This is a genomic window from Kitasatospora sp. NPDC127116 (assembly GCF_042677365.1).
Lineage (GTDB): Bacteria > Actinomycetota > Actinomycetes > Streptomycetales > Streptomycetaceae > Kitasatospora > Kitasatospora lactacystinica.
Genome location: NZ_JBHXTL010000001.1, coordinates 57,672 through 115,181, shown reverse-complemented (window position 1 = coordinate 115,181; position 57,510 = coordinate 57,672). Strand labels below are relative to the sequence as shown.

Annotated in this window: 49 protein-coding genes, 6 pseudogenes and 1 CRISPR repeat array (1 of these 56 cut by a window edge); of the genes and pseudogenes, 37 read left to right on the top strand and 18 right to left on the bottom strand. The window is 71.7% G+C overall.

Features of this window, described 5'->3' with window-relative positions:
* Nucleotides 1–232: 232 nt before the first annotated feature.
* Nucleotides 233–1,298: a CRISPR direct-repeat array (repeat unit 29 nt; unit sequence GGAGCTATCCCCGCGAGCGCGGGGCCGAC).
* A 498-nt stretch (nt 1,299–1,796) separates the two neighbouring features.
* The 3 genes from ACFVHV_RS00495 to ACFVHV_RS00485 all read right to left on the bottom strand — a co-directional run bounded on the left by ACFVHV_RS00495 (nt 1,797) and on the right by ACFVHV_RS00485 (nt 4,995).
* The gene (locus tag ACFVHV_RS00495; protein ID WP_380347785.1) at nt 1,797–3,380 is read right to left on the bottom strand and encodes a hypothetical protein; all 1,584 of its coding nucleotides are present in this window, start codon (nt 3,378–3,380) and stop codon (nt 1,797–1,799) included.
* Entirely contained in the window at nt 3,377–3,790 is a 414-nt protein-coding gene (locus ACFVHV_RS00490; protein ID WP_359896555.1) for a hypothetical protein, read from the bottom strand. The genes ACFVHV_RS00495 and ACFVHV_RS00490 overlap by 4 nt, the downstream gene beginning before the upstream one ends.
* Nucleotides 3,791–3,918: 128 nt before the next feature.
* Nucleotides 3,919–4,995 (bottom strand): NlpC/P60 family protein, encoded by a 1,077-nt coding sequence (locus tag ACFVHV_RS00485; RefSeq protein WP_380347783.1) that lies wholly within the window; start codon nt 4,993–4,995, stop codon nt 3,919–3,921.
* A gap of 458 nt (nt 4,996–5,453) precedes the next feature.
* Between ACFVHV_RS00485 and ACFVHV_RS00480 the strand changes: the two genes are divergently transcribed.
* From ACFVHV_RS00480 to ACFVHV_RS00420, 13 genes and pseudogenes are all read left to right on the top strand, one after another.
* Nucleotides 5,454–6,356 carry a hypothetical protein gene (locus ACFVHV_RS00480; RefSeq protein WP_380347781.1) on the top strand — a complete coding sequence of 301 codons (903 nt, stop codon included), beginning with the start codon at nt 5,454–5,456 and terminating at the stop codon, nt 6,354–6,356.
* The gene (locus ACFVHV_RS00475) at nt 6,301–6,657 is read left to right on the top strand and encodes a hypothetical protein (RefSeq protein ID WP_359896560.1); all 357 of its coding nucleotides are present in this window, start codon (nt 6,301–6,303) and stop codon (nt 6,655–6,657) included. The genes ACFVHV_RS00480 and ACFVHV_RS00475 overlap by 56 nt, the downstream gene beginning before the upstream one ends.
* Before the next feature lie 3 nt (nt 6,658–6,660).
* Nucleotides 6,661–7,386: a hypothetical protein gene (locus ACFVHV_RS00470; RefSeq protein ID WP_380347779.1), complete on the top strand. Its 726-nt coding sequence runs from the start codon at nt 6,661–6,663 to the stop codon at nt 7,384–7,386.
* 1 nt (nt 7,387) lies between these two features.
* Nucleotides 7,388–9,271 carry a hypothetical protein gene (locus tag ACFVHV_RS00465; RefSeq protein ID WP_380347777.1) on the top strand — a complete coding sequence of 628 codons (1,884 nt, stop codon included), beginning with the start codon at nt 7,388–7,390 and terminating at the stop codon, nt 9,269–9,271.
* Nucleotides 9,268–10,797 carry an SCO6880 family protein gene (locus tag ACFVHV_RS00460; RefSeq protein ID WP_359896564.1) on the top strand — a complete coding sequence of 510 codons (1,530 nt, stop codon included), beginning with the start codon at nt 9,268–9,270 and terminating at the stop codon, nt 10,795–10,797. Before ACFVHV_RS00465 ends, ACFVHV_RS00460 begins: the two co-directional genes overlap by 4 nt.
* Nucleotides 10,797–12,326 (top strand): type VI secretion protein, encoded by a 1,530-nt coding sequence (locus ACFVHV_RS00455; protein ID WP_380347775.1) that lies wholly within the window; start codon nt 10,797–10,799, stop codon nt 12,324–12,326. The genes ACFVHV_RS00460 and ACFVHV_RS00455 overlap by 1 nt, the downstream gene beginning before the upstream one ends.
* Nucleotides 12,323–14,059 (top strand): type IV secretory system conjugative DNA transfer family protein, encoded by a 1,737-nt coding sequence (locus ACFVHV_RS00450; RefSeq protein ID WP_380347773.1) that lies wholly within the window; start codon nt 12,323–12,325, stop codon nt 14,057–14,059. Before ACFVHV_RS00455 ends, ACFVHV_RS00450 begins: the two co-directional genes overlap by 4 nt.
* A 12-nt stretch (nt 14,060–14,071) precedes the next feature.
* Nucleotides 14,072–14,599 (top strand): hypothetical protein, encoded by a 528-nt coding sequence (locus ACFVHV_RS00445; RefSeq protein ID WP_380347771.1) that lies wholly within the window; start codon nt 14,072–14,074, stop codon nt 14,597–14,599.
* A 97-nt stretch (nt 14,600–14,696) separates the two neighbouring features.
* Nucleotides 14,697–16,685, top strand: coding sequence for a hypothetical protein (locus ACFVHV_RS00440; protein WP_380347770.1), 1,989 nt, complete (start codon nt 14,697–14,699; stop codon nt 16,683–16,685).
* 54 nt (nt 16,686–16,739) lie between these two features.
* Nucleotides 16,740–17,111: pseudogene (locus ACFVHV_RS00435) on the top strand (transposase); the annotation flags it as partial.
* Between the two features lie 159 nt (nt 17,112–17,270).
* Nucleotides 17,271–17,537, top strand: a pseudogene (locus ACFVHV_RS00430) (ATP-dependent DNA ligase); the annotation flags it as partial.
* Between the two features lie 218 nt (nt 17,538–17,755).
* Nucleotides 17,756–17,974 carry a ferredoxin gene (locus ACFVHV_RS00425; protein WP_380347768.1) on the top strand — a complete coding sequence of 73 codons (219 nt, stop codon included), beginning with the start codon at nt 17,756–17,758 and terminating at the stop codon, nt 17,972–17,974.
* Between the two features lie 90 nt (nt 17,975–18,064).
* Nucleotides 18,065–19,270 (top strand): cytochrome P450, encoded by a 1,206-nt coding sequence (locus ACFVHV_RS00420; RefSeq protein WP_380347766.1) that lies wholly within the window; start codon nt 18,065–18,067, stop codon nt 19,268–19,270.
* Nucleotides 19,271–19,324: 54 nt separating this feature from the next.
* Here the strand turns inward: ACFVHV_RS00420 and ACFVHV_RS00415 are convergent, their stop codons facing one another.
* Both ACFVHV_RS00415 and ACFVHV_RS00410 read right to left on the bottom strand, forming a co-directional pair.
* The gene (locus ACFVHV_RS00415; protein WP_380347764.1) at nt 19,325–19,783 is read right to left on the bottom strand and encodes a hypothetical protein; all 459 of its coding nucleotides are present in this window, start codon (nt 19,781–19,783) and stop codon (nt 19,325–19,327) included.
* A gap of 11 nt (nt 19,784–19,794) precedes the next feature.
* Complete coding sequence (locus ACFVHV_RS00410; protein ID WP_380347763.1) at nt 19,795–20,847, bottom strand: hypothetical protein; 1,053 nt, start codon at nt 20,845–20,847, stop codon at nt 19,795–19,797.
* A 453-nt stretch (nt 20,848–21,300) separates the two neighbouring features.
* On the opposite strand from ACFVHV_RS00410, the gene ACFVHV_RS00405 reads away from it, so the two are divergent.
* Nucleotides 21,301–21,678, top strand: a complete 378-nt coding sequence (locus ACFVHV_RS00405) for a nuclear transport factor 2 family protein (RefSeq protein ID WP_359896578.1) — start codon at nt 21,301–21,303, stop codon at nt 21,676–21,678.
* 199 nt (nt 21,679–21,877) lie between these two features.
* Here the strand turns inward: ACFVHV_RS00405 and ACFVHV_RS00400 are convergent, their stop codons facing one another.
* Nucleotides 21,878–22,267, bottom strand: coding sequence for a hypothetical protein (locus ACFVHV_RS00400; protein ID WP_359896579.1), 390 nt, complete (start codon nt 22,265–22,267; stop codon nt 21,878–21,880).
* 70 nt (nt 22,268–22,337) lie between these two features.
* Between ACFVHV_RS00400 and ACFVHV_RS00395 the strand changes: the two genes are divergently transcribed.
* Complete coding sequence (locus tag ACFVHV_RS00395; RefSeq protein WP_380347761.1) at nt 22,338–22,475, top strand: hypothetical protein; 138 nt, start codon at nt 22,338–22,340, stop codon at nt 22,473–22,475.
* Nucleotides 22,476–22,594: 119 nt separating this feature from the next.
* Here the strand turns inward: ACFVHV_RS00395 and ACFVHV_RS00390 are convergent.
* Nucleotides 22,595–22,738: pseudogene (locus ACFVHV_RS00390) on the bottom strand (IS5/IS1182 family transposase); the annotation flags it as partial.
* A gap of 500 nt (nt 22,739–23,238) precedes the next feature.
* Between ACFVHV_RS00390 and ACFVHV_RS00385 the strand changes: the two are divergent.
* The 3 genes and pseudogenes from ACFVHV_RS00385 to ACFVHV_RS00375 all read left to right on the top strand — a co-directional run bounded on the left by ACFVHV_RS00385 (nt 23,239) and on the right by ACFVHV_RS00375 (nt 26,407).
* Nucleotides 23,239–24,801, top strand: coding sequence for an RICIN domain-containing protein (locus tag ACFVHV_RS00385; protein WP_380347759.1), 1,563 nt, complete (start codon nt 23,239–23,241; stop codon nt 24,799–24,801).
* A gap of 201 nt (nt 24,802–25,002) precedes the next feature.
* Nucleotides 25,003–25,332, top strand: coding sequence for a hypothetical protein (locus ACFVHV_RS00380; RefSeq protein ID WP_380347757.1), 330 nt, complete (start codon nt 25,003–25,005; stop codon nt 25,330–25,332).
* Nucleotides 25,333–25,517: 185 nt separating this feature from the next.
* Nucleotides 25,518–26,407 (top strand): annotated as a pseudogene (locus ACFVHV_RS00375) (glycosyltransferase family 2 protein).
* A 127-nt stretch (nt 26,408–26,534) separates the two neighbouring features.
* On the opposite strand, the gene ACFVHV_RS00370 reads toward ACFVHV_RS00375, so the two are convergent.
* Together ACFVHV_RS00370 and ACFVHV_RS00365 are read right to left on the bottom strand one after the other, a co-directional pair.
* A complete protein-coding gene (locus ACFVHV_RS00370; RefSeq protein WP_380347755.1) occupies nt 26,535–27,032 on the bottom strand; it encodes a DUF4259 domain-containing protein in 498 nt (165 codons plus the stop codon).
* On the bottom strand, nt 27,029–28,558 hold the full coding sequence (locus ACFVHV_RS00365; RefSeq protein ID WP_380347947.1) for an ISL3 family transposase: 1,530 nt from the start codon (nt 28,556–28,558) through the stop codon (nt 27,029–27,031). The genes ACFVHV_RS00370 and ACFVHV_RS00365 overlap by 4 nt, the downstream gene beginning before the upstream one ends.
* Before the next feature lie 628 nt (nt 28,559–29,186).
* Here ACFVHV_RS00365 and ACFVHV_RS00360 point away from each other — a divergent pair.
* Nucleotides 29,187–30,002, top strand: coding sequence for a hypothetical protein (locus ACFVHV_RS00360; protein ID WP_380347753.1), 816 nt, complete (start codon nt 29,187–29,189; stop codon nt 30,000–30,002).
* Between the two features lie 34 nt (nt 30,003–30,036).
* A complete protein-coding gene (locus tag ACFVHV_RS00355; protein ID WP_380347751.1) occupies nt 30,037–31,074 on the top strand; it encodes a radical SAM protein in 1,038 nt (345 codons plus the stop codon).
* A 32-nt stretch (nt 31,075–31,106) separates the two neighbouring features.
* Here ACFVHV_RS00355 and ACFVHV_RS00350 read toward each other — a convergent pair.
* Nucleotides 31,107–31,611: pseudogene (locus ACFVHV_RS00350) on the bottom strand (IS5 family transposase); the annotation flags it as partial.
* Between ACFVHV_RS00350 and ACFVHV_RS00345 the strand changes: the two are divergent.
* Nucleotides 31,499–31,855: a hypothetical protein gene (locus ACFVHV_RS00345; RefSeq protein WP_380347954.1), complete on the top strand. Its 357-nt coding sequence runs from the start codon at nt 31,499–31,501 to the stop codon at nt 31,853–31,855. The pseudogene ACFVHV_RS00350 and the gene ACFVHV_RS00345 overlap by 113 nt on opposite strands.
* 128 nt (nt 31,856–31,983) lie before the next feature.
* Nucleotides 31,984–32,439 carry an SMI1/KNR4 family protein gene (locus tag ACFVHV_RS00340; RefSeq protein WP_380347749.1) on the top strand — a complete coding sequence of 152 codons (456 nt, stop codon included), beginning with the start codon at nt 31,984–31,986 and terminating at the stop codon, nt 32,437–32,439.
* A gap of 113 nt (nt 32,440–32,552) precedes the next feature.
* On the opposite strand, the gene ACFVHV_RS00335 is transcribed toward ACFVHV_RS00340, so the two are convergent.
* The gene (locus ACFVHV_RS00335; protein WP_380347747.1) at nt 32,553–33,281 is read right to left on the bottom strand and encodes an HAD family hydrolase; all 729 of its coding nucleotides are present in this window, start codon (nt 33,279–33,281) and stop codon (nt 32,553–32,555) included.
* Nucleotides 33,282–33,445: 164 nt separating this feature from the next.
* Here ACFVHV_RS00335 and ACFVHV_RS00330 point away from each other — a divergent pair, with 164 nt between their 5' ends.
* Entirely contained in the window at nt 33,446–33,595 is a 150-nt protein-coding gene (locus ACFVHV_RS00330) for a hypothetical protein (protein WP_359896589.1), read from the top strand.
* A gap of 61 nt (nt 33,596–33,656) precedes the next feature.
* On the opposite strand, the gene ACFVHV_RS00325 is transcribed toward ACFVHV_RS00330, so the two are convergent.
* Together ACFVHV_RS00325 and mobF are read right to left on the bottom strand one after the other, a co-directional pair.
* The gene (locus ACFVHV_RS00325; protein ID WP_380347745.1) at nt 33,657–33,980 is read right to left on the bottom strand and encodes a transposase; all 324 of its coding nucleotides are present in this window, start codon (nt 33,978–33,980) and stop codon (nt 33,657–33,659) included.
* A gap of 21 nt (nt 33,981–34,001) precedes the next feature.
* Entirely contained in the window at nt 34,002–39,044 is a 5,043-nt protein-coding gene (gene mobF / locus ACFVHV_RS00320; RefSeq protein WP_380347743.1) for a MobF family relaxase, read from the bottom strand.
* 351 nt (nt 39,045–39,395) lie between these two features.
* Between mobF and ACFVHV_RS00315 the strand changes: the two genes are divergently transcribed.
* The 4 genes and pseudogenes from ACFVHV_RS00315 to ACFVHV_RS00300 all read left to right on the top strand — a co-directional run.
* Complete coding sequence (locus ACFVHV_RS00315; RefSeq protein ID WP_359896595.1) at nt 39,396–39,773, top strand: hypothetical protein; 378 nt, start codon at nt 39,396–39,398, stop codon at nt 39,771–39,773.
* Nucleotides 39,774–39,930: 157 nt separating this feature from the next.
* Nucleotides 39,931–40,068, top strand: a complete 138-nt coding sequence (locus ACFVHV_RS00310) for a hypothetical protein (protein ID WP_380347741.1) — start codon at nt 39,931–39,933, stop codon at nt 40,066–40,068.
* A 42-nt stretch (nt 40,069–40,110) separates the two neighbouring features.
* Nucleotides 40,111–40,608, top strand: a complete 498-nt coding sequence (locus tag ACFVHV_RS00305; RefSeq protein WP_359896598.1) for a hypothetical protein — start codon at nt 40,111–40,113, stop codon at nt 40,606–40,608.
* A 97-nt stretch (nt 40,609–40,705) separates the two neighbouring features.
* Nucleotides 40,706–41,614, top strand: a pseudogene (locus ACFVHV_RS00300) (glycosyltransferase); the annotation flags it as partial.
* Between the two features lies 1 nt (nt 41,615).
* On the opposite strand, the gene ACFVHV_RS00295 reads toward ACFVHV_RS00300, so the two are convergent.
* Nucleotides 41,616–42,935 (bottom strand): tetratricopeptide repeat protein, encoded by a 1,320-nt coding sequence (locus ACFVHV_RS00295; RefSeq protein ID WP_380347739.1) that lies wholly within the window; start codon nt 42,933–42,935, stop codon nt 41,616–41,618.
* A gap of 191 nt (nt 42,936–43,126) precedes the next feature.
* On the opposite strand from ACFVHV_RS00295, the gene ACFVHV_RS00290 reads away from it, so the two are divergent.
* The 5 genes from ACFVHV_RS00290 (at nt 43,127) to ACFVHV_RS00270 (ending at nt 48,273) form a co-directional block, all read left to right on the top strand.
* A complete protein-coding gene (locus ACFVHV_RS00290) occupies nt 43,127–43,618 on the top strand; it encodes an ATP-binding protein (RefSeq protein ID WP_359896602.1) in 492 nt (163 codons plus the stop codon).
* A gap of 103 nt (nt 43,619–43,721) precedes the next feature.
* Nucleotides 43,722–45,884, top strand: coding sequence for a radical SAM protein (locus ACFVHV_RS00285; RefSeq protein ID WP_359896605.1), 2,163 nt, complete (start codon nt 43,722–43,724; stop codon nt 45,882–45,884).
* A gap of 10 nt (nt 45,885–45,894) precedes the next feature.
* Entirely contained in the window at nt 45,895–46,356 is a 462-nt protein-coding gene (locus tag ACFVHV_RS00280) for a hypothetical protein (protein ID WP_380347737.1), read from the top strand.
* 389 nt (nt 46,357–46,745) lie between these two features.
* Nucleotides 46,746–47,951, top strand: a complete 1,206-nt coding sequence (locus ACFVHV_RS00275) for a TniQ family protein (protein ID WP_380347735.1) — start codon at nt 46,746–46,748, stop codon at nt 47,949–47,951.
* Complete coding sequence (locus ACFVHV_RS00270) at nt 47,905–48,273, top strand: hypothetical protein (RefSeq protein ID WP_380347733.1); 369 nt, start codon at nt 47,905–47,907, stop codon at nt 48,271–48,273. Before ACFVHV_RS00275 ends, ACFVHV_RS00270 begins: the two co-directional genes overlap by 47 nt.
* Nucleotides 48,274–48,988: 715 nt before the next feature.
* Here ACFVHV_RS00270 and ACFVHV_RS00265 read toward each other — a convergent pair.
* Together ACFVHV_RS00265 and ACFVHV_RS00260 are read right to left on the bottom strand one after the other, a co-directional pair.
* On the bottom strand, nt 48,989–49,537 hold the full coding sequence (locus tag ACFVHV_RS00265) for a hypothetical protein (protein WP_380347953.1): 549 nt from the start codon (nt 49,535–49,537) through the stop codon (nt 48,989–48,991).
* Nucleotides 49,538–49,819: 282 nt separating this feature from the next.
* The gene (locus ACFVHV_RS00260; protein ID WP_380347731.1) at nt 49,820–51,697 is read right to left on the bottom strand and encodes a DUF4157 domain-containing protein; all 1,878 of its coding nucleotides are present in this window, start codon (nt 51,695–51,697) and stop codon (nt 49,820–49,822) included.
* Nucleotides 51,698–52,131: 434 nt separating this feature from the next.
* On the opposite strand from ACFVHV_RS00260, the gene ACFVHV_RS00255 reads away from it, so the two are divergent.
* Both ACFVHV_RS00255 and ACFVHV_RS00250 read left to right on the top strand, forming a co-directional pair.
* A complete protein-coding gene (locus ACFVHV_RS00255; protein ID WP_380347729.1) occupies nt 52,132–53,001 on the top strand; it encodes a nuclease in 870 nt (289 codons plus the stop codon).
* A 17-nt stretch (nt 53,002–53,018) separates the two neighbouring features.
* Nucleotides 53,019–53,426, top strand: a complete 408-nt coding sequence (locus tag ACFVHV_RS00250; protein WP_380347727.1) for a sugar dehydrogenase complex small subunit — start codon at nt 53,019–53,021, stop codon at nt 53,424–53,426.
* Nucleotides 53,427–53,820: 394 nt separating this feature from the next.
* Here the strand turns inward: ACFVHV_RS00250 and ACFVHV_RS00245 are convergent, their stop codons facing one another.
* Complete coding sequence (locus ACFVHV_RS00245) at nt 53,821–55,056, bottom strand: ISL3 family transposase (protein WP_380347945.1); 1,236 nt, start codon at nt 55,054–55,056, stop codon at nt 53,821–53,823.
* 140 nt (nt 55,057–55,196) lie between these two features.
* Between ACFVHV_RS00245 and ACFVHV_RS00240 the strand changes: the two genes are divergently transcribed.
* A complete protein-coding gene (locus ACFVHV_RS00240; protein WP_380347725.1) occupies nt 55,197–55,418 on the top strand; it encodes a DUF5713 family protein in 222 nt (73 codons plus the stop codon).
* Nucleotides 55,419–55,585: 167 nt separating this feature from the next.
* On the opposite strand, the gene ACFVHV_RS00235 is transcribed toward ACFVHV_RS00240, so the two are convergent.
* A complete protein-coding gene (locus ACFVHV_RS00235) occupies nt 55,586–56,290 on the bottom strand; it encodes a hypothetical protein (RefSeq protein WP_380347723.1) in 705 nt (234 codons plus the stop codon).
* 800 nt (nt 56,291–57,090) lie between these two features.
* Between ACFVHV_RS00235 and ACFVHV_RS00230 the strand changes: the two genes are divergently transcribed.
* Both ACFVHV_RS00230 and ACFVHV_RS00225 read left to right on the top strand, forming a co-directional pair.
* Complete coding sequence (locus ACFVHV_RS00230) at nt 57,091–57,285, top strand: hypothetical protein (RefSeq protein WP_380347721.1); 195 nt, start codon at nt 57,091–57,093, stop codon at nt 57,283–57,285.
* 64 nt (nt 57,286–57,349) lie between these two features.
* Nucleotides 57,350–57,510: the 5' portion of a hypothetical protein gene (locus ACFVHV_RS00225; protein WP_380347719.1), read on the top strand. 262 nt of this gene lie beyond the right edge of the window; 161 of the gene's 423 nt are visible here — the first part of the coding sequence; it begins with the start codon at nt 57,350–57,352; its stop codon lies beyond the right edge, outside the window.

Below are 57,510 nucleotides of genomic sequence, written 5' to 3'. Positions count from 1 at the left end.
GTGTGAGGACCGGCCTGACCCGGTCTGACCTGACGTGATCCGTCCGCCTCCTCCTGGGTGACCAGCCGCGATCGGCTCGCCCGGGGGAGGCGGACGGCGGTGCCCGGGACGCTGTCGGTTGCGTCCGTCATCGCGGTCCGTAGCGCCTGGTAGGCGATCAGCAGTGCCCAGACTTCCTGTTCGATCCAGGCCGGGGTACGGGCGCGCAGGACCCGCCCGCCCAGGATCGTGGATTTCCATCCCCGCGAGCGCGGGGCCGACTCCTGGCAGGAGCCGCTCTCATCGCCGGTGCGGGAGCTATCCCCGCGAGCGCGGGGCCGACGTTGCGTTCCATGCACGACGTGACGCGCGGAAGGAGCTATCCCCGCGAGCGCGGGGCCGACAGTCCCTCCGCGAGGACGGGTGGGACGCACTCGGAGCTATCCCCGCGAGCGCGGGGCCGACGCGATCGCCGGGTCGTATTCCGGCCAGTGCCGGGAGCTATCCCCGCGAGCGCGGGGCCGACGCGACGACGCCGAGGATCACCCAGGTGATCGGGGAGCTATCCCCGCGAGCGCGGGGCCGACGTGGACAACACCGGCGACTGGGTCCTGATCGAGGAGCTATCCCCGCGAGCGCGGGGCCGACAAGCGCTACCAGGCGATCGAGCGGCAGTACCCGGAGCTATCCCCGCGAGCGCGGGGCCGACCCGCCGCGATCGGGCTCGGTGACTGGATGCCGGGAGCTATCCCCGCGAGCGCGGGGCCGACCCGCCGCGATCGGGCTCGGTGACTGGATGCCGGGAGCTATCCCCGCGAGCGCGGGGCCGACCCGCCGCGATCGGGCTCGGTGACTGGATGCCGGGAGCTATCCCCGCGAGCGCGGGGCCGACGTCCTGCCGCCGGGCGCCGCGACGACGGTCGCGGAGCTATCCCCGCGAGCGCGGGGCCGACGGACAGACCCCGAGCGGCCGCTACTGGACGCTGGAGCTATCCCCGCGAGCGCGGGGCCGACACGGGGCGTCAGCACCCGTCCCTGTGTCCGGGGGAGCTATCCCCGCGAGCGCGGGGCCGACCAGCTGATGCTCTCCCACCTGGAGCGACGCCTGGAGCTATCCCCGCGAGCGCGGGGCCGACCCAATGCGGACCTCAGCGCCGGTCACGGTGTGGGAGCTATCCCCGCGAGCGCGGGGCCGACCTGCCAGTGCCCGGCCAGCCGTTCGACGGCCTGGAGCTATCCCCGCGAGCGCGGGGCCGACCACCACGACAATGAGTGTGTCGATCAAGCGCTGGAGCTATCCCCGCGAGCGCGGGGCCTACACTTCCTGACCTGCGGCGATTGAGCTCAGAGCGCGCCAATCCATTCAGTTCGAATCCGGAGCCCCACGTGTGCGGGGCCAAATCCTCAGCGGTTGTATGTCCCAGCTGCGCCCCGGCGAGCCAGCTCTGAATCTTCGACAGCATCGTACGGGCTGTCATCAGGCATGGGTGCAGGGGACGGGTTCGCTGGTGACCGCATCGGCCAGGGCCCGGGGCGGAGAGGCTGAGTAGGACGACCTTCAGCTTCCCGATGCCGCCGGCCTCGCCGCCGTCGCCGAAGTCGTCGCCACAAACCGCCACTGCGTGCTCCTGCGGACATACGAGGTCGACCCACCGCTTGACCGCGAGCAGTCGACTGTGCATCGGGTCGTCGGCGAAGGCACAGCGCTTGCCGGTGGTCCAGGCTTCGACGCCGACTGGCGGGGAGGCACCTCGTAGGAATCGTCACCGGTGTCGGCCACGTCGCGTTCTTGGACTCCGCCCAGCTGGTCCTGTAGTTCACAGGCCCAGGCCGCTCCGCCTTGGACGCCGGGTCGGCTGCGGGTTCTGCCCTGTGGCGGCGAGCCGGGCCGCTGAACGCCTGAGGGTGATGCGGTCGGCGGCCTGGGCGTCTGGGGTGGAGGCGAGCCGGTGGTGGAGGTGCTGGGCGGCGAGGTCGGTTCCGAGTGCCGAGACCACGGTGGCGAGGGCCGTCTCGGCGGCCGCGCTCGCCCGGCCGGCGGACCGGTACTCCTCGGCGAGTTCGGCGCGCCGGTCGGCGGGCAGCGGCCGGGCCGGCAGCCGATTGTGCGCAGGGCCGGAGGCCCGCATCATCAGCCGTCGGGTGTCGGCGAGGCGTTCGGCGAGGACCGCGTGGTCTTCGGCGAGGTGCTGGAGGCGGGCGGAGATCTGGCGCAGGGCGTCGCTCCACACCGGCAGGGCCGCGGCGATGTCGCAGGCCTGCCGGGTCGGTCCCCCGTGGCCGTGGGACAGCCGCCAGGCCGGGTCGGCGTAGAGGAGCCGGCCCACCCGGTCGACCAGGGCGTGCGACTCCGCGGTGACGGCGGAGAGGGTGTTGTCGGGAGCGGAGCGCAGGGGGAACCAGCAGGCGCGTACGCGGCGCCAGGCGAGCTCGGCTGCTTCCCAGGCGGTGTCGGCGGCGTGGACGGAGGCGAGGTGGGCGGACACGGTGGCGGGAGCATGGGTGGCGGCGTGGGTGAACAGCAACCGGGTCAGCTGGTAGACGGCGACGGCGTTGGAGGCTGCGGTGCCCATGGCGGAGGCGGTGTGCGCGTAGGAGTCGTCACCTGCCTGTACGGCGCGCCAGCTGATGTCCGCGAGCCGGTCGGCGGAGGCGGCGGCGCCGGTGCCGAGCTGTGCGGGGGTTTCCGCGGTGCGGGGCGGGTCGGGCTGCAGCAGCGCGCGGGGCCGTACGGTGTCGAGCGCCGCGGCGCCGAGCCGGACGTCCGGGTCGGCGGCGAGCGTCCGGACCTCCTGCTGCACCACTCCCAGCTGGTCGACGACCCGGTCGAGGGCGCGGATGCGTTCGGTGAAGGACGTGCTGGACGTGGCCGAACCGAGGCGGCCCACCAGGTCCGCGACCGTTCCGGTGAGGGCGAGGACCCTGACCAGGACGGCGGTGCGCAGCTGCGTGCTCTCCAGGGCGAGCCCGTGCCGGGTGAGGGGTCGGCCGTCGGGATCGGTGTGGGTGGCGAGCAGGTCCAGGCCGGTGCGCAGGGCCTGGATGGCATGAAGGACGTACCGGGGGGCCTGGAAGGCCTGGAGGGCCGTGAGGGCCGGCGGCTTGCCGTAGGCGGCTCTGAGTTGTCGGGCGGCTTCGGCCAGGGCCACGTGCAGCCGGGCCCGGCGGGCACTGTCCGGTGCCGTCGCCGGGCCGGGGCCGGTGGGCGCCCGGTCGGGCAGGGTGTCCACCGGTTCCCAGGCGTACCGGGTCTCCACGGCGAGGAGGAGGTCCAGCAGGTCCGCGACCTGGTGGCCGACGGTCCGTCGGTAGAGTTCCGAGCTCCGCTCGATCGGCAGGTAGTCGGCGTCGGTGAGGTAGCTGCCGGCGAGGACGACGAGCTCGCCGAACTCCGCGCTCACCGGGCGGTCTGCGCCGGGCGGAGCGTGGTGCGCACCGCGGCGGCGGTGTGCCCGAGGAGGCGGACGGCAACCAGGACGGTGTAGACCTCGTCCGGCGTCGCCGCGGTGGCCGCCGCTGCCGAAAGCCGAAGCTCCGCCTGCTCCAGGAATTCGGCGAGCCGCGGACCGTCGGCGAAGGTGAGGTCGGTTTCGGGGTCGTCGCCGTCGTCGGGCTCCGGCAGGAAGCCGCGGAGCTCGATGGCGTGGTTGTGGGTGCCGCAGGCGGCCAGGGTGTCGCCGCCGGTGTCGGTGGTGACGGCCAGGGACCAGAACACGGTCTGGTGGGCGAGGGACCAGGCCGCCGAGAGCGGGCCCTGGATGCCGGGCTCGGCGAGGCGGGCGGCGATGCGGTCGAACCAGGCGGTCGTCATGGCGGACTCCTTCGTCGGTTGTTGTCGTGGCGGTCAGGGTGGCCGATCCGGCCGTCCCCGGGGCCGATGGTGCGGGTTCCTGTGGATAACCCGGGGTTGTGGGTGGATCCGGTCACCCGGACGGGGGATCAGGTGACGATCCGGCGGACGGCGACGACCTGGTTGGGGCCGCTGCCGGCTGTTCTCCAGGCCTGGTAGCTGCCCGTCCGGATCTGGAGGCCGGTGCGGGGGGCCTCCAGGAGGCGGCCGTCGCCGATGTAGAGGGCGACATGGCCGGGGCGGCCCGGACCGCCGTCCGTTCCGGTGGTGAAGACGAGGTCGCCGGGCCGGAGGCTGTCCGGGTCGACCGGTTGCCCCTCTTCGACCTGGGTGAACGTCGAGCGGCTCAGCCGGATCCCGGCGTGGGCGTAGGCCTGCTGGACGAGGCTGGAGCAGTCGCAGCGGTGGGAGGGGGCGGTGCCGAGCGGGTCGGTGCAGTCCCCGCCGAAGGTGTACCAGCCGCCGCGTTGGGCGAGGGCCCAGTGGATGGCGGCGGCGGCCTGCGGGTGGGTGCCGGCCGGGACGTCCCACCCCGGTGGGAGGGCGTCGTCGGCGTCGGCCGGTGGTCCGGCGGGCGTGGGGGCGGTGAAGTCCGGGACCTCGGCAACGATGGCGGCGACGTACTGCTGGGTTTCCCGGTAGGGCGGGATGCCGTGCGCGGCTTGGACGGCGTGCCAGCCCGCGTTGTAGCCCGCGAGCGCGAGCTGCCACGGGTCGGCGGCGATGCCGGAGTCGCGGGCCTGGCGGATCAGCGAGCACATCATCCGTCCCTGGGCGTCGATCGCGTCGGCCGGATCGAACGGGCTGCTCACCCCGTTGCCGTCAGCGTCCCGGCCCCAGGTGCGCCAGGTGTCCGGGACGAACTGGGCGATGCCCTGGGCGCCCGCCGGACTCTGGGCGTTGGGGTCGAAGCCGCTCTCCCGGTGGAGCTGGGCGGCGAGCCCGGGGGAGGTCAGGCCCTGGTCGCAGGCCCCAGCGGCGCGCTCGATCATCGGACCGTACGGCGTCGGGACGCTGCCCGGTCGAAGCGCGCTGCCGTACGGTCCGCGCCCCGGGGCGCTCGCTGCGGCAGGTACGTCGGTGGCGGCCGCCAGCAGCACCAGGGCGAGCAGTCCGGCGGGTGCGGCGACCGCGCCGCCCGCCAGCAGGATCGTCCGTTTGGGCACAGTCCAGGTCCCCCGATCGTGTGGCACCCGTCGGCGTGTCAGGTACGGACCGGCCGGGCAGGCCGGCGCGGCCGGTGGCGAACGTGTGCTCCGGGCGCTGCCTGCCGCACCGCCGGAGCCGGCCGACCTGCCGACCGGGCAGGTGCCCGGAGCGGCCGGAGACGAGGACTCGCAGGCGGCGACGCCGCAGGTGGGCCGCTGCCTCGACGGCCGGCATCACCTCCGGCCGGCCGTCGAGGCAGCGGGGACAGGGCCGCATGCCGGCCCCGGCCCCGAAGTCGGTGGTGTCGTACGGCACCGGCGCACCCCTGGTCACGATCCGCTCCAAGTCGATCGCCGAGTGTAAACAGAGCTGGTCGTCACTGTGCTAGACAGTGCGGCTACGGCCAGTGATGGCCATGAACTGGCATCGAACTGGCATCGCTGGACATCGGTCAGGTGGGAGGGAGTGAACATCGGTGGGCAGGTCCGCGCCCGTGGCCGGGCTGCACGTCGGCGCCCGGCTCGTCGTCCCGGTCCTGGGGGCGGCGGCCGGCAGCGGCCGGAGCACCGTGGCCCTGCTTGCCGCGGCCGGGCTGGCCCGGCTCGCCTCGACGGTGGTGCTCGACAGCGCGTCGACCGCGTCGTCTCCGTGGCGCCGCTGGCCGCTGGCCGGCGGCGCCGGGCTCGTCTCCGTACCCGTCGACCGGCCTCTGAGCACCGGTCAGGTCCGCGCCGCCGCCTCGTCCTGCTTGGACGGCCGGGTCCAGGTGCTCACCGACCGCAGGCCATGGTCGGAACCGCCGCTCGCCCTGCCCTCGGCGCCGTCGGCATGGCCGGCTCTGGCAGGGGCCGGCGGCTGGCAGGTGAGCGTGGTGGACACGGCGCTGACCGTCGCGGACGACCTCGGTGACGCCGGGGTCCACTCACGCACCGCCCAGTGGATGCTGCTGGAGGGGGCCGTGCCGGTGATCTGCGCGCCGACGTCGCGGGAGGGCCTGGAGGCGGCGGCCGTCGCGATCGCCGCAGCCGAGGCCGCGTCCCTTCCGCTTCAGCGGTGCGTGCTGGCGCTGGTCGGCATGGCCAACGGGATGCCGCGGCAGTGCCGGGCGGTCACCACCATGCTCGAACCCCGGGTCGGCGCGGTGGTGCGGGTGCCGCACTGCCCGGCCTGGCGGGCGCACGCCCTGCGGACCGACCGGCTCAGCCGCCGGTTCGAGGCGGCCGGCACCGGGCTCGCCGACACCCTGATCACCATGGCCGAGAGGTCCTGGGGCCCGCTGCGGGCCCCGGCCGGGACGGCCGCCACCTCGGAGGATCCCTCACATGACGACCTCTATGTCGCTGCTGGCAGCCCGGCTGACCGCCCTGCCGGCCAATGACCCCACCACAGCCCCGAACGGGTCGTTCTACGACGTCGGGAAGGGCTTCAAGCCGGAGATCCCGTCCGGGGAGGTCGGCAGCGCGCTCACCACGATCGTCAACTGGACCATGGGCATCTGCCTGGTTCTCGTGGTGGCCGCGCTCTGCGCGTGCGCCGCGATGGACAGCTTCGGGTCCATGTCCGACCGACCCGAGATCAGTGCGCGGGGCAAGGCGGGTATGCCGAAGTGCTTCCGCGGAGCTGTGATCATCGGACTGGCGTGGCCGATCGTCTGGCTCGGCGCGAGCCTGAAGGGCTGACGAGTGGACTCCGTCGAGTTCCGCCGACGCCGGGCCCTGCGCACGCTCGTCACCGGGGCGGCCCTGGCGGCGGCCGCCGTCACGGGCGCGGTCGCCGTCCTGGTCTGGCAGGCCGAGCCCGAACCGCGGGGCGGCACTGCTGCCAGCGCCTCGGCCGCCGCCGCGCCGCCGTCCGCGAGCCCGTCCACGGTGGTGGCGGCGGTGCCGCTGCCCGCGCCCGCCCGGGTCGAGAAGGGCATCCCGATCGGCTACCCCCACACTCTGGCCGGTGCCGTGTCCGCGGCCGCCCACTACACCGAGGCCCGCGACCTGCTGAGCCCTGACACGGTGCCCGGGCAAATGAGGGTGATGGCCGGCCAGGACGACGAGAACTTCTTCAAACTGACCTCGCTGGCGATCGCGGACGCCCGGGACTGGCGGCGCCTGCTCGGTCTTCCCGCGGCCGGAGGCAGCACCGGCTCGGACTTCATCGCCCTCCAAGTCCGCGCCTACCAGGCCACTGCCGTGAACGCGGACGCCGTCGACGTGTGGCTGCTGACCACCCAGACCCCCACGGTCGGCGGAGTACAGCACGACACCGGCGTCTTCGCCATCGCCGCCCCTGTCGTGTGGGACGGAGGCGACTGGCACCTGACCGAGAAGAAGGTCACGCAATCCCCGGTCGTCGAGGATCCGGGTACCGCGCAGGCCGACGCTGCCGGCTGGAGGCCCGTTGCCTACCAGCACTAGCGTGCGGCGCGCAATGCTGGTCCTGGTGCTCGTCCTGGCCGCGCTGACCGGGCCCACCGCCGCGTTCGCCGCCGCGCCCCCGCCGGTTCCCGTCCCGGGCGCCACCACCGGAACGCCCTGCCCCGCGCACACCCGGCCCGTCGGGCAGCCCGAGAAACCGACCGCCACCGGTCTGCAACCGAAGCCCCCGGCCGAACAGATGGACGCGCGCGGCGGCTGCGTACCGCTCGACGAGGACGGCTGCCAGGCCCTCGGGCTGAGGGACGACCCGCTGACCACCTGCGTGTACGCCACCTTCAAACACAAGTACTGCGACGCCGATCTCCTGCCCCTGCCCGGGATGGAGGTCTACTGCGAGAACGCCGACAAGGAAATGGCCGCGTGGTGCCAGCAACACACCAACAGCACCCACTGCATGGTCGGCGCCAAGCACAGCCTCGCCGCCGCCCTGAAGAACCCCGGCGCCGCGATCGCCGATGAGGGGACCAGCCGCCTCGCGCGCACCTTCGCCAGTGCGGCGAAGTGGGTGCTCGGGGAGATGGCCAAGACGGTGCTGGAGGGGTCCGTCGTGGACCTGGACGCGGACGGGATCTCGGACACCCTCGCCCTGATGCTCCAGTTGTCCGCCGTCATCGCCACGATCCTGCTGTGCGTGGAGGTCACCCGCACCTGCGTCTCGCACGAGGGCAAGGGGATCGCCACGGCGGTCACGGGCCTGGTCGAGTGGGGGCTGAGCTGCGCGGCCATGTACACCGTGACCCAGACCCTGATCTGGGCGGCCGACGACGTCTCCAACTGGATGATCCGCTCCTCCGGCCTGACCACCGACCAGTTCGTCGCCCGTGTCAGCGGCCTGTTCGCCGGGATGGACACCGTCTCCGAAGTCGGTTGGCTGCTGGTGCTGGGCGTCGTCGGATCGCTGGTCGCCGGGCTGATGTGGATCGAGTTCATCTTCCGGCACGACGCCCTCGACCTCCTCGTCGTGGCGTTCCCGGTGTCGGCGGCCGGGGCGATCAGCGAGTTCACCCGGCAGTGGGCGCCGACCGCCCGCAAGGCCGTGTACTCGATCGTCATGATCAAGCCGGTCGTCGTGATCACCTTGCTGATCGGGCAGGGCATGGTCGGTGCGGCCACCACCGTCACGGGCGTGGTCGGGGGCCTGCTGGTCGTCGGTGTCGGTGCCGTCGCCTGGCCGGTGACCGCCCGCTTCATGCCGTTCGCCGGCGGGGGTTCCAGCGGCGGGTCGGTCGCGAGCGGCATCATCGGCGCGGTCGGCGGCACCGCGGCCTCGGCGATCTGGGGCCGTGGCGGCGGGGTTCCGTCCGGGAGCGGCGCGGCGCCGCCGGGGCCGGCGCTGGCCAGGGCGGTGGAGTCGGACGACGCCGACCGGCGCAGGGCGGACGACGGCCGACGCTCCTCGGCGGGCCGCGCGGTGATGGCCGGGCTGATGGCCGCCCAGGGCGTGAAGGCGGGCACCGAGCTGGCCTCCGGCGGTCTGGACGCGATGGCCGCGCACGCCGGGCTCGGCTCCGGGCGCGACATGGGCGGTTCCGTCAACCTCCCGCCCAGCCGTTCCGGCGAGGCATCCGCGCCCGCCGGGTCGCCGGGCACCGCAAGGGCCCCGGCCGCTGCCTCGACCGGTCCGGCCCCCGCCGCCCGGTCTTCGGCCGCGCACTCCGGCACGACTGCGGCCCCGCCTCTTCCGGCTGCCGGCACGCCGCGACCGCCCCTGGCGCGCGCGGCGGGCGCCCCCGCACCGCCGGCTGCCCCGCAGCCCGGCCCGACGAACGGCCCGACGGACGTCCCGACGGCCGCCGCCCACCCGACCCCGGCAGCGGTCCCGCCCCTGCCGGCCGACCCGCCATCAGGAGGTGAGGGGCCGTGACGTCCCCCGAGGAGCCGGCGACGTACGGCGGCTGGCAGCGCGAGCGCAGCCCGTACCTGGGCGAGCTGAGCCTGAGCGGACTGGTGACGGTCGCCGGCGCGGGCCTGGTCGCGATGCTGCCGGTCTACACCCACGCGTGGGCGGGCGAGATCGTCGCCGTGCCGGTCGCGCTGCTGCTGCTCGCGGCGGTCTACCTGCGGGTGTACGGCCTGACCGCGGCGGAGTGGGCGGTACTCACGGTCCGATTCCAGATTGCTGTCGTCAGGAGGCAGACGATGTTCTTCAGCGGCGCGTTCGCGCCCCGGCGAGCCGACGGGTCGCGGCGCACGGACCTGCCCGGCGTGCTGGCCCGCCTGGAGTTCCTGACGGTGCCCACCGGGGCCGGCCGGGAGATCGGCGTCGTCCACGACCCGCTGCAGGGCCACTACTCGGCGATCATGGAGGTGCGCTACCCCGGGATCGCGCTCGCCGACACGGCCCGGGTGAACGCCCGCGTCTCCGGCTGGGGCGGTTTCCTCCGGGGGCACTGCGTCGAGGGTGGGCCGATCGTGCGGATCTCGGTCACCGACCGGTCCGCTCCCGAGGACGGCACCGCGCTGATGGCGTGGACGACCGGCCACCTCGACCGGGGTGCGCCCGCCGCAGCCCACGACCTGGTCACCGCTCTCGCCGCCGAGGCGGCGCCCGCGGCGTCCACCCGCCGCACCTACCTGACCGTCACCCTGGCCGCGTCCCGGGTCCGCCAGGACATCAGGAGCTCGGGCGGCGGCACCCTGGGGGCGACCGCCGTCCTGGTGCGCGAGCTGCTCGCGATGCAGGGTGCGATCGCCGCCGCCGACCTCCAGGTCGTCGCCACGCTGACCGTCGGCCAGATCGTCGAGGTGATCCGCACCGCCTACGACCCGGGCGAGGTGCCCGTGCTCGCCGCCCACGCGGCGGCCGCCTGCGCACCCGGGTGGGCGGGCACACCGCCGGGCGTGGACGAATCGGCCGCCGGCCCCGCCGCGGCCGAGCAGCACTGGAGCCGCTACCGGCACGACAGCGGCGTGTCGGCGAGCTTCGAGGTCTACGGCTGGCCCGAGGGCCGGGTGTACGCGAGCGTGCTGACCCCGCTGATGAGCCCCTCCGGCAACGCCCGGCGGAGTGTCTCGCTCACCTACGAGTGCCTCGGTGCCCGCACCGCCCGGGCCACGCTGAGCCGCGAGCGCACCAAGGCCGACGTCAAGCGCCGGGTGCGCGCACGGGGCGGGCGGATCGAGTCCCTGGACGAGCGCAAGGCGCTGGTCGACACCCAGGACCAGGACCACGCCCGCACGGCTGGCCACGGCATCGCGCGCTTCAGCGGCGTGGTCACCGTGACGGTCGACGAGCCCGAGGAGCTGCCGCTGGCGACCGCCCGGCTGAAGCGCGACGCGTACACCTCCGGCCTCCGGCTGCGCGAGCTCTACGCCGCGCAGGACTCGGGTTTCGCGGCGACGCTGCCGCTCGGGCTGGGTCTGCCGGTCAAGCGGCGGGCGGTGATCTGATGGGCCGCCTGAGCGACTGGATGCGCCGCGGGGACACCGACCTGTCCTCGATCGGCCTGCCGGACGTCCTGACGACCGGGCCGGCGCCGGTTCCCGCCCAGCGCGGACGGCGGGCACCGCGGCGCCCGGCCGCCGCACCGCCGACGCCGCTCCTGGGGTGGCCCGGCCCCCACGCCGGAAGGGCCGTACGGGTCGCGGCCCCGGAGGTCCACCGCTGCGACACCCACAACGTCTCCGGCCTCTACCCCTTCGGGGGCGGCTCGGCCCTGCCTCCGGTCGGTGCCTACATCGGCCACGACATCCTGACCGGCCGGCAGTTCTCCATGCACCCGGGCGCGTGGGTCCAGCACAAGATCGTCTCCAACCCCGCCGTCCTGGTCACCGGCACCATGGGAGCCGGGAAGAGCGCGCTCATCAAGGCCCTGTCCACACGGCTGGCGGCGTTCGGCGTGAAGGTCCTGATCGCCGGTGACGTGAAGGGCGAGTACGGGCGGGTGTGCCGCTGGCTGGGGTGCGAGCCGCTGGAGCTCGGCCCCGGGCTGCCCGGGCGCATCAACCCCTTGGACGCCGGCTCGCTCGGCGACGGCCTGGAGCGCGTCACCGACCCGGTGGAGTGGCGCGAGCGCCTCACGGAGATCCACCGGCGCCGCCTGAGCCTGCTGTGCACGCTGCTGGAGCTGCAGATGCGCCGCCCGCTGACGCCGGAGGAGACGGAGGCGATCTCCGCCGCGATCAAGGAGGTCACCGGCCAGCTGAGGGGCACCACCGTCCTGGCCACCCCGACCCTGCGCGCCGTGCACGCCGCCCTGCGCGACCCGAGCACCGAGATGGCGCGCGAGCTGCGGATCCGGGGCGAGGACATCCAGGCCACCCGGGAGGCGACCAGGGCGTCCCGGGCCGCGCTGGCCACCATGCTCGACGGGCACGTCGGCGACCTGTTCAGCACCGCGGAGACCTCCCCCAGCCGCATCGACTGGTCGGCGCCGATGGTCAGCATCGACATCTCCCGCACCCGCGCCTACGGCGACGAGACCGTCGCCATGATCATGATGTGCATCTCCAGCTGGACCCAGGCCGCGATCGACCAACCCGACGGGCCCCAACGCCTGGTCGTCAGGGACGAGCTGTGGCGGGCGCTCCAGGTCGGCGGCGCCACGGTGATCCGCAAGCTGGACAGCGACCTGCGCCTGCACCGGGCCGACGGCGTCTTCGACCTCGCCGCCACCCACAGGTTGAGCGACTTCGAGGCGGTCGGCGCGGCCGGGAGCGAGGCGGCGATGATCGCCCAGCACATGGTCTCCTCGTTCGACACGAAGATCACGATGGCTCAGGACGCCAAGGCCCTGGGGCCGATCCGGGACGCGGTCGGCCTCACCGACCCGCAGGTCGAGCTCATCTCCGGCTGGGGCCGCGCGCACGCCGGCCGCGGCCTGTGGATGCCCGGCCGCTCCGGCGCCTTCCCGGTCCAGCTCCACCTCACCGAGAAGGAGAAGGAGCTGTACCACACGGACGAGCGGATGGCCCTGTGACGAGCGACCAGCGCTCCGAGCCGACCTGGGCCGCGACCGTGCTCGGCGCCGCGGTGCTGTGGCTGCTGGCCTCCGGCCTGATCGCCGCCCGGGCCGCCGCCCTGCTCACCGGGCACTCCTGCCGCCCGGTCGGCGGCGCCGGCCTCGCCGCCGTCACCTGGCCGCTGCGCGGGCCGGCCGCGGCCTTCGCCCCGGCACCGCCGGGCTGGCTGTGGTGGCCGCTGCTGGTGCTGATCTGGGCCGGCCCGGTCGCGGGCGGGACGTGGCTGTGGATGCGCCGCGGCACCGACCGCGGCGCGGACGGCGCCCGCTGGGGCGGCCGGGCGACCGAACGCCGTCTCCGGGTACCGGAGGAACCCGACCGGCGTCGCAACCGCATGGCCTTCGGCCGCAGCAAGGCCCGCCGGAACTGGATCCTCGCCGCCAAGGAGAACATCTCCGCGACCGTGTTCGGCCTGCCCGGCAGCAGCAAGACCACCGGACTGGTGCTGCCGATCGCCGCCGAGTGGTACGGCCCCTGCGTGATGACCACCGTCAAGGCGGCCGACCTCGACGTGGTGTACGCGCGGCGGGCGGCCCTGGGACCGGTGTACGTCGTCGCCCCGGCCGGCCTGCCCGACCGCCCGACCGCCCGCTGGTCGCCGGTCGACTACTGCGCGGACGCCAAGGCCGCCGACCGGATGGCCACCTGGCTGGCCGACGCCGCCTCCACCGCGGGCGATCCGCGGTCCGGCCCCTGGGTCGACCAGGCCAAGGCCGTCGTCAAGGGCGTGCTGCTGGCCGCCAACCTCGCCGGCGGGGACATCACCACGTTCAGACGCTGGCTCGCGCTCGCCGAGGACGCCGTGGACGAGGTCCGCGAGGTCCTGGTCGACGGCGGCCACCCCGATGTCGCGGACGACTACGCCGCCGCGTTCGCCCTGCACCCCGACGGCGTCGGGAGCATCAAGTTCACCCTCGGCGTGATCACCAAGGTCTACGCGGACGAGGAGGTCCGGGCCACCGCCGCGGCCAGCGACTTCACTGCCGAGGAGGTCCTCGACCGGTGCGGCACCGTCTGCCTGATCGCCAGCGAGGCCGACGGCGAACGCTTCGCGCCGCTGCTGACCGCGATCACCGCGAGCATCGTGCACGCCGCCCAGGCCCGCTACCAGCGCACCGGCCGCCCCCTCGACCCCGCGCTCGGCCTCGTCATCGACGAGGCCGGCAACTGCTTCCGCTACAAGGCCCTGCCGAGGCTGCTGACCGTCGGACGCGGCATCGGCATCGTCGCCCTGACCGTGTGGCACGACCTCAGCCAGCTGATCGGCGTGCTCGGCCGCGAGGCCGCCAACACCGTCATGAACGCGAGCGGCCTGCGCATGCTGCTGCCCGGCAACGCGGACCCGGAGACGCTGCGGGCCTTCACCAACCTCCTCGGCCGGGCCCTGGTGACGAGGAGGTCGACCAGCAGGGGAGGCGGCGGCGCGTCCACCTCCGAGCAACTGGTCGAGACCGACCTCGCGCCCACCCACGTGCTGCGGGAACTGCCCGACTTCACCGCGATCGCCGTCTACGGCAACCAGCGCCCGGTCCAGGTGAAGCTGCGTCGGACGTACGCCGACCCGGACCTGATCGGGCTCCTGGCCGGGAAACCCGAGCCGACGGCCGCGGCGGGCCCCGCGCCGGTGGTGGTCCCGCCGCGGCCGCAGCATTCACCCACGACACCCCCGGTCCCGCTGACCAAGTCCTGAGGAGAGCACCCCGTGTCCGAGACCCGCACCGAGCCGACCGACGGCCTGTACCCGGCCGATCCGTGGACGGACGTCCCCGAGCCCGACCCCGCGCCCGTGCCGCGGATCGTCCTGCGCGACATGGAGCCGCAGGAGCGGCGTTCCCGGCTGGAGGAGCTCGGGCACTGGCTGCGCTGGCTGGTGGAGGTCAACCCGGAGGCTCGCGCCTCGGTGCCCGCCTGCTGGCACCGGCACGAGGACGTCATCGAGGTCCTCCTCGCGCTGCAGATCGGATGGGTCCGCTCCTACACCTGCCCCAGCGCTGGCCGCGATACCGCCGAGGCGGACTGGCTGATCACGGCGAACAACCTCCTCCCGACCACCCGCCGGGCGAAGTGCGCCAACGGGCACGCCGACCCGGTCGCCCGGCCCTGGGGCGGGCCGGACGAGGAGACCCTGCGGCAGTGGCTGGAGGAGCCCGGCGGCCTCGGCACCCGCGAGCGCGAGCACCCCAGCCCGGTCCTGGCGGCGGAGCTGAGCACCGACGAGCCGCCGCTGTAGTGCGCCGAATCCGACGCACCGTAGTGCGCCGGATCCGACGACACCCCGCCCACCCGCCGAGGTCCGGTGGAAGCCGGCCGACCCCGAGGAGGACCTGATGCCACCCGAGCCCGCCGAACCCGACACAGATGCACGGGAGCGGCTCACGCCGCAGGACGCCGCGGCCGACGGCCCCGCCCCACCACCGTCCACGACCCGCGGGACCGTCCGGGGGCCCGCCTCCGCGCAACGGGGCGCCGCACTTCGACAGCCGCCCGCGGAGCCGCTCTACAGCGTCCTCGGCGACCCGGCGTACGAGGTCGTCGAGTCCCGACGGGTCGGCGAGAGCACCTACGTGCGCGCCTACCGGCGCGGAACCGAGGAGGAGTCGCTCTGGGTCCACCGCGGCGAGGAGTCCGAGGAGCTCATGACCAGCGGCGGGGCGTTCCGACCCCATGACGCCTACCGCGCGATGACCGGACCGAACGCCCCGACCTCGCTCTACGAACAGCTCGTCAAGGAAGGCGACCTCTGGGACGTCCAGGTCCGCGACAACGAGCGGTGGGAACGCGAACGCGAGCGGGCCGAGGCCGAGGCGGCCCTGCACAGCCTGAACGCGGGGCCCGACGACGACGGCATGGCCCAGGCCCAGGCCGAGGACGACGGGGCCACTGCCGCGAAGCCCCGTTCCTCCGACGACGGGTGGCTGTCCGACGCGCTGGCGCTCACCGCCGACATGCCGCAGGAACAGGCCGCACTCCTGCGGGAGCGCCTCGGTGTGCTGACCGCGGCCCCGCCGGACGTCCGGCACGAGCCCGCCCCGGACGACGCGGCGCACGCCGGGCTCCCGCCCGAGCAGGCCCTCGCCGAACTCACCTCCGCCATCGAGACCGTACGGGCCCGCGCGGAATGGTGGCTGGCGCTGCCCCAGTGGGCACAGGTCCAGTCGGTCCAGGCGGCAGCCGTCGGGGCCTGGGCCGCCGTCAAGGAGGCCGTCGGGCAGCAGACCGTGCTCGCCGACGGCGAGTACCTGGCCACCCGGCTCCTGCGGGGGATCTGCGCCGCGGCCTGCCGGTCGGTCGCCCGCCTCGCGGCCGACCTCGCCCACGACCTCACCACCCGCGGCTACGGCGGCACGCCCGCCTGGACCGCGCTGCGCGCCCTGTCCCGGCGGGCCGGAACGCTGGCCGCACGGGTCCTCGGGCGTCCCGTCGACCGTGCCACCGCCCGGCGCCTGGCCGCGCTCGACGCCGAGGTCGCGGCGGTGGCCGAGGCGGAGCGGGCCGACCGGCGCGCGGTGCTGGCCGACGGGGCCGACCGGGTCGCCGTGGCCTTCGCGGCCTGGGCCGGCACACCGATGGGCCGTCGGCTGGCGCGCTCCGCCCACCCGCGCGTCGCCGCGCTCCGCAGGGCCTGGCAGGGGATCCCACGCCCCGGCGTCGAACCGGCGTCGGTGGCGCGCGCCTACGCCCGGCTGGCGCGGGCGGCCCGCGCCCTGGCCGACGCCGCCCGCGCCGCGCGCCGGTTCCGCAGCGCCGACGTGGCGGTGCTGGACGCCGTCACGCGGGCCGCGGACGAGCACACCCGCCGGGTCGCGCCCGCCGCCGGCCTCACGCCGCCCCCGCCCGCCGTCCGGCACGCCCCGTACGCGACCGGGCAGGGCGCGAGCGGCGGCTCCATGCTGGTCGCGGACGCGCTCAGCGCGTGGACGGCGACCGAGATGGGCGGCCACCTGCACGGCTCCCGGCACCCCCGGGTGGCCGCGTTGAGGGCGTCCTGGAGGAGCCTTCCCCCGGTCGATCTCCCTGGCGGCCCCGCCGTGGCAGCCCGGGCCTTCCACCACGTCGCGGAGAGGGCGAGGGCTCTCGCCGAGGCCGCTCGCGCCTGCGACCGCTTCCGGCCCGGCGACCTCGCTTCCCTGGACGCCCTCGCCCTGGCCGCCGCCGTCCACGCGGGCCGACTGGCCGCCACCGCCGGCATCACGCTGCCCTCCGGGGCCGGCACACCGGCGACGCCGGCGCACCGGGCGGCGGTGCTGCGGCTCGCCGAACCCTTGCAGCAGGGCACGTCGCCCTCGGCGAGGCCGAGCGCTCCTTCCTGGAGCTGATCCGGCTCGTCCACCAGCACCGCGGCCCGGAGCGTACCGCCCTGCTGGAGCAGGCTGGCCCGCCACGGCGACAGTCCCGAGGAGCCCATACCAGTGGTGATCGAGACCCCGCGCGGCCTGCTGGTCGCCGCCCTGCGGGCCACCGGGCGCAACGTCTGCGCGATCAACCCGCTGGCCGCCGCGCGCTACCGCGACCGCAGCAGCGTCGCCCGGGCCAAGTCGGACGCCGCCGACGCCCACGTCCTGGCCAACATCCTCCGCACCGACATGGCCACCCACCGGCCACTGCCCACCAACAGCGAACTCGTCCAGGCCGTCGCGGTCCTGGCCCGTGCCCACCAGGACGCGGTCTGGGACAAGACCCAGATGGTCAACAGACTCCGCTCCCACCTGCGCGAGTACTACCCGGCCGCCCTCCAGGCGTTCCACGGCGCCGGCGCGCTGGCCTCGACTCCAGGCACGCCCGAACGGACGCCGCCACCCCCGAGTTGACCGCCAGCGACATGAGATGTCTTGGTGGTGCGACCGCCTCGGGACCGTCCGAGGGCCTCGCCGGCCGCCCGGGCGGTCGGCGAGCCGGGGCTCGGCCCGTGGGCGATGCTCGGCAAGACCTTCAAGGGGCTGACCGACCGGATGCTCGCCCGGGAGACCGGTCGGGACGCCCGGACGGTGCTGGTCCGGCCGGAACTGGTCGTCGGGGTCGCCTTCGACGGGCTCCGGCGCAGCCCCCGCTACCCCGCCGGGCCGGCCCTGCGGTTCGCCCGGGTGGTGCGCCACCGGCCGGACAAGAGCGCCGCCGAGGCCGACACGGTGGCCTCCGTACGGGAGTTGGCCACCGCCGAAGGCTTGTGAGGCCGTCCGCGCGACCGGGTCCGCCGACCCCTCCGGCGACGTACCGCGGGTTGAAACGCATTGTGCCGCCATGGGGGTTCACACACAGGGGCCGAATCAGCCGTTCTCGGTCCGGCCACCGTACCCGTCCGTAAACGGACCGGCGACGGCTAGTTTGACCGTGACAACGAGAGGCGGCCGCCGGGCAGCCGGCGCCGCCCTGGCGAAAGGTGCCCGACATGCAGGTGAGCGTCGACCGGGACCGTTGCTGCAGCTCCGGCATGTGCGTGACGAACGCCCCCGCGGTCTTCGACCAGGACGACCGGGACAGTCTCGTGAGACTCCGTCAGACCGTCCTGCTGCCCGAGCAGTTCGACGACGTCAGGATCGCCTCCGAACTCTGCCCGGGCCGGGCGATCACCGTCACCGGGGACGAGCCCGCGCGGACCGGGGCCTGACGGACCCCGCCGCCGGCCCCGCAGGCCGCCGGGAACCTTCCCGGGCCCCGAACCCCACGAGAACACCCGCGACGTGAGGAGACCCCCGCCTTGACCACCGCACCCACCACCCCCGTCCTCCCACTGCCGGCCCGGCACTCCGGCGGCTGCCCGTTCGGCCCGCCGCCCGCGTACTCCGAGGCCGCCGCCACCGGGCCGGTGACCAGGGCCGAGCTGCCCGACGGCGACCTCTGCTGGCTGGTCACCGGCATCGCCGAGGTCCGCACCGTGCTGTCCGACCGCCGGTTCAGTGCCGACATACGCCACCCGGCCTTCCCGCTGCTGGTCGCCGGCGCTCGCGAGCTGATCACCGACAATCCGGACTTCCTGCGGCTCGACGACCCCGAGCACGCCCGCCAGCGCCGCATGCTCACCGGGGAATTCCTGGTCAAGCGGGTGGAGGCGCTGCGCCCGGAGATCCAGCGGATCGTGGACGAGGCACTGGACCGGATGACCGCGGGCCGGACCACGGCCGACCTGGTCACCGACTTCGCGCTGCCGGTGCCCTCGCTGGTGATCTGCCTGCTGCTCGGCGTGCCGTACGAGGACCACGACCGCTTCCAGCGCCTGAGCCGCACGATGCTCAACCAGGAGAGCACCGTGGAGCAGCTCCGGGAGGCCCAGGAGGAGGTCCTGGACTACCTGCGCGACCTGACGGCCCGCAAGCGCGCACAGCCGGAGGACGACGTCCTCAGCCGACTCGCGGCGCGGGACGACCTGACCCCGGACGACGCGGCCGCCATGGGCGTGCTGCTGCTGGTCGCCGGGCACGAGACGACCGCGAACATGATCGCGCTGTCGACCGCGCTGCTGCTGGAGCACCCCGAGCAGATCCCCGGCCTGGCCGACCCGGCCACCCTGCCGGGCGCGGTGGAGGAGCTGTTGCGGCTGCTGACCATCGTGCACACCGGCCTGCCCCGGGTGGCGCTGGAGGACGTGGAGCTGGGCGGCGTCACCGTCCGGGCCGGGGAGGGCGTGATCGCGATGCTCTCCACCGCCAACCGGGACGAGGCGGTGTTCGGCGGCGCCGGCCATCGGGCGACGGACGAGCTGGACCTGTACCGGGACGCCCGGCGGCACCTGGCGTTCGGCTTCGGCGTGCACCAGTGCCTGGGCCAGCCGCTGGCCCGCGCCGAACTCCAGATCGCCCTGGAGACGCTGTTCCGCCGGCTGCCGGGGCTGCGGCCGGCCGGCGAGCGCGAGTTCCGTACCGAGTCGTTCATCTACGGGATGCGGTCACTGCCGGTGACCTGGTGAGCGGGGCCCAATGGAGGACTCTCACCGGAGTACCGGGCGGAGCTGTCCGGGCGATCATGTGCGGAGCCGGATGACGAGAGCGGCTGCGGTGACGGTGCCGAGGCAGACGTATCCGCGCTTGTGGTATCGGTTTGCGACCGCTCGGGTGTGCTTGGGCTTGTTGACGGTCCGTTCGACGGTGTTGCGCTTCTTGTACCGCTTCTCGTCGAAGGCCGGTGGGCACCCGCCGCGTGAGCCTTTGCGCAGGCGGGCGGCCTGACTGTCCGCCTTCTCCGGGATCGTGTGCCGGATGCCGCGCCTGCGCAGGTAGGCGCGGCGCGGGCCGTTGCTGCAGGCCCAATAGGTGTTGAGGGCTGGGAGTTGGATCAGCTCTGGCAGGGGCCGAGCGAGACGTCTTGCTGTATGCCGCGCTTCGAGCGCTTCGACAAGAGTGATGCGTGCGCGGCCCCTGCCGCTTGGGACGCGGCTGCCGTAGCGTGCCGTGGTTCGAGCCGTTCCCAGGGCCATCAGCAAGGGAGGCAAGATCACTCCTCGTACCACTGCTCTGCCCCGAGCCGGGCCTCGCTGATGGCGGCGTCACCGACACGGGCGGCACGCACCCACACGCCGAGGCCGTAGATCTCCGTGTCCCCGCTGACGGGAAACCGCAGGCCGAGGTCGTTGTCCGTGAGGTACCGGCCGATGTCGGCTTCGACGGCGGTGACCGGCCGGCCGACGAGCGGGATGCCGTCGAGGAGGACCTGGGGGCCGGATCGCCCAAGGGCGGTGACCGCGGCAAGGAGCGGGCCGCGGCCTTGCTCCCACCCCCGGTAGTGCGCGCGGACGCCGGCGGCCTCGAACCGCTCCTCGGTCAGCCGCTCCTCCGCAGGGTCGCCCTGGGCCGCCCAGGGGGTGCCTGCGGGGAAGGGATGGTAGGTGCGGTGCGAGGATGCCGTCTCCCCGCCCAGGGCAGCCGACACCTGCTCCGGCGTCATCTCGAACCGAAGCGGCCCCACCCGCTCCAGCGGCACACACACCCACTGCGGCCGGTCCCGCTCGGGCCGTACCGTCCATGGCCCCGGTTCGGGGTCGGGGCGCCGGGAGTTGCTGCGCCAACTGGCCACGTTCACGTCGCCGTACGGGTCCTCGGCCAGGCCGGGCACGGTCACCAGCAGGTCGGTGATCATGGCATCCTGCCGCTGCTGGAAGCCCTCGGCATCCGGCAGCCACTGCTGGACCGCGCCCACCGAGACACCCCACGCCGGCACGTCCTGCTCCCCTTCGGCGTTCGGCACTTGCGTCACCCCGCGCCGCAGCGCCAGGTGGCTGATGTCCGCGCGCACCTCGGAAGGCGCCCGGCCGACCAGCACCACGCCCTCCAACAGCACCAGCGGCCCGCGATTCGCATTGATCCCCACGGCCACCAGTTGCTCCCGCGGTCCGAAGATCGCGCTCACTCCGTGCCGGCGGTACCGGTTCCACGACCGCAGACCGCCGCTGAGGACGCCGTCCGGAGCGTCCTCGCCCAGCGCCACGTTCACCTGTTCAGGAGACATCCCGAATCGCAGCGGCCCCACCCCCACCAGCGGCTCCAGCAACCAGCTCTCCCTGCCTCCGACTCCGGCGCCCATCCCAACCCCCATGCTGCGTACGGTCACCGGCACAATCGGCCTGCAAGGAACATCAACTTGGAAGACATCTTATTTGGAGAGTCGGCGGTAGCAGATGACGGCTGCGGCGATGCCGGCGAAGGCCGCGAAGTGGTCGACCTTGACCTCGTAGCGGCGGTGGAGTCGGCGGAATCCGTTCAGCCGGGCCACGGTGCGCTCGATCCCACTGGCTCCACCAGTTCAAGCGCCTCCGCATCCGCTACGAGCGACGCGCCGACCTCCACCAAGGACTACTCGACCTCGCCTGCAGCATCATCTGCCTCCGGTGCCCTCAAAGGTCATTACGAAACGATCAGCAAGTGCTGTGACCGGGACGGTCCACCGTGATCGGAAGGCGGCGAACGGGACGAGCGCACGCGCAACGGCTGGTATTACTGGGACATGCAGGAAGAGACGGCACGCTCCGCGATCGACACGTTCATCTCCGCGTTCAACGCCTCGGACGACAGCTATGTGACTGCCCTGCTCTCCCAGGCCCTGACCTCGGACGTGGTCTTCTGGGGGCCGTTGGGCCGCAGCGAAGGAATCGCGGCGGTCGAGCAGTTCGTGCTGGACATCCGGCGCCACCCGGCGGGGACCGGCACGATGGCGCGCTGCTCGGCGGTGGACATGCCTGACGAGTGGGCCCGGTACCAGTGGGTCTTCACCACGCCGGACGGAGGCCCCCGCCTTGCGGGAACGGACGTCGTCCATCTGCGGCGGAGCCTCATCGACCAGGTCATCGTCTTTGCGGGGGAGATCGAGCCGTCCCCCTCCTGAGTCGCCCTTCTGTCGCTGTCCTTCTCGTGCACTTGTCCCTTGCCGGCCTGGGCCACCGACGCGTTCTACCGCGAGAGCGCGGCCAAGGCACGCCTGCCGCCCAAGGGATGCCTGCGGTGGGGTGGGCGGCGGCCGAAGCCACCGCGAGACGGTCAGGCGGCGGGCTGCCGGCCCTGGTTGTCGAGGTGGCAGCGGGCGGTCAGGCGTCAGGGTCGACTTCGGGGTGCGTGAACCGCACGGGCTTGCCCAGCGACCGGGCGTAGGCGATTTCGGCTCGGGTGCTGTCTCCGATGTAGTCGCCGACTACGAGCACCTCATCAGCGAGCCGGATCTTCGCCCGGTGCAGATCGTCGAGTCGAACCTTCAGCGCCTCGGCCTCGACAGGATCGGACCAGAGTTCGTGCGGCGACTTCATGTCACAGGCCGGTTTGACGACAATCCTGCCGGCTTTGGTTTCCCGCAGATCGGCCTCGTTCATCTCGGTCATGAAGCGGGTGGAGCCGCAGATCACGACGATACGCGGGAGGCTCAACAGCTTCTTCGCGTCGGCGAGCCTCTCCGCGGGGGTGAGCAGTTGCGGGTGTGACACTGGTTCCTCCTGGTGGCGTGGTCCAAGGGGTGCCTGCGGAGACGAGAACGAGGGTATCCAAGATCGTTTTGTGACGACCGACGTGGACACCCTCGCGACAGCACTCTGTGCGGCGACCGACGACATGCCGAAGGAGCATCCCGACCTGGCGCTGTGCCGCCCGGCCACCACCTCGGCACCGTCCCTGGCAACCGAGCCCGGTCACTGATTGTCCGGCATGCTCTGGTCCCCATCACCTTTCGGATCCAGGTGAGCCATCAGGCCCAGGAATATCCCTCCAATTCCTCCCGACTGAGCCGGGGACGCAGCAAGGCGCCTCGTGGCGCACATCAGGCGCTCGACGGTGTTGCGCTCTGTGCAGAACTCGACGTCGTGGCTGACAGGCCGGCCGCCCTGGCGGCCCTTCTTCTTCCGGTTGGCGCTCTGGTCCCTCTTCTCCGGGATGACCGCCTTGATACGGCGTTTGCGCAGGCATCTCCCGCCACTGCCCGCCCGTCCGTCCGTCCGTCCGTCCGCCCGTCCGGAATCGCCGAATCACGCCCTCGAACTGCTGCCGCAGCCGCTCCGGGTACGGACCGCACTCGCCGATCGGCACGTACGGCTCGATCAACACCCGCTCCGCATCCGTCAATTGCGCTCGCGTCGCGCACCACGGTCTACCGGATGACCCGCCGCGAAGGTGAATCGTGCACATTGATCATGCCCGAATACGTGCCCGAGGGCCCGGCCCGCACAGAGCAAGAACTGGTCGCCCGAGCGACACGATGGGACGGCTGTGGCCGTGCGCCTGGCGCATGCTCCCGCGCGCTCCTTCCGCGAGCCGGACCGCACGCCGATCATGGACATGCTAACCGGAACGATCACCTACGCACGACGGCGTCGGTCCGCTTGTCCACGCCCCGCCCGCCGCCGTCGCCGTGTACGCCGGGAGTTCGCACCGGACACCGACGAAGCCCCATGAAAGGACCGCGATGGCCATACCCCTGCGCACGCGCCTGACCCGCATCGCCACGCTCGGCACCGCACTCCTCGCCGCCGTGGCGGCCGTCCCGCTCGTGGCGCCCCCCGCCGTGGCCGCCGCCGCGAACCCGATCTGTCTGAGCGGCCAGCTCCTCTTCGACTACCAGTCGGCCGAGGAGGGCCCGTCCAAGCCCACCCGGACCAGGCCCGTCCGCAACGCCAACATCCAGCTGTGGGGCCGCGAGAAGCCCACCGACCCCGCGCGCCGGCTCAACGTCAACGTGACCTACGACTACACCTCGTACCTCGACGGCTCCTACAACCTCTGCTACACCCCCACCACCACGACGACCATGAGCAGCATGTGGGTGCGGTTCGACGCCGAGAGCTCCCGGCTGTGGAGGACCGCGGACGCCAACGGCACCACGTACACCCTGGACTCGCCGGTCCGGGAGAACGTCTCCGCGAGCACCTCCCTCGGTGTCCTGAAGCCCTCGGCCCAGACCTCGCGGGCCTGGCACGCCTTCGACACCCTCAACCTGCTGTGGTGGAACCGCATCAACCCGGTCAGCCTGTGCTGGAGCACGCACGAGCCGAACAACTCGGCCTGCACCGAGCTCACCGTCAAGTGGTACCCCGGTTCGACCGACGGGCCGCTGTACCTCGACAAGACGGTCTACCTCCCCGACGCCGACCCCGACGCCGAGCACGTCGTCCTGCACGAGGGCGGCCACTTCCTGATGGAGCGTCTCTACAACGGCGCCATGCCGCCCAACAGCATCTGCAGCAACCCGAACTTCGCCTGGGCGGCCAGCTCCCGCCCCTGCGCGTGGGTCGAGGGCTTCGCCAGCGCCACCGCCGCCTACCTGCTCGGCGACAACCGGTACGTCTGGGCGGACGGGAGCAGCAGCGCCTACGTCTACGGTGGCGGCTGGGACACCGGGGACCAGGTGTCCGGAAACGTGACCGGCTCGCTGCTCGACCTCTGGCGGCAGGTCGACGGCGGCTGGGCGGGCACCATCAAGGCGTTGACCGGGAACAGCCCGGCCAGCTTCGCCGAGTACTACAGGAACGTCCGGCCCGCCGCCAACCCGCCGCTCGCCACCACGGGCACGGCACTCGACCAACCGGCCCGACACACCATTCACTACGCCGTGACGGTCGTCGGCGACGGCAAGTACCACGGCCTCACCAACGGCAACAACCTCGCGCTGAGGCGGGTGGACCCGTGCTGGGTGGGCTCCAGCTCCCGGACCGACATGACCGCCTACGACACGTCCGTCCCCGAGCAGCGCTGGAAGCTGGACGCCAACGCGGACGGCACGGTGCGGATCTCCGACGGCTGTCCCACCCCGCGGGCCCTCACGTCCTTCGGGCAGTACAACGAGGTCGCCGCCCAGACGTTCGACCCCGCGGACCCGAAGCAGAAGTGGACGGTCACCCAGAACGACAGCGGCACCCTGACCTTCACCTGTCAGGCGACCGGCCTCGCCCTCAGCACCACGAGCACCAATGCGACCGTCCAGCAGGCGAGGAGCACGAACAAGACCCAGCGCTGGGCCGTCCTTCCGTAGACAGGCACGGCGGACCGAAAGCCGCCACCCATCGCCCGGGGCGGGGAGCCGACGGGGCCGACTTCCCGCCCCGGGCGATGGCACTTCTTCAGTGGCTCCGTCGGTCCGGCTCTCCGCACAGCCGCTGACGGCCGGCAGTGCTTCGTGAGAGCGGTCAGCGCCTTGGGGTGGGGCCTCGCGAGGACGTGAAGGAGGAGCAGCGTGGCCGACCAGCCCGGCGTGTTCGCCGTCCTCGAAGGCGCCGACGGGAGCGGCAGGAGCGCCATCACCGAACAGCCGGTTGCCGTGCTGCGCAGCGCGGGGCACCCCGCTCGCCGCCTCGATCACGCCCGGCCGACCGGAGACCGGGCGCACGCCGCCCCGGTGCGCGCCGTCAATCAGCTCATCCGCTCGCCGACTGCCACCGAGGCCGGCTGGGAGCACCTGAGCCTGGCAGCAGCAGCGCAGTACCACTCCATCGTCCACGCCCAGGTCGCCCCGGCCGTGGCCGCGGGCTGCCCGGACGCGGTGCTCGGCCGCGCGAGGTCCTGACCCGGGACGCGCGGAGTACGGCGAGTTCACCGAGCACATCGCCACCCGCCTGCGCCGCCTCGCCTCCCGGCACGGCCGGCCCGTCGTTCCCAACGGCACCCACCGGACCGCCGCGCAGGCGGCCACCGACCTGTGTGATCTGATCGAGCATCGCATCCGATCCGCCGTCCATGCCCCGGAGCCGTATGACCAGCAGCCCGAAGCCCACCGTCGACGCGGTGGTCCTCACCATGAACGATCGCCCCGAGGAGTTCCCGCGGGCGATGGCCTCGCTCCTCGCCCAGGAGGGGGTCGACCTGCGCGCGGTCATCGTCGGCAACGGCTGCGAACCGGACTACGTGCCTGACGGCGTCACCGTCGTCACCGTGCCGGAGAACCTCGGGATCCCCGAGGGCCGCAACGTCGGAGCCGACAGCCTCGCCGGGCCCGACGAGGCGGAGTTCCTCTTCTTCTTCGACAACGACGCCATCCTGCCCGAGCGCGATGTCCTGGCCCGGCTCGTCGAGCAGGCCCGCCGCCACCCCGAGGCCGCCTATGTCCAGCCGCGCATCGCCGACCCCGACACCGGCGTCACCGTGCGCCGCTGGGTGCCCCGGCTGCGGGCCGGCGATCCGAGCCGGCCCGGCACCGTCACCGCGATGGCCGAGGGCGTCGTGCTGATCCGCAGGGCGGACTTCGAGCGTGCCGGGCACTGGCCGGGCCGCTTCTTCCTGTACCACGAGGGCTTCGACCTCGCGATGAGGATCTGGGACCAGGGCCGCACCGGCTTCTACGCCCCGGAGATCATCGTCCACCACCCCGCCGGCGACCCCGCCCGCCACGCCCTCTACCTGCGCCTGGTCGCCCGCAACCGGGTCTGGGTCGCCTACCGTCGCCTGCCCGTACCGCTCGTCCCGGTCTACATCACGTCCTGGATCGTCATCACGGCGATCCGCATGCGGCGCGACCGCGCCGCGTCGCGCACCTGGTTCGCGGGCTGCGGGAGGGGCTGCGCGGCGGGCACGGCGAGCGCCGGCCGATCTCGTGGGCCACGGTGTGGCGCCTGACCCGGGCGGGGCGTCCCCCGGTCCTGTGACCCCGGCTCGCTCGTGTCCCAGCCCCGGATCCGTCGGTGATTCCGGTCTTCCGGTCCGGCCGTTGGCTTCGTTCACGTGAAGAGGTTCTGGCTCAACTTCCGTGATCGGTAACGCTGGGTTATTCGGTTAGAGATCGAAGACCGGGTCTTGCTGAAGCTCGGGCTCGGGTGCGAGGACGGCGCGGATGCGGCTGATGGTCTGCCGCCACTTCGGTCCGTCCACTGTCTCGTCCCAGAGGTCGGCGAGCTCGGACTCCTTGGCACCCACGCGGTCGAGCGCCTCGACAGCGAGCGACCGAAGATCGATGGCGAAGATCGGAAGGGCTTCGTCGGGGCCGTAACTTGTGCTGATTGGTTCACCGCCCGGGCACTGGGCGGCGACGAGAGCGGCGGCGGCAACGGCCTCAGCTCCCTCAGGACTTTCTAGGTAGTCCCGGGTCTGGATGGTGCGGATCAGCGTCGTCCGGACCAGGGTCTCGCGCTCGTCCTCGGCGGCTTCGTCCAGAGCGTAGGCGAAGTCTGCGGCCATGTCGTTCTCGAACGGGCCGATGTCCCAGGTTCCCATGATGATCTCCTCGCGCCACTGTGCGGCGATCATCGCAGCGGCCACCGACAAGGCCGTCATGAGGCCAGCAGGACCCGTTTCCGAAGGAGCGCGAAACCCGCGCGGCCGAACATCTGGCGCTTGAGCATCTTGATCCGGTTGACGTGGCCTTCGACGACGCCGGAGTTCCAGGGGAGGGTGAGTCCTGCGATGACGGCGTCCCGGTCGCGGTCGATGCCGGCGGCGAGAGTGTGGAGGCTGGGAAGGTCGTCCTGGCGGACCGCGTCGAGCCAAGCGGGGAGACGCTCGCCCTGGCGCTCGGTGAGCATGACGGCGAACGAGCGGACGTGCCGGGTCAGGGCGTCAAGCTCGGGGCAATGGGCCAGGACGCTCTTGAGTTGGATCTGCTCGGCCTCGGACAGCGCCGTGGGCCGCCGGAGAATCCAGCCGGCGACGGTGCGAGGCGATGGCGGCGGTGCGGTCACCGGCTGCGGCGAGGTGCGTTTCAGCCGGATGTAGGCCCGGACGCGTTGGTAGCTGCCCTTGTAGCCGAGCGGGATGATCTCCTCCCAGAGCTTCCAGGCGTTGGTGCAACCCTCGCTCCAGCGGTCGTCGAGGTAGGGCTTGTAGTCGTCGAGGACAGACGGCCGGTTCTGCCACTGGCCTTGGAAGAGATCCTCCGGGGTCGCGGCGTCGGCCAGAGCCTTGACCGTGCGGTAGGTCATGCCGAGCTGCCGTTGGACGGCACGCCGGCTGTGGCCCGCAGCCAGCAGGGCGTGCACCGCGGCGTGCCGGGCCCGGGTGCGGTCGGCGAACCGGAAACCCGTCGGCCAGGGCTGGTCCGCGTTCTCCTCCTGGAGTACGGGTTCGATGGTAACGGCCGGACTTGGAGCTGGAGTTACCGCGCGGAGGCACTGCCGGTGGCGGGCGACGGCCCGCTCGGCCGCCTCGCTGAGGTTGTGCCACAGGTGCCAGCGGTCCGCGACCTGGACGGCCTGCGGCGCTCCGGCGGTGGCGCCCTCGGCGAAGAACGGCGCGCGGTCACGGCAGACCACCTCGACGCCCGGCCGCTGGGCCAGCCAGGCCGCCAAGCTCGATGCCTCCCGGTCGGGCAGCAGGTCCACGGGCCGGCGGGTCTCGGCGTCGACCAGCACCGTCCCGTAGGCGCGGCCCTTGCGCGTCGCGTACTCGTCGACGCCCACCACCCGCGGGCTCGGCGGTTCCGGATCGGGGAGTTCCTCAACCATCCGCAGCACCGTGCTCCGGCTCACCGACACCCCGAACACCCCGGCCAGCCGGGCACCGGCCCGTCCGGCCATCGCCAGACCGACCGAGGCGAGTGCCGCCCGCAGCCGTTCGGTCCACCGGCCGTGGCGCCGGGTCAACCCCGCGATCTGCTCGACGAATGTCCGCCTCCCGCACAACGAGCTGACGCACACGAAGCGCCGCACCCGCAGGCTCAGCCGCACCCGTCTCCCCCCGACCGGCCCGTCGACGGGAAATCGCAGGTAACAGCTGTGCACCCGGGTCGACCAGCCCCCGCACCCCGGGCAGCTGTAACCCGCCGCCGAAGACTGGACCCTCACGTTCACCGACTCGACGTCCATGTCGACCGACAGCACCGCGACACCCGCGACCGACGGAAACAGCAGCCCCTCCAAGCGGGGCACCAGATCGTCCACGGTCCAGCACTGTCGGCCATCCCGGCCCGGCCGCTGGCGATTTTCAGGCAACCTCCCGCCGCCGACCGCACCGCCACTCGTCACTCACCGTGCACAGAGCACGGAAGTTGAGCCAGAACCGCACTTCGGACAGCACCCTCCTGGGTCCTGTTCGATTGTCAGGCATGTCGCAGGTTGCTCAGGTTCGAGGGCGGAGCGCGGCGGCGATCTCCCGGTTCTTCTCCCCGCCCTCGAAGCGTTCCACGGCCTGAAGCCGGATCCGCTCCCGCGCGGCCCTCTCAGCGTCGGTCAACCCGCCGCCCTGCGCGTATCTCACAGCCCAGGGCTGCCGGACCCGCCCAGCAGCTGTCAGGCAAACGGCCCCGACATCACGCTTTCAGGTTCAGTAACCCCGTCGTGGACCTCGCGGAAGATGGAGGTTAGCCGTTGTGAGTGACCTGCGGCGTATTCAAGTGGCGGGTAGCGCCGCCGTGCCTCAGCCTGGATTGCACAGGACCCCCCTATACCGCAGTGCCTGCAGCGCAACTACAAGCTAGGGCCGATGGGAGCTAGCGTGAGCAATCAGTCGGATGACGCGTTCGCCATCGATATTCGGCAGGATCTAGAGCGCATCGATCGGGTGATGACACAGATCGTCAACGATCCCGCGACTATCGACGAGTTCATCAGAGATCCCAATGGAGTGCTGGCCCGATTGGGCCTCCACCCGCCAGCGTCGCGTGCGATTCACGACCGCGTCAACAAAATCTTCTACGCCGTGCTCACAAATACAGAGCTGATCAACTTCATTGTTCGTCACTTCGAATCATTTACCAGTCCTGCAGCGGGCGATCAGAGCAGGATTAGCGAGGAGGCTCTCGCTCGAGGTGAGCTGCAAAGCAGCATCCAGTTCGACCTTGACGCTGCGGACCATGTATTCCGACAGCCCGATGCCCTTCGCGAGGTGTATCGACTCACGCTTTACGATCTGAACGAGCGCGGTCTACTCCAGAACTCATATACGCCGGAGCAACTAGACAACTATATCGAGCAGCTCACCGAGGCCATCTTGGCGCGCCGGCCACTGCGGGAAATACCGAAGCTCGAGGAGTGGGACGAGCACTACGGTGTCGGTACTGGCTACGGGGTGGGCGAAATCGAAATAGGCCCAGTGGCAACGCTGATCTCCGTTGTGGAAGCCGGGGTCTCGGTAACCGCGGATCCCGTCGCCCTTTTGATCACGCCAACAGAGGACAGGGCAACGATGCTCATCAAGGCTCACCAAGGAGACACCGCCTCGATCAGGAAGCTCGCCACTCTGTCCGCACTCTCGCGACTAACAAGCCAAATGCTGGTATACGCCCACAACTTCAGCAGCCGGCGGCGGTAGGCCGATAGGGATGGACTCAATGGAAATGCCCAGCATGATCGTGCAGCCGAGGGTATTGACCATTCTCGGCACATATAAATGCACGGCAGCTTGCAAAAATTGCTGCTTTACCAGCAACCCATACATCACCAAACGCCTGACGCTAGCGGATATTCTCTCATTCATCGAGGAGGGTGCGCGTTATCAAGATTGCCAGTTGGTGGCATTTTCTGGAGGGGAGTGCTTCCTCCTGCGAGATGATCTTGTAACTGCAGTTGCACATGCGACGAATCTTGGGCTAGCGACTCGCTGCGTCACCAACGGCTATTGGGCCAAGCGGATGGAGCACGGCCGCAGGCGCTTGCAAGCACTGAAAGCGGCCGGGCTGCGGCAACTCAATATCAGCACCGGAGACCATCATCAAAAATTCGTAGCCGCCGAAACGGTAATCAACGCCGCGTGCCTCTCGGTCGAGCTTGACCTTGACGAGACGGTGATTGCGGTAGAGCTACAAGAGGGCCAGCAATTCACCGCCGACCACCTCGTCATGGATCCTCGAATCCGACAGCTACTAGAGCAACATGGCGACAGGTTCCAAATTATCGAGTCCCCGTGGATGCCGACAGACTACAGCCAGGTCATCAAACAGAGTCAACGACGAATGCTCAACCGCCAAACATTGCACCTGCGCACTGGCTGCACTTCCATCTTGAATACTGGAGTTCTCACACCCGACAAGAATTACGGATTCTGTTGCGGCCTCACGCGCGAGCAGATTCCAGAACTCAATGCACCTTGGGAGCAAGGATCGTTTGACGCTCTGGTATGCGATGGGTCCGCAGATTTCTTGAAAATTTGGCTGTACGTAGACGGACCGGAGCACATCTTGGCGTGGGCGGCGACCAAGGATGAACGCATTCAATGGGAAGATCGATACGCGCATCACTGCCACGCATGCTTGGCCCTCTTCAAAGACCCCCTGGTTCGGGGGGCAATTCAAGCTCACTATCGTGAACGCATCGACGACGTCCTGTTGCGCTTCGCATCTGAGCTGCGAACAAAGCAAGCCATCAGACACAATTTGTCCCCCTGATGGATCCATACCGCGCCAGACTTGACGCCATTTCACTTGGTGAGCCTGTGGTGGCATATGAGGGTCGCGGCGATGGGGTGAGGCGAGGAAGTGTCCCGGCTTGCGCTCGTAGCGGCGGTGGAGGCGTCGGCAGCCGGACAGCCAGGACACGGTCCGCTCCACGACCCAGCGGTACCGGCCCAGGCGTCGGGATGACTCGACGCCCTCACGGGCGAGACGGTGCCGGATGCCGCGGGAAGCGAGCCATCGCCGCAGGCAGTGGTAGTCGTAGCCTTGTCGCCATGCAGCTTGCCGGGCCGTCGACGTCGCGGGCCGCGACGGGAACGGGTGGGCGGAATGCCGCGAACCAGCGGGATGAGAGCCTGGCTGTCGTGAAGGTTGGCAGCGGAGATGCACCGACAGGGGCAGGCCTTGGCGGTCCACAATGAGGTGGATTTTCAGCGGGTCAGACCGCATCATCAACGAGCCCGAAGTCTTCCGGGAACTCTTCCAGGAACTCCCGCCGCGCGGGGTCGGACTCGGCTTCGGCCATCGTCCCGAGCAGGTCAATCAATTCGCTCCGCTGGTCGCTCGACAGCTGGCTGACCAGGTGGGCGACACCTCCAGGACCTTGACGGCATCGTCCGAATCCATCTGCTCGTCTTCACTGCCCTCGATGAACCACAGGACATCGACCAAGGCCTCGGCCAAGGCGTGGGTCAGAGACGAGGACACGGGCATGAAGGCGGTCTCCCCGCAGGTCACGGCAGCAGAGTCCGGCCATCCCACCACACACCACTGACGTCACACTCAGTCACCCCTCCACGGAAAGTGAGCCAGAACCCGTGAAGAAGCAGCGATTGGTCAGCGGAATGGGCAGCAGTTGGTGATCTTGGGCGCTGTGGTTGTTCACCAGGTATGACGTCGCCGTTGGCTAAGCTCGCGGCCATGTGGAGACAGTCGGTGCAGGAAGTCTTTCCTGATGCAGGGCTTCGGGAGCCGGTCACGGCGTCCGACATCGTCGAGGCCGAGAGGCGGCTCGGGCGAGCTCTGCCAACGGACCTCGAACAACTGCTGCTGGAGAGCAACGGGGTGCTCGGCCACGCTCACGTGGACACGGTCTGGACCATCGATCAGATCGTCGAGCAGAACCTCCGCTTCTGGTCCGATGAGACCTTCGCCCAGCTCTACATGCCCTTCGACGCCCTCATGTTCTTCGGCGACAACGGGGGCGGTGATCAGTTCGCCTTCGTGCAGAAGCCGCAGCGCCCGGACGTGTTCGTCTGGGAACACGAGAGCGACAGCCGTAGGTGGGTGGCCAACAACCTGCGTGACTACCTCGGGCGTTCGCTGCGCGTCGGCGGAGACGACTGGTACCGGCAGTAACCGAAGCGATCCCGATACTCATGAGCCGCCGGCTGGCCCGGCGGCGAGCGTGAACCGTCCCGGGGTGGGTCCGGGCCTTCACCCGTGATGGCCCGGACCCACGATCGAGGGCGTCATACAGCACGATCTGGTTCGCGGAACGGTTGAGGATCCGCAGCACGCGATGCCCACGTGGCGTCCCGGCTCCCCCCGGACACATACGCGCCGAATACAGAGGTGTCGAGATCCTTGAGGGACTCCAGTACCAGCGTGGCAATCGCAAAGCGAGGATCGCAGCGATCAGCGGCCTCGGGAACGGCGACGACCGTCATCCGGGCTGACACGCCGGCGAGGACGCCGTTGAGCGAGTCCTCGATCACAATGCATTCGTCGGGTGACGCGCCGAGGGCGGCGGCTGCGCGGAGATAGGCGCCCGGGTGGGGTTTGCCGTGTTCGTCGTCTTCGGCCGAAAACACGGCATCGAAAGATCGGTCAAGGCCGGTGCTCGCGAGCGCATGCCGAATCACCGACTCCGGCGAAGATGACACGACGGCCATCGCCCTCGATGCACGCGCGCACGCCGCGACGGCGTGTTCGGCGCCGGGTTTCAGCGCCACTGCCTCCAGCCCACGGCACACGGCGGCCACGATCTGCTGCTCGACGTCGTCGGGGTCGGCTTGAATGGTGGCCCGATCGAACCAGTAGGCCACCATGTCCCTTTGCCGCAGCCCGCGCGTCGCCGCCTGCATCTCCGTTGTGAGGTGCAGGCCAAGCGGACCGAACACTTCACGCTTTGCCGCGTCCCAGATCGGCTCGGAGTCGATCAGAAGGCCGTCCAGGTCGAATAGGACAATCGGTTGCATCGGTTGCTCTTTCGTTGGCGATCACGCGAGGACGAGACCGATTCGCTGCCCCGCCGTGCATGAGCAGATGGTGCTGTGGTCGATGACGATACTCATGAGCCGCCCGGCATGGACACGACCTTCGAACCCGGCAGCGGCTTCGCTCGCGCGACGCTCTACGTCATGTGGGTCTACAAGTACGCGCGTTACGACCCCCGGCGATCCGCACGGAGGCGAAGAACATCGCGGTGCAGTTCACGAACTACTTCTGCGCGCATCCCACGAGCTCGAACCCCCTCGTGCAGGCGCTGCTCGCCGAGCTGTGGAACGCGTGAGCCGTCCCGAACGCGTGAGCCCTCCTGGCTCGACCCTGTCGGAGATCTTGGTTGATCGGGCTCAAGTACCAAGGGTTCGCCAGGACTTCGGCCGGGGTACGCCGTTCTCGTCCAGGAAGGTCCGGAAGGCGGTCGGCGGTCCCGGTGACGGGGCTTCGCCACCGCCTGGCCGGCCGCTGGGCCGTTCGATGTGCACGGCGATGGCTGTGCGTACGTGCTGCGGGTGGGCTTTCGGCCGGCCTCGGTAGCGCCAGCGGCGCATGCCGTGTCCGTGGGCGAACTCGTCGATGATGCCCTCGCTACCGGAGCGGACCGCGTAGCGGGCCTTCCGATCGGGTGTCTGCTGCTCGGTGCGGACGCGGACCTTCAGGTCCCGGCCGGTCACCTCCCCCGGCCGGAAGCACCGCTACGGCCGGTAGGAGGGCGGGACACCGTCGTGGGGCAGGCGTTCGCGGCACCGGTGCACCGGACCACCCGGCCCGGCCTGCCGGCGCACGACGGTCTCCCGCTTCTCGGCCCGGCGCCGCCGGACGGCGGGCAGGCGTTCGGCCGCCTCGCGTCCGCGCTCGTCGACCGGCATCGCCGTACGCGCCCGCTGTTCGTCGCGCAGGGCGTCGACCCGCAGGCGAAGGCGGCCGGCCCGGTCGCGGTACTCGCGGGCGGTGCGGTGGTGGTGCCGGGCGTCCTGGTCCGCGATCCGGCGCAGGTGGTCGCGGTAGGCCTCGGCGCGGCCGCCGATCCGTGCCCACAGTTCGAGTGCGGCGTCGACGTCGGCGAGGTCGCCGATGTCGGCGAGCGCCTGGGCGCGGACGATCCGGTGGTGGTGCTCGGCCTGGAGCAGGGCCTCGAACTCCGCCTGACGGGTGCGCGGCAGCTCGACGAGGTCTTCGCGCTCCCCGTCCCGGAGCGCGGGACGGCCGGACGGGTGGGCGGCGGCGAGTTCGGCGGCCGGGCGGGCCCGGCGGCGGGCCAGGTCGGCGAGTGCGGCGTCGGCCGCGAGCAGTCGGCCGTGGCCGGTGACGCGGTCGACGAGTGCCCGGACCTGCTGGTCGATGCGGCCGCCGGCGAGCATCCGTGCCTCGGCGCGGGCGGCACGGTCCTCGGCGTCGGCCACGGCCCGGTCCAGGCGCGCGGCGTGGTCGAGGGCGCTGCGCAGGGCCGCGTCGAGTTCGGTGTCCGACCAGCCGCCGAACGGGCGTTCCCGCCAGGCGGGCACGCCGGCCTGGACAGGGCGCCGCCCGTCGGGACAGTCGGCCGACTGCCCGACACCAAGCCGTTCGGCGGCCCGGCCGCGGGCGGCGTCGGCCCTGGCCCGCAGGCCGTTGGGGGCGGTGCGGGCCAGTCGCCGTTCGGCGGCGGCGAGCGCGTCGTCGGCCCGGCCGGCCAGGGCGGTGTGCGCGTCCGCCCGGGTCTGCAGGGCGGCCGCGCGGGCGCGCTGGTCGTCGGTGGCGGCCGTCCGGCGGGCGGCGTCGGCGCGGACCTGGTCGTCGTCGGCCCGTTGCCGGGCGCGGGCGGCCAGGCGCCGGGCCGCGTGGACGGCGGCCAGCGCGTCGGCGGCCTCGGCCGCTTCGACGCGGGCGGCCCGTCCGCGTGAGACGGCCCGCCGTCGTTGCTCCTCGTCGGCGACGGTCGGGGCCGGACGGTTGCGCCAGGCGGTGATCGCCTGCTGGGCGAGGTCGTGGTCAGCGGCCTGGACCGGCTCCTCGGGACGGTCGCCGAGCGCCCGCGTCTCGTGTCCGTGGTCCCACAGGTCGCGGTAGGCGGCGACGAGCGCCGCCGCCCTGTCCCAGAGCGCGCGGTGGGGGTGGGCCGGGGCGGGTGCGGGGCCGAGCACGTCGAGCCAGGTGGGGCCGGTGGCGGCGAGTTCGGCGGCGTGCTGCCGCTCGTCGGGCAGGAGCTGGGCGGCACGCCACAGGCCGCGCTGCTCGGTGCGCGCGGCGGCGGGGGCGTCACCGGTGGCCCGGGTGGCGCGGAAGCCTGCCAGGTCGCGCCAGGCAGCGGCGGCCGCGATCCGGTCGGCCCACGGTCGGGTCCGGTCGGCGTCGGCGGGTTCGGGCCCGTAGGCGGCCGCCCAGCCGGTGCCGGTGTGGGCGTTCGCGCGGGCGCGGGCGGCGAGGCGTTCCGCCCGGACGGTGGCGTGCGCGGCGAGGTCGTGGGCGAGGGTGACGCGCCGGTCGCCGGGGTCGGCGTGGGGCAGCACCAGGCCCATCGCCTCCAGCAGCGCGGCGCCGGGCAGGGCGCAGGGCGGGGCCCAGTAGGTCGGGGCGGTCGCGGGGCGGGGCGCGCCCTCGGGCAGGCGGAAGCGCTCACCGCGGTGTTCGACCAGGGTGTCGAGGCGGGCGACCACGATGGCGGCCAGGTCGCGCAGCGGCCGGCCCGTGCGGTGGTCGGTCTCGTTGCCCCGCTCGTCCGCCCAGGCGGCGCGCAGGAGCCGGTCGGTGTCGTGGCCGTCGTCGGCCAGGCGCGCGCAGCGGGCGCGCAGGGCGGGCCAGGCCTCGGCGGCGGCCAGGCGGGAGGCGGCGCGGCCGCCGAGCAGTGCGGCGATCGCCCGCTGCGCGGCCTCGGCGTTGAGTTCGTCGAGGACGTGGACGAGGCGGCTGGTGGAGGTCGCGAGGGACTGGGCCTGCTCCTCCTGGCGGCGGGCGGTGGCGCTCGCGGAGAGCCGGGTGCCGTCGCGCTCGACGACGGCGTGCCAGATCTCGCGGGCGGTGCGCGGGTGGCCGGGTTCGCCGCTGTCCCCGTCGGGGGGCTCCTGGGTGATCAGGTAGGCGTGGTTGCCGTAGCGGCCGCGGGTGAGGGCCGGGTAGACGCCGTTGCGGTTCCAGCCGGTGTCGAGCAGGGCGCGGCCGACGTCGACGGTGACGCCCTGGCAGCGTGCGGAGGTGATCGCGTAGCCGAGGTCGACGGCGTCGGCGACGTAGGCCGGGGGCAGGGTGACGGTGCGGCGGGTCCGCTGGTGGCGCACGGTCAGGGAGCGGTCGGCGCCGACGGCCTCGACCGTCCAGGTGTCGCCGTTGCGGACCCACTGGCGCCGGTCGGCGGTGGCGAGGCGGCGGTCGTTCACCCGGGTGACCACGATGTCGCCGGCGCCGGCGCGCCCGCGGGCGCCGAGGTCGGCCGTGCGCCGGTCGTCCACCAGGCCGCGGGCGATGCGGTCCTCGCGGGCGAGGCGGGACAGCTCGGCGACGGCGGCGCCGGTGGCGGCGATCATGACGGAGGTCAGGCCGTCCTCGACGTCCCGCCGCCAGTCCTCGAAGAGCCGGCGCATGACCGGGGCGGCCGGGCCGCAGTGGATGCGCCCGCGCAGGTCGTACGCGTCGAAGGCGGCGCCGGCGTCGCCGATGGACAGCCGGCGGGCCGCGTCGACCTCCCACTGGCGGACCGTGCCGCCCGGGTCGCGGAAGCGGCGGACCTCGGTGAGGCGGACGACGGCGTCGGGGACGGTCTCCTCGATGTCGGCGAGCGCGCCGCCCGCTCCGGGCGAGCCGAGCTGGCGCGGGTCGCCGATCGGCAGCAGCCGCCCGCCGGCCTGCCGGACCTGGCCGAGCAGCGCGGCGAGATCGGGGGTGGAGGCCTGGCCGGACTCGTCGACGATGACGATCGTGCCGGGCTGCAGCGTCCAGTGGCGCAGGCCCCGCCCGTAGCGCTCGGACATGGTCCGCCACCTGGCGATGTTCTCCGCCCGGATGCCCGCCTCGGCGGCGAGCAGGTCGGCCTGGACCTGGCCGCCGGCCAGCCCGATGACGGGGATCCGGTGGGCATCCGCGACCTCCCGCACCAGGCGCATGATCGTGGTCTTGCCGGTGCCGGCGGGGCCGACCACCCACGTGGCCCGGGTGTCCGCTCCGAAGACCCGGCGCACCGCCTCGCGCTGCTCGTCGGAGGGCGCGAAGCCCCGCCCGCTCTCGCCGGCCGCGAGCACCCGGTCGACCTGCTCGGCCGTCAGGCGGTGCACCGGCACGGGGGTCGTGGACGCCTCGGCAAGGCTCCGCTCGGCGGCCCGGATGCCGTGGGAGGTCCACACCCGGGAGCCGATCTCGGCGAACAGCGACGGACGGTCGTCGCAGCGGGCGTACCGGGCGGGCAGGGGGACCGCGTCGGGCGGGGTCAGCAGCTCGCACCGGACGGGGCTGAGGACGCCGTCGACGACCCGGATGAGGACCCGCTGGTAGTCGTCGCGCAGGTGGGCGCCGACCGCGGTGAGCCGGCGGCACGCCTCGGCCTCGACGTTGGCGCGCGTCCAGGTCGCGCGATGGCTCTCCAGCTCGGCGAGCACCGCGTCGATCGCCCTCGGGACGACCATCGGGTCGGGGCCCGGCGCGGGGTGGGCGGCGCAGCTACGGGCGGCGGCCCGCAGCAGCTTGTCCGGACGCCTGATGCCGTACGCCTTGGCGCGGCGGCGCCACTGCCGGCGCTCGCCGTCGACGGTGGTCGCGGTCTTCGCCGGACGGGACTCGAGGGTGGCGGCCTGGGCCAGCTTGTACTGCTCGGCGCGCTCGGGCGCGCGGCCCTCCCGGACCGTGAACTGCGCGATCATCCGGGCCAGGGCCCGCTCGGTGGCCTCGCGGCGCTGGGAGAACCCGCGCACCGCGCCCAGGGGCACCCCGAGGAACTCGCGCACCGGTCGCTTCGCGGGCCGGATGCTGTCCTGGCGCACCCCGGCGCGGATGCCGAACCCGGCGTGCATCTCGCGCTCCAGCTCCGCGGTGTACGCCTCCGAGAGGGCGACCGCGATCCGGTGCAGCTGGCGCGCGTCCAGGGCCAGCCAGCGACCGTCCTCCACCTGCACCTTGCTGCTGATCGCCAGGTGCCGGTGATACGCCGGATCGCCCGCCCGGCTGCTGCGGTGGACGAACACGCAGGCGATGAAACCCTCGGCGCGGACCTGCACCTGGGAGGCGGGCGTCGGGCCGGTCCGGGTGATGCAGGCCTCGCGCTCGACACGTTCGAAGACCCGCCGGAAGGCGCGCCCCTCGACGGCCTCCAGCCGGGCCCGCTCCTCGTCGTCGGCGCACCCCCACAGCACGCTGAAGCTCTTCACCGGGGAGAACACCATCTCCCACCCGCACCGGGCGGTCCGGTTGCCCTCCTTCTCGGCCTTCGCCCGCAACTGGAGCAGCCGCTCCCCGGTGGCCTGCGGCTCGGCGGCGGCGTACCTCTCGTACAGCTCCTCGGCGCTCGGGTAACGGCTCCAGCGCCGGCCGAGCGGGCTGCCGTCGACCGGGCTCAGGGCGTCCTTGAACAGGGCGTCGGCGGCCTCCTGGGTGACCCGCCGGCCGGCGATGCCGAGCTCGGCCGCCTGCGCCCCGAGCCACACGCCGGGGGTGTCCCCGCCTCCCTCCCAGTGGGCCGCCAGCGACCGCGTACCGGTCCTCACGTCGTCGCCGGCGACGGTGGAGAGCAGGTAGTCGATGCCGCTGCCCGCACTGATCGGGTGAAGGGTGATCACCGGCCGGCCCCGGGCCTGTCGCGACGCGTCGGAGCGCCGACGACGTACCGGCCGATCCGGCGGCCGACGGAGCAGGGCACCTGGCGCACTCCTTCGGGAGCGACGGGGATAGCAAGAGGTGTGCTGTTCTCGATCAGGCTAGTTGCCCGTTCGCTCTCGCTTCGGCATCTCGTCCGTGTCCGCTGCTCTTCCTCGATCACCTCTCTCCCGTCCTGGTCCTCTCTCCGTCGCCTTCCGATCCGCTCGTGATCGGGCAACTCCGGAACGCGTATTCCTTCTGCCGGGCGACAACGCGGGGCGGCTCACCCGAAGGTGCTGTACTCGGGCACGGTGGGACGCCAGGATCGCGCCATGACCTCACACAGGAACGAGCAGATGATCGACCGGCGCGCGGCCCTGAAGCGGCGCCAGGAGCTGGAACGCGAAGACCTCCGGCAGCGACAGACCCGCCAGACCTCCGCCCTCACCGCGATCGACCGGGCCAAGGAGCGGGTCGAGCTGGCCCAGGGAGAGCTCGCGAGGGAACTGGAGAAGGCCGTACCGCTCTTCGACGGCGACATCGAGGAGCTCGCGGAGACCGCCGGGATTCCCAAGCGCGACGTACAGGCCGCGTTGAAGGGGCGGAAGGACATCTCCGCCCGCATGGCGGAGCTCACCTTCCCCTCCCCCGCAGCGGCCCCGGCGAGCGGCGAAAAGCAGGACACCCAACGCGACCCGGCCGACGCCTGACCACCGCACCGGACGGTCCGCTGCTGTCCGCGCTTCTCACCGACACCCCCGGCGGCGCACTCGTGCGACGCCCCACCGCCCACGGCGTCCCCAGCCGCCCGGGCCGCCGCTCTCGTGCAGCTCGCGCAGGACATGCCCCCGGCCGTCCTCGCCCCCCATGCTCGGCCTCGACCTCAGCACCCTCACGCGATGGCGCTCCCGGGCCGCGACCGACTGGACCGCCTACCTCCAGGCCCGGGCTGCCGCCCGGCCCGCCCACGTCGACATGAGCGGCGGCGCGCCGACCACCGGGTGACGGTACGACGGTCGGCTGTCCCCGGCCGGTAGCCCCAGCCTCATGATCACCTCTGCCTGGTGGCGTCGCGGCGCCACCACTTCTGCCGCGCTCGCCCTCGTCCTGGCCTCCACAGGCGCGCCAGCAGCGGCAGGCGCAATACCGCCGGCCACCTCCGCAGCCACCGCCCAGCACCGGCAGCTGCCCGAACCGCCTCCGGCCGACCAAGCCCGAGCCGAGCTCGACGAACTCGCCGTCGAGGCCCCGCACTCCATGGACGGGTACTCGCGCGAGAAGTTCCCGCACTGGATCAAGCAGTACGGCACCTGCGACACCCGTGAGGTCGTCCTGCAGCGCGACGGCCGGGACGTCGTTCAGGACGACCAGTGCCGGGCGGTGGCCGGCGGCTGGGTGAGCGTCTACGACGACAAGGTGTTCACCGACGCCAAGGCCCTCGACATCGACCACCTGGTATCCGCTCGCCGCTTCGTGGAGGGCTCCTGCCACTCGGCGCCGACACCTGGACCACGGACAAGCGCCGCGCCTTCGCCAACGACTTGAAGCACTCCCAGTTGCTCGCGGTCTCCGCGGCTTCGAACAGGGCTAAGGTCGACAAGGGCCCCGACGCCTGGCGCCCGCCGTCAATCGCCTACAGCACTCCGCCAACCCGCTCAAGCTGGTCTCGCCGGCCAACGTCAAGGACATGAGCCACGTGCCCCTGGGCGTCGCGCAGGCCCGCTCCGCGGTCGCCAAGTTCGGCCCGGACGTGGTGCTCGGCACCGGCGGCTACGTCGCGGTGCCGGTCGGGATGGCCGCCCGGATGTGTCACCGGCCGCTGGTGGTCCACAAGCAGACCGTCCGCCTCGGCCTGGGCAACCGGGCCCTGGCCCGGATGGCGACCCGGGTCGCGGTCTCCTCCGAGTCGACACTCCAGTTCCTGCCCGAGTCCGCCCACGCCACCGCCGTGGTGACCGGCAACCCGGTCCGCCCGGAGGTGCTGACCGGCCAGGGCGACGAAGCGATCCAGACACTCGGGCTGTGGGGCTTCGACCGCTCCCTGCCGACCGTGTACGTCACCGGCGGCGCGCAGGGCTCCCAGCAGATCAACGAGTTGGTGGACGGGATCCTGCCGTGGCTGCTCGGCCACGCCAACGTGGTCCACCAGTGCGGGCCCAGCCACGAGGAACGGCTTCGGGAGCGGACGGCGGCGCTGCCGGAACAGTTGCGCTCCCGGTACCTGGTGACCGGCTTCGTCGGCCCAGAGCTGCCGGACGTCCTCGCCCTTGCGGACGTGGTCGTCTCCCGCAGCGACGCGGGAACGCTGGCCGAGCTGACCGCGCTCGGGCGGGCCGCGGTGTTCATCCCACTGGCGACGTCGGCCGGGAACGAGCAGGAGCACAACGCCCGCCACCTGGCGGAGGCCGGTGCGGCGGTCGCCCTGCTCGACCGGGCCACTCCGGACACCCTCCATGCCGCGATCGGCCCGCTGCTGACCGACCCGGCCCGCCGCGCGGACATCGCGCGACGGGCCGCCGAGCACGGCCGGCCGGACGCCGCCGACCGTCTCGCTAGGCCGTGCGGGCACCGAGGAAATTCGCGGCGCGCTCATGCAACTCTGACGCCCCAGGAATGCTCCGAATGCGTGCAAGGCGGGCGCGCATGTCGGTCACGGCGTCGTCCACCTTCACCGACCGGACGCCTTCGGCCAGCGCGAGGAAGTTCCCCCACGTCGAGAAGGCGGCTTCGTAGTTCTCCTGGCGGACCTGGACGGTGCCGAGATCTGCGAGGACGATGGCGTGGCTTCGGCGCCGGTCGAGTCCGTGGACGTCGAGGGCGACCTGGAGGTGTTCCTGAGCTGCGTCGTAGTCGCCGAGTCGGGCGAGGATCATGCCGGAGTGGTGGGCCCAGCGGCCGATGCTGAAATGGCTCGCCCAGGAGTCGCCGGGTTTCGGTGACGACCGTTCGATGTGTCGCTGGGATGCGGCGAGGTACGTGGTGGCCGTGGCACGGTCGCCGTCCTGTGCTGCGGCGTCGGCGAGGGTGGTCTCGTAGTAGGAGAGCGCCTTTGGGTCGTCCAGGCGCTTTGCCTGGTCGACGCACTCCTCCGCTATCTGCACGGCGGCGGCCCTATAGCCGAGGTCGATGGCCTGCACCGCGAGGCCACGAAGCGCGGTGGCGGCGAGTTCGGCGTCGCCGGCCTCCGCGGCCAGCCGGTACGAGTGCGCGTAGTACTTCTGGGCGACGCCGTGGTTGCCCTCGTCCTGGGCCATCCACCCGATGAGGTGGGTCAGCTGGGCTGTTCCGGCGAAGAGCTTCCGTCCAGTGTCTTCCGACCATGCCCCGTCCAGCCAGGGGGCGACATTCTCCACAAGGTAGTGGACCGCGAGGTGCCGGGCGTGACCGCCGCCGAGTTCCGCTGCGGCGTCCCCGAGCGACTTGACCATCTGGCGGACAGCGAGGACTTCGCCCTGGCCGACCCGGACCGTCGCCCCGGAACTGGCCGTCACCCTGCGGGTGATGCTGTCGAGATCGGGCAGGCCAAGGGCCGCGAGCGCATAGCCGCTGGAGGCAGCCATGAATTCCCGGCGAATCACTTCGCTCCTTCCCAGCGCGAGGACTGAGGTCACGGTATCGCCCGTGCCGTCCTCGGGCACGTCAGCTTGCGTCACGGACGCATCATCAGATAAGCCCAGCACCTCGCAGATGTAGGGCCACCAGTACTTCGGCGCCCGGCCCTGCTTCTCCCACCGGTAGACCTGCCCGCGCCCCGGACCCTTCTCCCCCCTCCCCTCGATCTTTCCCAGTTCAACGGCAAGACGCTCCTGAGACCAGCCCCTTGCGATCCGCGCCCTTTTGATCAACTCGCCGGTGGAGTCATCTCCCGACACGGCGCCCCTTCCCTGGACTACAAGCTGGCCTACATCTGGCTCACAAGTGGCGTACGGACTGGCAGCTATTCGCGGACAGCGACGAGGCGTTGACTGTCAGTCAGCCGTCCGGGGCTGAAAACCCTGGCTGGGTGGCTCTTCCCAGGTCTAAACGCGGCCATGCCACCGATCCCTACCTGAGGTGCTGCGTCATGAGCGTGCGATTTCGCCAGTTCGCCCTGCCCCGCGTCAACGAGTCCGTCCCCAAGAGCAGGGACCTGGTCAACGGCGTACTCCAGGGCTGGACGACCGTAGGCGAAGAGGCTCACGACAACCTGAACCTCATCACCTCCGAGTTGGTTACGAACGCCGTCGAGCACACCAACTCGGACACCATCCTCCTCACCATCCACCTGAACACCAGGTCCCGGACGGTGATGGTCGGCGTCCAGGACGACAGCCTGACCCTGCCGACCGCCCGCCACGCGGCGACCGACGACCAGTCCGGGCGCGGACTGTGGCTCATCGCCGCGCTGGCGAACCGGCACGGCGTCCAGGCTACCGAGGCGCCGAAGTGGGTCTGGGCCGAGGTCGCCCTCCAGCCGCTGACCCGCGAGCAGGCCCGCCGCAACCTGCTGCGGCAGATCGTCTTGGTCAACAAAGTCCGCCCGATCCTCCAGGCGCGGAACCTCTCGGCCGCCTGACACCCCCACCTTCCGCCCCAGCCCGTACGGACCGTCCCCCGTGCCGGGCCGACCCGTCACGCCTCCGTGACCCTCATCCCGCCGATTCCGGAGAGAGGCACCAGTGACCACCCACGTCGAACGGACGACACGACCGCAGACCGGCCGCCTGCGCGAAGCCCTGCGGCTCGCCGTGCCCGGGGCCCCGGCTGTCGCCGCAGCCGAGACCGAGCGGCTTCTCGTGAACCCGGTCAAGCTCCGCAACCACCTCACCGAACACCTCGGCGACCACACCGGCCGCGTCCTCGTGGCCGGCACCCTCGACAGGCGGCTCGTGCTGGTCGAACAGCAGGACGGCCGCTGGGTCGTCGCCGACCTCTCGGGCGAGAGCCACGACACCCGCCACTGGCCGGCGTGGCTCACCGGCCACATCGAGATCGACACGCCGGACTCCTGGCTCTCCCTGGCCGACCTGGACGACGCCGCGGTCTACCGGTTCACCAAGCCGGACGTCCTGCTCGCCGCGCTCTACCACCCCGAGTACTTCCCGCTGCCCCGCTTCCCGCTCGGCATCAGCGACGTGGCCAGGGCCGCCCGGTCCACGCTCACCGGAGAGGTCTCCCTCCTCGACATGCAGCTCGGCACCACGCTGACCGGCCTCACCATGGCGGTGGCCGAGAACCGGCCCGACATCCTCGGGATCAGCGCGACCTTCGGCCAGCACGACCTCATGATCGAGCTGCTGGACGCCGCCTACTCCCTTGAATCCCCGCCGATGGTGGTCGCCGGGGGCAGCCTCACCGCCCGCAACGAAGCCCTTCTCCTGGAGCGCTACCCCAAGCTCCTGATCGCCCGAGGGGCGGGCGAGCCCACGATCAAGGGCCTCCTCGCCCACTGGCACGGCGACATCCGGCTGGACCAGGTCGACGGCATCGGCTACAACGGGGCCGCACGCGGCGAGGGCACCCTGACCATCGGACGGCGCCGCACCGCCAAGCCGGTCAGCAGCTCGCAGGACGACATCTTCCCCGAGCTGGACCTGCTGCCGGCCACCTTCGAGCACAAAGGCGTCGCCCAGGCCGAGGGCTCGCGCGGCTGCACGAACTACTGCTCGTTCTGCCCCCGCGGCCACAAGGGGACCTGGTACGGCGGCCACCCGGAAGCCTTCCCGTGGCTGCTGGAGGAGATGAGCCACGTCTTCAACCAGTACCCGCACGTCTCCCGGACCCTCTACATGGTGGACGAGGAATTCATCGGCCGCGACGAAGGGGCGGTGCCCCGCGCACTGAGCATGGCCTCCACCCTCCACCACGCGGGCTTCGCGTGGGAGACCAGCTGCCGCATCGACCAGGTCGTCCGCCTCGACCGGGACTCCGCCTGGCACCGCGAGCGCGCCGACATGTGGCGCCGCCTCGTGCAGCAGGGCCTTCGCCGCTGCCTGTTCGGCGTCGAGTCCGGGGTCGACTCGATCCTGGAGCGGTTCAACAAGGAGACCATCGGCGAGCAGAACGCCGTCGCCATCCGCACCCTGTCGGCGCTCGGCGTCCCCACCAGGTTCACCTACATCAGCTTCGACCAGCTCATGACGTTCGAGGAGCTGAAAGCCACCTACGCCTACCAGGGCCGCACCGACCTCCTCCTGCGGCCGATGCCCGGCCTGCCGGTCCAGGAGATCGTCGAAGGCGTCCAGGACCCTGAGTGGGTGGCCTGGGCCTCCTCCGGCAGGCCCCTGCACAGCGGGATCTCCTACATGCTCGTCAGCATGGAGTGCCTGATCGGCGCCGCTTACACCAAGCGGGCTCAGGCCGCCGGGCTAACCGGCGAGGTTCGGCCGTCCATGGGCCGGGTCGACTCCCGGTTCGCCGACTGGCGCATCGGCGTCGCCAGCCAGTGGGCCCAGCTCTGGGTCGACCGGAACTTCGCCCTGGACTACACCTTCAAGTCCCTGGAGAAGATGCTCGACGGCGAGCCCCGCAGCATCGTCCGGGCCGCCAGGATCGTCCTCAAGTACGCCGCCTACCAGGTCTTCGGCCGCATGATCGACGCGATCGAGCAGACCCCGCTGGCGCTCGGTACAGCGGGTGCGGAGGCCGCCCTCGACACCCGCCTGCGTACCGAGCTGGACCAGGCGATCCGGGACCTCTCCAAGAAGATGGCCGGCGGCATCGAGCACGTCCTGCGCAACATCCCCAAGGACTTCGCCGACATCCTCGCCAAGGAGTACCTGCGCTGGGACCAGAGCACCGAGTGGCGGTCCATCAACGCGTCCGATCCCTGCGGAACCTGAGGAGACCACCATGGAGAAGCGCAACGTCCCCGGCCTCGGCCACATCTCGGCGATCGGCGCCGGATGCTGGACCATCGGCGGTCTCGCCGCCAACGACGGCGTCCCCATCGGCTGGACCGGCGTGGACGAGGACGAGGCGTACAACGCCCTCGTCCGTGCCCATGACCTCGGCATCACCTCGGGGTCGACGAACACGGCCTCGCCAGAAACCCTCCGCAGCCGCGTGTCTGCTGGGTTCCAGGTTCCCGCGAAGACCGTGGTCGAAGAGATGACGCCCGGGAGCCCCGAATCCCAGCTACCTCACGTAGGTCTCCAACGGCAATCCCGTGAAGCCATCCGGTGTCGATCAGCCGATTCGCCGTGTGGAATGTGTCCCGCTCGGGATAGGTCATCTCTGTCGCCAGCACCGACCACCGCCGTGCCGACGATGACCCGGGCCGCTGTACTAGGACCCGGCCTGAGCGCGTGCTGACAACCACCGCCACCCCTTGGCGAGAGTTCCGACTGTCCGGATACTCGGCAACGCTTTCCTGGAACATGAGACTAGGCTACGTCTCGGGAGCGTTGAATCACCCGATGTTCTTTTCCATCGTCCAGCTCGGGCGTCATCTCGCACCCAACATCGGAATTCGCGGTGAACCATTTCTCTTGCACCGCCAAGAACATGACACATGGGAACATCCATTCAATATCATGCTCGGAAGATATCGAAGGGGTGAGATATGAACGGGGCGACTCCGCCAATCGGCTTCCCTCCTTTACGGTCAGCCCCAGAGATCGCAGAGCCGTCTCGGGTCAGGAGGCTCCCAGTCGTCATTGAGCCGCATCCTGGCGAAGCGTTCCCATCCTGGATAGGAAGGCTTGCCTTCGTTCTGGGGGATAGGCCCAGGGCAGCTCGCGCGCGCGATGGGGTTGGAGATGAGACGGGCTTCGTCGATGACCAGGCCGGCGTTCTTCGGCGTCCTCCTCACCGACCGCAGCCGCGCCGCACTGGCGATGTCTACTGGTCTTCCGGGCACCGTCCTCGACGCCATGCACCTCTCCCGCTACGACGGAACCCTGCTCGACATGAGCGCGGTAACGCAGGAGAGCGAGGTTTCCCCGAGGACGGTCTGGAGCACTCAGTGGGTCCAGCTGTACGCCTCGCGGTGCTGCCCGCGCTGCCTCGCGGAGAACACCGTGTGGCCGCTGTGGTGGCGTCTGGAGTCAGCAGCCGTGTGCCCCCGGCATCGCTGCCTTCTCCTGGACATCTGCCCGTCGTGCAACATCCGCTTCCGGCGCGGCAACCAGCAGATCCCGCGCGGCCTCCTGACCAACCATGGAGTCCTCGACCCACGGCTCTGCGGGAACCGCGCCCGCGGCGCCGGGGGCCCGCAGTCGGTCCTGTGCCAGCATCCCGTCGCCGAACTCCCAGTCACCGGGCTGACCGACGACACGGTCCTGGCCGTGCAGGAGCTGATGCTCAGCGCTGCCAACAACCAGCCGATGACACTGCTCGGACAGACCGTGTCCAGCGCCGAGTGGTTCTCCGGCGTGAAGTACCTCATCGCGATGGCCAGGTTCACCGTGACCGACGCCGAAGTCGACAGTCTCCCGGCCGCCACTATCTCCTCTATGGTCGACTACCAGCACCGCCGCGTGACGCTCGGCCGCCTCGGGCCCAAACTCCAGAACGGCCCGGAGACCGCTGCGGAAGCCGCCGCGCTGTACTCGCTGGTGGGCCCGATCGTCCTCGCCCCGGACGTCGGAACGGCTCACGAAAGGCTCGGGCCTTGGGTTCACCGAGTGGCGCAGTACCGGTCTAGGTCGCGAAACAGGGACCCGTTCCTCCACGTCGACCGGCCAGCCTCTGTCGACGCCGCCGTGAGAAGCCTGACCCCCCACGCCAACCGCGTGATCGGGCCCGCTCGTTCTCTTCCGCAGATCACCGGAATCACTCCCCTACGGCGCCCCGGGCCCCGGGCTGACGGTCGAGCGTGTTCCCAGCCTCGACGGCGAATCGAAGCTGGTGGTGGAAACCGTGCCCTTCACCGTCACCGCCCGCCACGATCTGCTCGAGGCCCCTGAGCTGTTCGGCCTCCGAACGGCGACGGACGGAACCCGAGGTCACTTCCCCGGCATCAGCGCCGAGCCGTTGGCGGTCGAGACCGCCGCACAGACGGTGACTGCCACGTTCGGCGCCCGCGGCTTCCGTTCCGCGAGCGTCACTGCCCTGAGCATGGCGGGCGCGGGGCTACCGCCGCGGTACCGCTATCGCGCCCGCATGATCAGCGCCCGATTCGACCGGCCGTTCGGCTTCCTCGCCGTCCACCGCACCTCACGACTCGTCCTCAACGCCGGCTGGATCACCGAACCCGACACCTTCGATGAATCGTCCCGGGAATGGTGAGCCCGTGAAGCAACGGACGGCACGGGACAGCGCCGGACCGCCGGGTACGGGGCGAGGGATGCCCGCCCGAAGCGGCGCGAGTGCGACGGTGTCGTGGCGGCGAAGGAGCTTGCTCGCCGACCGCTCCTCGGGGTCATGGTGCCCGCTCGGCAGGTGGCCACCGCTGCGCCGGTGCGCAGCCAGACCAGTCGCCGAACAGAGCTACCCGCTGTGGGACGAGGAGGGCACCGAGCCCCTGCCGGTGCCGGTCCTCGCCGACCCGGACGTCCTGGCCGCACTGCTCGCGCTGCTGCTGGCCGGGGACTTCGACGCCGTGAGGCCGGCCACCGCCGAGTGGAACCACGCGCCCGCCCAGCGCACCGCCGTCCTGGAGCACGCCCAGCGGGCTGGCCGCGCGTGGCCGAGCTGGCCCTGCGGGCGGCGAGCACCCCGGTGCCCGCCGCCCCGCGCTCGACCTCCGCGACGACTGGCCCGCCGAGGCCCGCCGGCTGGGCGAGGACCTGGCCGCCCTGTGGGGCGGCGCCGACCCGCTGCCCGACCTCGCGCCCGGATCGCCCATCACCCGGCGCACCTACGCCCGGCACTTCCGCACCTGAACCGGCGGGCCGATGCCCAGTTTCGTCCATGCCGGTCCGACGAGGCGACGCTCGGGGGAACACGGGGACGGCCCCGCCGGGCACGGCCCATCATTTGGTTCAACGACAGGGCTGCGCCCTCAGCGCACGACAAGCACCCGAGACCGGCCGACGGCAGGAACCGACACCGCGCCGCGCCGCCGACGGTACGACAGGTGGTCAGGGGTTGTGGCCGTCGCGTACGACTTCTTCGGCTTCTTCCAACGCTTCGACGACCACCTTGCGGACGTCGGGGTGGGGTGGGTGGCGTGGCGGTGCAGGAAGTCGAGGATCTGAGGTGCGCAGTCGGCAAGTTGGGGGACGAGGAAGCAGACGGCGTCGAACCGGTCGAGGTCGGCCGGTTCGGCAGTGCGCAGGATGTCGGGGACGGCGTCCAGAATCCGGGCGCGGCAGTACGCGGCGGTGTCGACCACTCTGCCGCCGACGAGGACCGTGGACCCTGGGGTCCTGGCGCTGAGGATCCCCTCCAGGATTCCCAGCGCGGCGCTGCTCAGCCGCCCGCCGGCGCGGGCGTGCCCGGCGAGGAAGTCCGCGCGGGGCACGGCCGCTGTGTAGAGCTGTCCCTGGTTGGCGACCTGGCAGTAGAGGACCGAGCGGGCACCGTCGCTCTCCTCGACCCCACCGGGCAAGGCCGCAAGCGCTGGACCATGCGATGGAAGCCCGCACTCCAAGCCTTCGACATCGCTTTCGGCGGCCGCCGATAATGCACATCACACGCGTTACACCGTTGGCTGGGCTCTGTCCCGTAATCGGCTCTGTCCCGATTACAGGACAGAGCCGTTGGCTGGACAGGCCCCACCGGGGGACCGCTCTTCGACGGGGACTGCCCGAACGGAGGCCCGGCACCGATCGGCGTCCGGGGGAGTCATCGGATCCGCACGGACGTGACGGTGTCGAGCCGGACGGACGGGTCAGACGGTCGCGGCCGGGGCGGGCTCGGTGGAACCGGCCTGCCGGTGCGCGTACCGCTCCTGGGCCAGCGCCTCCACCCGCTTGCGGAACGCCGACTCCGGCCCCGTGCCCCACTCGTGCATCATCACCAGCAGTTGGTTGAGCACCGTGTCGTACTCGACGAGCGTGCTGCTGCCCTCCGGGATCCGGCTCGCCAGCTGCGAGAGCCGCTCGTAGTCGCCGTCGGCCGTCAGTTTGGCCCTGAAGTTGGCGACGTACGTCGAGAGCTTGTCGCCCTTGGCGTAGTTCAGCTTGTTCCTGATCAGCGCGGTGTGCGATTCCGCGATGGTGGCGCTCTCCCGGGCGAGCAGTGCTTCGAGTTCGCCGATCCGGGCCGTCCGGTGTTTGGCCAGGGCGATGGCCTCCGCCTCGCTCATGCTCAGCGGGAGCATCAGCATGACCGCCGAGTTCCCGTACGTCCGGTGCGTGGCGACGTGCGTGAGCTCGTGGACCAGCGACCCCGTGCGCTCGACGGTCCCGTCCGGCTGGGTGAGCCCGTGCTTGACCGTGTAGGCCTGCCCCGCCGGCCCGCCGAGCTTGGCACCCGCGCCACCGGCCTCGAAGTTGACCTGGTCCGTGCCGGTCAGCACCTCGGTCAGGATCCGCTTCAGGGTGCCGTCCGTCAGCGTGTCGCGCAGCGCCTCGATCCGCGCCAGGTCCCGGCCGACGAGGTAGGCCTTCTGCTCCGGGGTCAGCGCGTGGACCGCCCGGCTCATGAGGTCCTGGACCAGTGCGCTGAGAACTCCGAGGTCCTTGCCGTCCGGCGTCGCCGCGTGCCTCGCGAGCAGGTCGTTCGCCTCCATGAGGTGGACGAACCCGCCGGACTCGTCGTCGCGCCGCTGGTAGCGCTCCAGGCAGTCGTAGATGGGCTGCTCCTGCCGGGCCTGGCGCATGGCGGTCTCGACGGCGACGTCCAGGGCCATCCCGTTCTTCTCGGTGGCCGCCTCGTTCATGAGATCGAAGGTCGCGTCCTTGCGCGGGCCGTCCTTCAGCTCCCCCTGGGCCTTGAGGCACAGTTGGACGATCGTCTCCAGTTGCTGCGAGCGGGCGGAGAACTGCTGTTCCGGAATCGCGTGGAACCGCTCCAGCGCCGCGTCCAGCTTCTTCAGCGCACTGGGACGGATGCTCTTCTTCACAGCGCTCCGCTGTTTGAAGGCCTCCACGCTCATCAGACGGGCGATCGGCAGGCCCTCCGAGGGCCGGCTCCCCCGTTCGGGGGCCGGCACCACCGAGGCCGGCGCCACCGCGGCCGTCCCGCTCCCCGCCATCACCCGCCGGGCGTTGGCCTCGGCTTCGCGTTCGAAGCGGTCGGAGGGGTCGGACACCCGCAGACCCGCGCCGTTGTCCGTGCCCGCGACCGGACCCCGGCGCTGCTGGATGACGTGCGTCAACTCGTGGGCCAGGGTGTGCTTGTCGCCGCCACCGTCACCGAGCACCACATGGTGGCCACTGGTGTAGGCACTGGCGCCGACCTCGGCGGCGGAGGCCTTGGCGGCGCTGTCGTCATGGATCCGGACGTCGGAGAAGTCGGCGCCGAAGCGGTTCTCCATCTCGGTGCGGGTCGCACCGTCGAGCGGCCGACCGCCGGTCCGCAGGACCTCGAACACGGTGGAGCGCTGCACCGCGAACCGTGCCGAATCCCCCTGTGCGAGGTGCCCGGCGTGCAGCACCCCGCCCCGGCGCATCATCTGCACGACGGCGGCGTTCCCGACCGAGGCCTGGAGCGCGAGCAGGCTCCGCCCGGTCGCCGGAATCTCCGCCGCCGGCCGCCTGGGCGCAGCCGTACGCTGCGCCGCCTGCAGTCCGGCCCGTTGGTCGTCGCGTTCCTGTGCTCGCACTGCCGCTCCTGACCCCGGGTGGCGACGACGTGGCCGGGTCGCCACGGTGGCCACCGCACACTCACGGCCCAGGATCCCACCCGGCTCGCCCCGCAAGGACGGCCGTGCCCCAAAGGGCAGCGAACTCTGCCCGAAAGCCCCTCGCCCGCCGGGCAGCACCGATTCCTCGGCCGCCGACTTCGGCCGGCGCTCCGGAACGACCGCCCACGGCGGGGGCGCGTCGGCCGGGGGCGGGTCGGCCAGGGGCGGCGCCCGTCACGCCCGGCCGGTCGAACCTGCCGTCCACCGGTCGGTGGACGGCAGGGGCGGGACTACCGGCAGCGGGTCCGGTTCGGGCGCGCCGGCCGCCTGCCAACTCGCCGACGGGACACTTCCATGGTTTGCCGACGAATCACCTCACAATGGGTCGCAACTCGACTACGGAAGGCGACATCATGCCGATGATCCTCATCAAGGGCAGCTACCTGATCAAGGGCTTCGAACCGGACGGCGACACCATCCGCTTCCTCCCCGACGACCCCACCCTCTGGTCCAAGGTCCCCGGCGGGGTCAAGGTGAGGGACGGCGGCGCCAGCTTGCGGCTGGACGGGATCGACGCCCTGGAGACGCACTACCAGGGCGTCGGCCCCGAGTTCGCCCACCAGCCGCTCGACCTGGGCGCCCACGCCGCCCGGAATGTCCTGCTGGCCTGGCTGGGCTTCACCGACGTCCAGCGGGGAGGGGACGAGAAGGTCACCTCCGCCACCCCGGAGACCGTATCCGGGTACATCCTCGCCAGCGGCGCCGACAAATTCGGCCGCTGCGTCGCGTTCGTCGGCAGGGGCACGCCGGACCCGGACGCCGCGAGCGGAACGTCGGTCATGGTCACCGTCCCGATGGTGCACCAGACCGCCAACCACGAACTGCTGTCCCGTGGCCTGGTCTACCCGACGTTCTTCTCGAACCTGCCGGAGGAACTGCGTGTCGACATGGCCGCCACCGCCCGACAGGCACGGGCCACGAAGGCGCCCGACAGCGTCTGGGCCAACGACGTCACCCACACCGGCGCCGTGATCGAGGACCTGGGCAGCCTCACCGACCAACTGGTCATCCTGCCGAAGCTGTTCCGCAGCCTGGCCGACTACCTGCGGCTCTTCGGCCCCTCCCTCGACGCCTTCCCCGCCTTCCTGGCCGGCAAGGACGACGAGTACTTCTTCTCCGACCCGAGGTTCACGACCAAGGGCCTGCAGCACGTCGTCGACGTCATCGGCAACACCGTCAAGCTGCGCCCCGCCATCGAGGACATCGTCTTCCTCGAGAAGTGAACGGGAGGACGCCCACCATGCCACCCACTGCCGACTTCCGCGGCCTCTCCGAGCACCTCACCGGTACGGCCCCGCTCGACGCCCGGCTCTCCGACGCCTTCCAGCAACGCGTCCTCGCCGCCTACCCCGCCGATCTCCCCCGCCTGCTCGCCGCCTGGACCGCCGCGACGGGCGCGCCGGACCCGGGCAAGGCCCTCCAGGACGCCCTGGACGCCGACGCCGCGCTCGCGCTCACCGCGCGCGCCGTGATCACGGTCTGGTACACCGGGCTGTTCCCCCACCCGGACGAGACGCCGGATCCCCCCGGCACCTCCGCGCAGTGGCGCTCCGGCCTGATCTGGAGCGTGATCGAGGCCCACCCGGGCTCCGCCGCACCGCAGCCGCCCCGGCCCAGCGGGTACGGCCACTGGACCCAGCACCCCTGAGCGAGCGAGGAACCGACCCCATGGACTTCGATTTCGACCTGGTCGTGGTGGGCGCCGGCGTCGCCGGGGCGCTCACCGCCTGCACCGTGAAGGCCGCGAAAACCCGGCGCCCGCGTCCTGATCCTGGACGCCGGGAACAACGGCCTCGACGCGGCGCAGCGCGCCGCGTTCGTCGAGGCCTACCAGCTCTCCCCCGGCAAGGGCGTCCCGACGCCGTACGCCGATCTGCCGAACAACAAGGACGGCTTCGGCCCTTCCCAGGCCCGCGGCCTGGCCGGCTGACCCCCGCCTGCGCGGGGAGGACCCAGGTCGTCAGCGGACCGCTGACATACGTGCCGGCTGTTTTCACCGGGGTGAAGGGGTTCAGGCACGGATTCCGTGAAGGGATCACGAGTCAGTGACGGTCTGTGTTGACCGAGATCTTGCTTCGAAGAGTCCGCCGGACGACCCGCTGTGAGAGATCATGCTCGGCATGACGACTTGAAGAGCACGGGCCGGACGGCAGCATTGGCGGAAGGTCGGGGGCTGGGAGACGGTGTCCGACGGCGATCGGCGAAAGTGTGCCGACTGTGGAACGCCGGTCCGCTCGTACCAGTACCGCTTCCACCCGCCCGAGTCCCCCATGTTCGAGCGCTGCATCGGATTCGCCTGGTGTTCCGGCTGCAGGATCTACTCCGGCAACATGGTGCACATCCCTCGGAAGCGAGTGCTGGTCGACGCGCTCGCTTCTCTTCCCCAGGAGCAACGGGAACGGCTTCTTCGTTCGGAAACGCGACTGGTCGAGTTCCTGGACCGTCAGGTCCGAGACGGCAGAGGATAGCCAGTCAGGGGCTCGTCGCCGCGTTGGGGTCGTCGGCTGGCCGCGACCAGGAGGAGCCGCTTGCGCAGCAGGGGTGGCTTCGCTCTGCCGAACATGCTGTGCTTGAGCGCCTTGAGGTCGTTGACGCGGCCCTCGACCCGCCTCGGCGAGGTTGTGCCAGAGGTGCCATTTGTCCGCGCAGTGCCGGGCGTCCGGGGCGCCCGCGCGGGCGCCGTCGGCGAAGACGGTCGCGCGGTCGCGGCAGATGATCTCGATGCCGGGGTGCTCGCGCAGCCAGGTGGCAACGCTGTCGGCGTCGCGGTCGGGCAGCAGGTCCAGGGGTTGGTGGGTCTCACAGTCGACCAGGATGGTGCCGTACCGGCGGCCCTTCCTGGTGGCGAACTCGTCGATGCCGAGCACACGCGGGCCCGCCCATGCGGGGTCCGGCAAGCCCATCACCAGACGCAGGACGGTCATCCGGCTGACAGCGACGCCGAGCAGCAGTGCCAGACGGACCACAGCGCGGGCCGCCAGGACGACGCCCAGCGCCGCGAGTATCCGCTGCAGGACGGGCGTCCGGCGGCCGTAGCGGCTGGTCAGTCCATCCGTCTGCTCCGCGAAGGTGACTCGCGGACACCCGCGGTTGTCGCAGAACATCCGACGCACCGACAGTTCGATCACGACGCCCCGGCCGCCGCACGGCGCGTCTGCCAGGTGCCGTCCGTACCGACTGTGGACCCGGTCGGACGGCGCTCCGCAGCCGGGACAGGGCACGGGGACGTGACCCGGCGTCGACGCCTCGATCACCACGCGGCCGTCCCGCACTTCCATGCACTCGACCCGCATCCCCATGAGATGCGGAAGGAGAAGAGAGAGTTCTTTACACGCGGCCAGAATCCACCCTGACATGACGGAGCGTCACCAGCGCACGGAAGCACGAGCGGCTTCACGGAATCCGTGCCTGAACGCATATGACCCGACAAAATCAGCCGTCGGGTCTCGAGGCCTTGTATGCGCTCGCACAGGCAGCGACGGAGGAGTTCAACCTGCTGGACAGGGAGTCCATGGCGGCCGGGAGCGGGATCGAGACGGTTGCGCGCGAGTGGATCTGCGACGAGTTCTCCTTCGTCTCATCGGCATACGGGTTCACGGACGCGGATACGGAGAAGCCGGCCGCCGGCCGAGACTGGTGACCCCGTCGTAGGTAGGACATGGTGTCGGCCCGCCCCTGCAGGGGGCAGCCGTGGTGTGGGGAGCGACGACTCCGTCCGAGTCCGATGGCGGATACCTCAGGGCGAACGCGAGTACCAGGCGACGTTCGCCACGCAGGCCTCGGGCAAGCCCAGGTGCGGGACGCGGCTCAGAACGGTGGCTCGATGGCGAGCCGCAGCCGCCGCTCGCGGTCCTCCTCGGTTTCGAGGCCATCGATGTCGTGCCCCCACGTGCGCAGGCCCGCAAGGGCGACGTCGCGGTGGTCGGGACGGTCGCTCTCCCGCAGCAGGCGTCGGGCGTGGTCAGCAAGCTTGGCCCGGTGCCGTGCCAGATGGGGGTGCTCGACCAGGGAGACGGTCGTGAAAACAGCGGCGTGGCGGACCGCATGGTCGTCGTCGTCGAGCAGCGGGGTGACGACCCGATGGACAGCAGGCCGCAGGCGTCGGAGGGCGGTCTCGTTCGAGGCGTGCCCGAACGAGGCGCAGGTACGGTCGTCGGCGGAGAGGAAGTAGTGGCCGAGCGTGTCGAGGAGGGTCGCGCGCATCGACCGGCCGGGGGTGTCCGGGTCGGGGAGGCCGAGTGCCTCGGCGGCCCGGGGGTCGGCGAACAGGCCGGCCAGGTACGTGGCGGCCGGCACGGTGGTCGGCAGCGCCTGCCCGGCCTCGGGGTGAAAGGCTCCGCGGAGACCCTGTCGGGCCTCCCTCCGGACGGCCGGGTCCGGGTGCAGCACATCCCGCAGGCCGGCCCGCACCCGGTGGGGGTCTCCGAATCCACACTCCAGGCTCGCCCAATCAGTCTCGCGGAGCACGGTGTCGGGATCGGGCAGGTCGGTTGTGGTCGGTCCGTCGATCATGCCTCGCAACCCTAAGGCGTGTGTGGCCGTCTGGTGACGGGGGTAGTGCCGTCCTCCCCGCGTGTGTGGGGCCGGTTGGAGCGCCGTTCGTGGTCGGCGGGCCTGGTCCCGGTGGGGTGGTACTCCGGGACCAGGCTGGGGAGCCTGCGGCCACAGGCTGCCGTCCCCTGGGTGCGGGCGTCCAAGACGATCGCCTTCTCGGCGAGGTCTTGGGCGAACCGGTCCTCGGGTTCGCGCCGGTTGAGGATGCGATGGCTGGGTCGATGACGGTGGTGGTGCGGCGGATCTCGGCGAGTGCGCGGTGGTAGCCGGGCGCTCGCGTCGTCGCGGGTGCGGACCGGGGCCTCGGGCTGTTCGACGGCCTGGTGATGCTCGGCTCGCTGGTCCGGGCCGGTGGCGGCGATGGCGCGGGGTGCCAGGACCCGCAGGTCCCGTACGACGGTCCGGCCCATCTTGCCGTTGATCCGGGCGACCGGCTGGCGCCGAGTCGTAGGAGGTGGTTCAGCGATGCCTGAACAGCCGCTGAACGCGAAGGGCTTCGGCCTGCCAGTGCACACGGGCCTCGCTGGCGGCAGAGGGTGCTTGCCGACCGAGGCGGGCAGCCAGGTCGCGGTACAGGGCCGGGTTTCGGGTGTCGCCGGCGCCGGCAACCGGCCCCGCCCCCACCAGGCCGTTCGGGTCCGGCCGGTTTCCCGGAACAGCCCCCCGACGGGCGGCGGCTCTGGCATGCTCACCCGAATGGCGGCAGGCACCGCGTAGCCGGAGCCTCACGCAGAGTCAAACAGAAGGCAGGGTGGGCAGTGCAGATCAGCGCGACGGTGTTCCTCGCGATCGTCATCGTCGTCCGCCTGCGACGCATCACCCACGCCCGCAGCCGCGTCGACGAGGCGTTCACCGTCTTCACCGCCGTCACCTTCGGTGTCCTGATCGCCGCCACCTCCTGGGGCCACGCCATCCTCCAGCTCGTCGGCGTCGCCGTCGACGCCACCCACTGACCCCGCCCGCGGCTCCGCCAACCGGCAGACCTACCCTGGTCGACGACACGGGGAGGGTCGGGGTGTGGAACTGGCGGCACGCGACAAGCACTGGATAGCCGCGATGGGTTTGATCGCGGTCATGGTGTCGGCGTGCGACGCGAGGGAGCGTGATTCCGACTATCAGCTCCCGTTCAAGCGGCGGGACGCCTCGGTCCTGCGCCGCATCGCGCTCGCCGACCCGTC

Bases quoted from the DNA above. Each gene is read 5' to 3' on its own strand.
- ACFVHV_RS00490 (WP_359896555.1), bottom strand. From the start codon at position 3,790: ATGACGACCGCCTGGTTCGACCGCATCGCCGCCCGCCTCGCCGAGCCC.
- ACFVHV_RS00475 (WP_359896560.1), top strand. From the start codon at position 6,301: ATGACGACCTCTATGTCGCTGCTGGCAGCCCGGCTGACCGCCCTGCCG.
- ACFVHV_RS00455 (WP_380347775.1), top strand. From the start codon at position 10,797: ATGGGCCGCCTGAGCGACTGGATGCGCCGCGGGGACACCGACCTGTCC.
- ACFVHV_RS00440 (WP_380347770.1), top strand. From the start codon at position 14,697: ATGCCACCCGAGCCCGCCGAACCCGACACAGATGCACGGGAGCGGCTC.
- ACFVHV_RS00425 (WP_380347768.1), top strand. From the start codon at position 17,756: ATGCAGGTGAGCGTCGACCGGGACCGTTGCTGCAGCTCCGGCATGTGC.
- ACFVHV_RS00405 (WP_359896578.1), top strand. From the start codon at position 21,301: ATGCAGGAAGAGACGGCACGCTCCGCGATCGACACGTTCATCTCCGCG.
- ACFVHV_RS00385 (WP_380347759.1), top strand. From the start codon at position 23,239: ATGGCCATACCCCTGCGCACGCGCCTGACCCGCATCGCCACGCTCGGC.
- ACFVHV_RS00370 (WP_380347755.1), bottom strand. From the start codon at position 27,032: ATGACGGCCTTGTCGGTGGCCGCTGCGATGATCGCCGCACAGTGGCGC.
- ACFVHV_RS00365 (WP_380347947.1), bottom strand. From the start codon at position 28,558: ATGGACGTCGAGTCGGTGAACGTGAGGGTCCAGTCTTCGGCGGCGGGT.
- ACFVHV_RS00355 (WP_380347751.1), top strand. From the start codon at position 30,037: ATGATCGTGCAGCCGAGGGTATTGACCATTCTCGGCACATATAAATGC.
- ACFVHV_RS00345 (WP_380347954.1), top strand. From the start codon at position 31,499: ATGAGGTGGATTTTCAGCGGGTCAGACCGCATCATCAACGAGCCCGAA.
- ACFVHV_RS00335 (WP_380347747.1), bottom strand. From the start codon at position 33,281: ATGCAACCGATTGTCCTATTCGACCTGGACGGCCTTCTGATCGACTCC.
- ACFVHV_RS00315 (WP_359896595.1), top strand. From the start codon at position 39,396: ATGACCTCACACAGGAACGAGCAGATGATCGACCGGCGCGCGGCCCTG.
- ACFVHV_RS00310 (WP_380347741.1), top strand. From the start codon at position 39,931: ATGCTCGGCCTCGACCTCAGCACCCTCACGCGATGGCGCTCCCGGGCC.
- ACFVHV_RS00305 (WP_359896598.1), top strand. From the start codon at position 40,111: ATGATCACCTCTGCCTGGTGGCGTCGCGGCGCCACCACTTCTGCCGCG.
- ACFVHV_RS00290 (WP_359896602.1), top strand. From the start codon at position 43,127: ATGAGCGTGCGATTTCGCCAGTTCGCCCTGCCCCGCGTCAACGAGTCC.
- ACFVHV_RS00280 (WP_380347737.1), top strand. From the start codon at position 45,895: ATGGAGAAGCGCAACGTCCCCGGCCTCGGCCACATCTCGGCGATCGGC.
- ACFVHV_RS00255 (WP_380347729.1), top strand. From the start codon at position 52,132: ATGCCGATGATCCTCATCAAGGGCAGCTACCTGATCAAGGGCTTCGAA.
- ACFVHV_RS00250 (WP_380347727.1), top strand. From the start codon at position 53,019: ATGCCACCCACTGCCGACTTCCGCGGCCTCTCCGAGCACCTCACCGGT.
- ACFVHV_RS00245 (WP_380347945.1), bottom strand. From the start codon at position 55,056: ATGGAAGTGCGGGACGGCCGCGTGGTGATCGAGGCGTCGACGCCGGGT.
- ACFVHV_RS00240 (WP_380347725.1), top strand. From the start codon at position 55,197: ATGACCCGACAAAATCAGCCGTCGGGTCTCGAGGCCTTGTATGCGCTC.
- ACFVHV_RS00235 (WP_380347723.1), bottom strand. From the start codon at position 56,290: ATGATCGACGGACCGACCACAACCGACCTGCCCGATCCCGACACCGTG.